Origin of the sequence: Paraburkholderia youngii (assembly GCF_013366925.1) — a bacterium.
Classification (GTDB): domain Bacteria; phylum Pseudomonadota; class Gammaproteobacteria; order Burkholderiales; family Burkholderiaceae; genus Paraburkholderia; species Paraburkholderia youngii.
This window is the reverse complement of record NZ_JAALDK010000001.1, coordinates 170,710-227,523: the sequence shown is the minus strand read 5'-3', so window position 1 is coordinate 227,523 and position 56,814 is coordinate 170,710. Positions and strand designations below refer to the sequence as shown.

The following is a 56,814-nucleotide window of genomic DNA, read 5'->3' as shown; positions in this document are numbered from 1 at the left end:
TGCCGCCGAACCCGCGCGGCGATCGTCTGTCTGGCCTGCTCGACTGGGTGAGCGGCAACCTGGCCGCGCCGCATACGCTCGACACACTCGCCGCGCGAGCGTTGATGAGCCGCCGCACCTTCACGCGACGGTTCCGGCTTGCGACCGGCACGACCGTCGGCGCGTGGGTGCTCGCGCAGCGGCTCGCGCGGGCGCAACAACTGCTGGAAAGCACCGACGCGTCGGTCGAAGCGATCGCGACGGGCGCCGGATTCGGCTCGGCCGCTTCGCTGCGGCAGCATTTCGCGGACGCGTTTCGAACGTCGCCCAGCGCGTGGCGGCGGGAGTTTCGCGGGGATTAGTTGAAGGTGGCGGGAGCACCGCTATTTCGTAGTGCGCCGCCGGGATTTCGTAGTCGCGCGGGGATGTTTATCGCGCATTGCATCAGGCGCTGCGCGCGCCGCGCGGCGTCAATGCTCGCTGAGCCAGCGCGCGACGTACAACAACAGCGCGACCAGAAAGATCATCCCGGCCCACGCCCAGTACGGCACGACATGCTGACCAGGCTCTTGATGCGGCACGCCATGCGACCAGCTGTGCGACGCGCTTGCCGCGCGTCCGGGCAGAGCCTGGCCGTGCTCGATGCGCGTGCGCCGCGCGATGCCGCCAAGAGTGATCGGCCGCAAAAACACGTACTGGCGACGCGGCGCCGTGCCACGCGCGCGGTTCGGCCCCTTGCCGTGCTTGGCGCGCACGACGGCGTCGAACTCGGCGAAAAAATCGTCGGCGATCTGCCGCAAGGCGTTCTCGAGCTGGCGCGTCGGCAACTCGGCGAGCGGACCCGACGACGTCGCCCACAACGTGTAATCGATGCGCGTGCCGCGCTCGCGCCCGTCATCCGCGCGCAAACGTACTTCGATCTGACCGCGCAACGCGCCGATGCCCTCGGCTCGTGCCTTGAAGTTGATGGTGCGGCGCTGCGCGTCCGCCGGGCCGGAATCCTGGCCGGCAACGTGCGCGTGCGCCTGATAATGCGCGCGCAACGGGCCGAGCGGCACAGTCATCGTCAGCGCGTATTCGCCGTGGGCGAGACGCACGAACGACTCGCAGTTGTCGAGGCTGGCACGCAACAGCGCGAGGTCCTGCAACGCGTCCCAGACCTCGGACGGCGGCAGCGGAATCCGTAACGCGTCGTTCAGTTCCATGACAACCTCCCCCGATGAACGCGCCGACTGCGGGATCAGGACGTCTGATCGATGCGGTCGACGCGCGATGCGTAAAAAGCGAGATAGCCCTTGATGCGACTGACCTGCTCGAACGGCGCTTCGTAACACCACACCGCGTTCTCGATCACGCCGTCTTCGGTGCGCAGATGGAAGTACGACGCGTCGCCCTTGAACGGGCAATGCGACGTGTGCGTCGAGCGTTCGAGCCGGGCCATATTCACGTGCTCGCGCGGGAAATAGAACACGTCGGCGAGGCCGGTCTCCGATAGCGTCAGCGCAGCCTGGGTGTCGGCCATCGTCACGCCGCCGTGAATCACGCGCACGCGATGGCCGTTGTCGCGAATCACGATGGTATGGCCGTCCGGCCGTTCCGCAGATGTCGACGCATCGCTCATGTCCAGGCTCCATGATGGGGTGTGCGCTGCACTACCGGCTATTGCCGCAACAACGGCAAAGCCACGGGACACGCCCGTGGGTTCATTATCGGCCAAACTCCGGCCGATTGCGCGCGCTTCCTGCGCAGCGGCGGACGGATCGAGCCGTTACTTCACGTTCCAGGTGAACGCGGATTTTACGTTGCCGTGCGCGGGCACACTAACCGAGCGCGTCTGTTCGCTGTCGTTGTAATTCGCGTGCACCGTATAGCGGCCGGGGCTCAGGCGCACCAGCATAAATGGTCCGCGCGACGTCGTGTTCAGCACTTCGCTGTTATGTGCATCCACGATGCGCACGTGCACATCGGCAAGAAACTCTGCGTTGGGTCCGGTGAAACGCAAGGTCAGTGGCCACTGGGTTTGCGCTTGTCGCAGCGCCCGCGATTCGTCGAGGCCGACACCGCCCGATACGTACGATACGTCGCCCTGCTGCTGGACTTGCGGCAGACCGCCGCCGTTGGTGTTGCCCGCGCTGGTGTCGTCGGTCGTCGAGCCACCGGTCACGCCCGCCTGCTGCGCGTACGCGCCGCCCGCCAGTCCGAGCGTGAGCGCCGCGCACAGCGCAGCGGCTACGCTCCTTTGCTGCTTGCGTTGGGTTTTCATCGGTTTGCTCTCCTTGTTCGAGGCCTTCCAGACCCTGAACGATGGAAGCAACCTATGTGCCAACCATTCCGCAGCGTCGACCAGCATGCACGACCATCGTGGCACCAACCCGCCTGACACCCCTCGGCGTGTCCATGCCGCTCGCTGCAACGCGGTTCCGACGGGCGAAAAAAAAGCCGGTCCTTGCAGTAAATGCAAAGGACCGGCAATCGCTACTACAGCTCAAACTGGGGTGGGAGATCCCTTCGAACCGCCCAGATAACTGGATCAGCCGAGATCAACAGGCACGAAAATCTGCGCGTTGTCCCGCTGGATCAGCAGCGCAATGCTGTTGCCTGCGCCCGAAATCATCTGCTTCAACTGATCCATGTTCGTGACCGGACGGCCGTTGACGGCGAGAATCACGTCGCCCGCCTGGATGCCGGCGCTCGCCGCCGCACCGCCCGCCTGCTGCACGAGCAGACCGTGCGACACCGACGCGCTGCTCTTCTCTTCCGGCGTCAGCGGCCGCACCGCGACACCGAGACGGCCTTGCAACTGGGTCTGCTGATCGGTCTTGCTCGCCGACGCGACCTTCACGTCCGAGAACGAGCCAATCGTCACCTTCACGTCCTTGCTGGCCTTATCGCGCCACACTTTCAGCGTTGCCGAACTGCCCGGCGCGAGGGCTGCGATCTTCGACGGCAGATCCGTCGAATCGCTGACTTCGTCGCCATTCACCGACAAGATCACGTCGCCCGGCTGCAAGCCAGCCTTGGCCGCCGGACCGTTGGCGTCGACCGAGCTGACCAGCGCGCCTTGCGGCTTCTGCATGCCGAACGACTCGGCGAGCGTCTGGTTCAAGCCCTGCACCGCGACGCCGAGACGGCCGCGGCTCACGTGACCGGTCTTGACGAGATCGTCCTTGACCTTGATCGCCTCGCTGATGGGGATCGCGAACGACAGGCCCTGGAAGCCGCCCGTCTGCGAGTAGATCATCGAGTTGATGCCGATGACTTCGCCTTGCAGATTAAAAAGCGGACCGCCCGAGTTGCCTGGATTCACCGGCACATCGGTCTGGATGAACGGCGTGTAGTTTTCGTTGGGCAGCGTGCGCGACTTCGCGCTGATGATGCCCGAGGTCACGGTGTTGTCGAAGCCATACGGCGAGCCGATCGCGACGACCCACTGACCAACCTTGCTCTGGCGCGGATCGCCGATCTTCACAGTCGGCAGATCGCTCGCGTTGATCTTCAGCACGGCGACGTCGGACTGCTTGTCGGCGCCAACCACCTTCGCCTTGAACTCGCGCTTGTCGGTGAGCTTCACGGTGACGACGTTCGCGCCATCGACCACGTGCGCGTTCGTCAGAATGTAGCCGTCATTGCTGATGATGAAGCCCGAGCCGAGGCTCGCGCTCGGCTGGTCGGGCGCGTCGCCGCCATCGCCGCCATCGCCGCCTTGCATGCCGGGCACGCCGCCGAAGAACCGCTTGTAGAACTGATAGAAAGGATCGTTCGGATCGATCGGCAACTGGTTGCCAGGGCGGTTGCCGCCATTACCGCGCATTGCCGTTTGCTTGACCACGTGCTTCGCGCTGATGTTGACGACGGCCGGACCGTAGGTCTCGACGAGACCGGAGAAATCGGGGATACCGGTTTTGGCGGCAGCTTCGGCTGGCATCATCGCAGCGGCTTCCGCCGGCGAGATGATCTGCGGTGCGGGCACATCGCGATGGCCCGCCACATAGCCGGCTGAAAGCGCAGCGGCCACAGCTACCGCAACGGCGCCGCGGGACAAGGTTTTCGCGTTCATCATGAGCTCCTGACTGGAGAAAGTGACTTTGGATGTCGAGGAGCGTAAGGGGCGTCACTTAAAAGAGGCTTAAGCAGCGACAGATCGCGGGAACCTTATCGGACCGGCCGCAACAGCCCGTCGCGACGGCATAAACGCCGGTTCGAGCCGAACAGTAAACCACCATGATCAAAAGCGGACGATGACCTGCAAACCACCGGTCGGCGATTCACCGAGCGAGACTTGAGCATGATGTTGCGTGGCTATGCGGCGCACGATCGCGAGACCGAGGCCACTGCCCGTCACGTCGGTGCGCGCGCGATTCGCGCCCACTCCCGCGCGATAGAAGCGGTCGAACACGCGCTCGCGATCGGCCGGATCGATACCGGGGCCGCTGTCGGCGATCCGCACCACCGGACGGCCGTCCTCGACGCGCAGGCTGACGTCGACACTGCCGCCGCGCGGCGTGTACTTGGTCGCGTTGTCGACTAGGTTGTTGAACATCACGCGCAGCGCTTCGGCGTCGCCGGTCACGCTGGCGGGCTCGCTCGCCTCGATGCCGAGGTCGACGCCGCGATTCACCGCGAGCGGCGCGTAGGTCGCGACGCACTCCTGAAGCAGCTCGCGCAGATCGAGCATGCCGGCGACGGCGGCGCCGTCCGGCTCGGCGCGCGCGAGCGCGAGCGCGAGCAGTTGCTCGGCAAGGCGCGTCGCGCGCGTGACGCCCGCCTGCAAATCGGCGAGCGCTTCGCCGCGGGCCGTGTCGTCCCTGGCTCGCGCGACCAGTTGCGCCTGGATCTGTACCGCGGCAAGCGGCGTGCGCAATTCGTGCGCGGCATCGGCAACGAACGCCTTCTGGATATCTAGAGCGGTCGCGAGCCGTTGCAGCAGCCCGTTCAGCGCCCGCACGAGCGGCCGCACTTCGAGCGGCAAGCGCTGATCGGGCAACGGATCGAGCGCTTCGGGATGACGCGTGTCGAGCGCGCTCGTCACGCGCCGCAGCGGCTGTAGCCCACGGCCGACGATCACCCACACCGCGAGCCCGAGCAGCGGCAGCAGCACGATCAGCGGCCACAGCGTGCGCAGCGCGACATCGGCGGCGAGCCGGTTGCGCACCGACAGCGGCTGCGCGAGCTGCACGACGTTGTCACCGACGATCGCGCCATACACGCGCCATTCGCCGCGGTCGGTGCGCTCGGTCGAAAAACCGAGTTCGGCGCGCGGCGCGAGCGGCGCGCGCGGCCGCGAGTAATACATCAGCATGCCGTTGCGGTTCCAGATCTGCAGCACGATGCCCTCGTCGCCGGTATCGCGGCCGAGCACCTGCGAGAACGGTTCCGCCGGCAGCGCCGCGGCGATCTGCTCGAGCTGGTAGTCGAACAGTTCGTTCGCTTCGGCGAGCGCCTGCCGGTAGATCAGCCAACCCGCGATGCCGACACCGAGCAGCATGAGCGCGAGCAGCCAGAACAACAGTTGTCGGCGAATCGAGCGCATCGGCTCAGGCGTCCTTCGCGATCATGTAGCCCAGCCCGCGCACGTTGCGGATCAGATCGGCGCCGAGCTTCTTGCGCAGCGCGTGGATATACACCTCGACGGTATTGCTGCCGATCTCCTCGCCCCAGCCGTACATCTTTTCCTCGAGCTGGCTCTTGGACAGCACCGCGCCGGGCCGCGCGAGCAGCGCTTCGAGCAACGCGAATTCGCGCGCGGACAGCGCGACCGGCGCGCCATCGAGCGTGACCTGGTGCGACGCGGGATCGAGGGTCAAGTTGCCGTGGCGAATCGTCGAATCGCTGCGGCCGGACTGGCGCCGGATCAGCGCTCGCATGCGCGCGCCGAGCTCGTCGAGATCGAAAGGTTTGACAAGATAATCGTCAGCGCCGGCGTCGAGGCCTTTGACTCGATCGGCGACCGCGTCGCGCGCGGTGACGATCAGCACCGGCAGCGCATTGCCGCGCGCGCGCAGTGCGCGCAGCACCTCGAGACCGTCGCGCTTGGGCAGACCGAGATCGAGCAACGCGAGATCGTAAGGCTGGGCTGCCGCCGCGTGCAGCGCCGCTTCGCCGTCCTCGACCCAATCGACGGCGAAGCCTTCGCCGCGCAGCGCCTTGCGCACGCCTTCGGCGATCATCCGGTCATCTTCGACTAGCAGGATGCGCATGGTTGTCCGTTCCAAATGATTGGATGATGCCGCATTCTAGCGCCCGCTTCCGGCCTGCGCGGTGTGTGGCGCTTTTTTCACCGCAGCGTCGCGGCATGTCACTACAATGGGCGCTTTGCGTCGCGCGACGGCCGTTGGGTAGCGCGACGGCGCGCTACCGCGCCGTCGAACCGACCAGCTTGCCGTTTCATTGTCCCGCGCACGCCGCACACCTTGAAATCCCGCTCGTCCGTTTGCCCGTTCACCCGTTCATGACGCACGCTTTTCTGTCTTCCATCGCACGCCGTATGGCGCTGCGCTCGCGCCGTATGCTCCATCGCGCAGTCTTCATGCCTAACCGCTTCGCGACGCGCGCCGCCGTCTGGCTCTGCGCCGCCACGCTCGGCGCGGGCGCGCTGCTGCCGCTGGCCGCGCAGGCACGCATCAAGGCCACACATCCGAGCGTCAACGTCACGACGGTACTGCCGCAACCGGTGATGGTCGGTCTGCACCGCGCGCACGTGCCGTTGTCGTCGATCAGCGTGGTCGTCGAAAAGGTCGGCGATCGCACGCCGATCCTCGCGCTGAACGCCGGCAAGCCGATGATGCCCGCCTCGACGATGAAGCTCGTCACCACCTATGCAGGCCTGTCGATCCTCGGCCCCGGCTACCGCTGGCGCACCAGCGCGTACGCGGACGGCCCTCTCGACGCGAACGGCGTGCTGCACGGCAATCTGTACATCCAGGGCACCGGCGACCCCAAGCTCGTGCCCGAAGAACTGATCGACCTCGTGCAGAAGATTCACAAGGCCGGCATCAACGGCATCGACGGCGCGCTGGTGCTCGACAAGCGCTACTTCGATCCGTCGACCCGCGACCTGCCCGCATTCGACGACGACGTCAACGCACCGTACAACGTCGGCCCCGATCCGCTGCTGTACGCGTTCAAATCGCTGTCGTTCACGCTGACGCCATCGCCGGACGGCACGGTGGCGATCGACGTGCTGCCCCCGCTCGCTCAGTTGCGCATCGACAACCAGTTGCGCGCGACGAACGGCCCATGCCGCGGCGAGTTGCCGACGCCGACCGTCACGCCACAGCCTGACGGCACGCTCGTTGCGTCGTTCATCGGCGACCTGCCAGTGCGTTGCGATTCGCGCACGATCAACGTCGCCGTGCTCGATCACTCGACGTTCTTCGCGCGCGGCTTCCTCGCGCTGTGGCAGCAAACTGGCGGCACTTTCACGGGCACGACCCGCGAAGGCGCGGTGCCCGCTGGTGCGAAGCTCGTCGCGACGCACGACGGGCCGATGCTGTCGGACATCGTTCGCGACATCAACAAGTTCAGCAACAACACGATGGCGCGCAACCTGTTCCTGACCATCGGCGCCGCCGAGGAAAGAGCGCCCGCTACGCCCGCGAAAGCCGCGCGCGCGGTCGAAGCTTTCCTGACCCGCGACAGCCTGAACACCGAATACCTGTCGCTCGACAACGGCTCGGGACTGTCGCGCGACGAGCACATCACCGCGCTCGCGCTCGCCGATGTGCTGCAGCGCGCGAACGCGAGCCCGGTCGCGCAGGTGTTCGTCGATTCGCTGCCGATCGCCGGTGTCGACGGCACGATGCGCAACCGCCTGACCAGCCAGGGCGCGGGCGGCAACGCTCACATCAAGACCGGCACGCTGCGCGACGTGCGCGCGATCGCGGGCTACGTCGCATCGGCCGACGGCAACAGCTACATCGTCGTCAGCCTGATCAACGATCCGCATTCCGAAGCGGCGCGCGCCGCGCACGACGCGCTGCTCGAATGGGTGTACGAAGGCCCGTCGCAGGGCTTCACGAAGGTCGCCGCGCCCATCGAGGAAGTGCGCGAGAAGCCCAGGAAAAACCCGCGCAAGCGCGGCGGCCACTGAGTATTCCTTCTAGCGATGCCGCGCGCGGCAAGCTTCTAACCGTGTACGCTGTCGGGCATCATGCGGTGCGCGGCACCACGCGCTTGCCGCGCAGGGCGCCGGTCGTCGGACCGCGCGACCTTCACCAACGATAACGACACCACCCGCCGCGGACCGCGCGGCGGTCAGGGACCAGGAAGGGAGACACGATGCAATTCGATGCCGAATTGCTGCTGCTCGCCATGGCGCCCGTCTTTCTTGCCTGCATCGGCTGGGAGGCGTGGCACGTGAGCCGCACGCGCCCGGCCGAGCGGCTCTACAGCTGGCGCGACACGCTGTGCAACGCCACGCTCGCGCTGCTGCAGCAGGCCGCCGACAAGCTCGCGTGGCTCGCGATCATCCCTGTCTACACGTTCCTCTACGAGCACTACCGCATTCATACATGGCCAGCGACGTGGCTGTCGTTCGTCGTGCTGTTCGTCGCGCAGGACCTGCTCTATTACGGGTTTCATCGCTGCAGTCATCGGGTGCGCTGGCTGTGGGCCGCGCACGTCGTGCATCACTCGTCGGAGCGGATGAATTTTTCGACCGCGTTCCGCCAGAGCCTGATGTACCCGGTCGCCGGCATGTGGGTGTTCTGGATTCCGCTCGCGTTCCTCGGCTTTGCCCCTAAGCAGATCGTCGCGATCGTACTGATCAATCTCGGCTTCCAGTTCTTCGTGCATACGCAGGTGATCGGCAAGCTCGGCTGGCTCGAGTACGTGTTCAACACGCCGTCGATCCATCGTGTGCATCATGCGCGCAACGATCGCTACATCGATCGCAATTACGCAGGTGTGCTGGTGATCTGGGATCGCCTGTTCGGCAGCTACGTCGACGAAGATCCGCACGAGACGCCGCAATACGGCATCGTCGAGCCGCTTTACACGTACAACCCGCTGAAAGCGACGTTCCACGAATGGGCGTCGATGGCCGCGGACTTCGCAAGCGTGCGCGGCTGGCGCAACAAGTGGCGCGCGCTGTTCGCGCCACCAGCCTGGGCCGCCGCTTATCATGCGCAGCGCGCGGTGATGCCTGGCGGCGCCAGCGGCCTCCACGCCGCGCATCCGCATGCGGGTGCGAACGACACGATGAGCAAAGCCACCGCCGAACTACCCGGCTTGAATCCAAACCATATGGCCGCGCTGCGGACATCGCGCACGCCGTAGAAGATTCTGTAAGCTGTCGTCACGCCGCCAACGCGGTGGACGCCGCCTGCAACACATGGCATCAAGGGCCACACATACGAGGAGATGTAGTCAACATGAATCAAACCGCTTCGAAGAAACAGCAATGGTTGCGCGTCACCCAGATCGCCGTGGCGAGCGCAGCGTTCGCAGCGCTCGCAGCGTGCGGCGGTGGCGGCGACAACAATAGTTCGAGCAGCAACACGCCGCCGGGGGGCGTCTCGCTGCAGGTCGTGTCGTTCGGCGACAGCCTGTCGGATGTCGGCACCTACCAGGCGGCGGTTCAGGCGAACGTCGGCACGGGCGGCGGCCGCTTCACGACGAATCCGGGCGAAATCTGGACGCAGAAGGTCGCCGAGTACTATGGCGGCACGCTCACCCCCGCGTACGTCGGCGGCTTCGGCAACCCGCTCACCGCGGCGGGCGGTCTCGGTTATGCGCAAGGCGGCTCGCGTGTCGATCTGCAGCCGGGCGTCGGCTTCGCGCCGAACAACATGGCCGCGACTACGGTGCCGGTCACGACACAGGTCAGCGAGTATCTGTCTGCGCACAACAACAGCTTCAATTCGAACGAGCTCGTGCTGATCAACGGCGGCGCGAACGACATCTTCGTCGCGGTGCAAACGATCTCGGCTGCCAGCGCGGCGGCAGCGGCAGCGGCGGCGACGGCGATCGCTAACGGCGCCAACCCGGCCGACGCGCAGGCGGCGGCAACGGCCGCGATCCAGTCGGTCACGCAGGCCCAAGGAGCGGCGATCGTGACCGCGGCGACCACGTTCGTCGGCACGGTGCAAAAGATCGTCGCGGCAGGCGCGCAACATGTGGTGGTGTCAAACGTGCCGGATATCGCGAAAACGCCGCAAGGCCTCGCCGCGGGCGCACAAGGCCAGGCAGTCATCGACGGGCTCGTGCAAGCCTACAACAACGTGCTGAAGCAAGGCCTCGCGTCGACCTCGCAGGTCATCTATCTGGACTCATACACGCTGCTGGACCAGACGTTGGCCAACTACCAGGCGCTCGGCTTCACCGTGTCGAATACGGGCACCGCGTGTAACCTGACGTCGATGGCTGCGGCCGCGACCGCGTACGCGACGAAGAACCCGAGCGTGCTCGCATCCGGCCAGACGGCGGCGGCTTTCGGCACCGCCCTCGCGTCGTCGCTGTTCTGTTCGCCGGAGACCTACACGGTGGCCGGCGCGGACCAGACCTACATCTTCGCCGACCTCGTGCATCCGACCACGCATACGGGAGCGCTGATCGCGCAGCAGGTCGAGAAGCAGATCGCTGCTAGCGGGCTTGGGAAGTAACGCGGCGTCAAGGTTGCTCAAATGGTAAAAGGCCCGGCTCGTTGAACGAGCCGGGCCTTCGTTTTTTTCGCTAGCCACGCTATGCAGCGCAGCGAGCCGAGAGCGTCAGCGCTGCGCTTCGAATGCCGCTGCCGCGCGCCCGAGCCGATCGTTGACCGCGATCCATTCGATCGTGTCGGGCAGCTTCTCGATCAGAATCCGCGTGACGTTCGCGCGATCGAGCGCGCGCAGCAAGCCGTAGAGTTCGCGCGCATAGACGTGCGGGTCTTCCGGCGCCGCGACGAAATGCACGCCGTCGGCATCGGCCCACTGTCCCGCACGCGACGCGCGCGCGACCAGCGCGACGCGCTCGCCCGGCGCGCGCACCGCGAGCAGCGGCTCGAGTTCGCCAAACGGCAGCAGCGCGAGCGGCGTGCGCGGCGCGTAATGCGCTTTCAACGTGCCCGACGCGCGCGGCGCGGTCGCATCCGACCCGTCGGGCAGACGCGGCGCCTCGCCAAGCACGTCGGCGATATCCTGCGGCGTCACGCGACCGGGCCTCAGCAGCGCCGGAAAGCCGCGCGACAGATCCAGAATCGTCGACTCGATGCCGACATCCGACGCGCCGCCATCGAGCACATGAATCGTGCTGCCGAACTCGTCGCGCACATGCTGCGCGGTGGTCGGGCTCACATGTCCGAAGCGGTTCGCCGACGGCGCGGCGACGCCGCCATGCCCGCCGCGCAACGCGCTGAACGCTTCGAGCAAGGCCTGCGCTACCGGATGCGACGGGCAGCGCAGTCCCACCGAATCCTGCCCGCCGCTGACCGCCGCGGGAATCCGCGCGGCGCGCTTGAGGATCAGCGTGAGCGGCCCCGGCCAAAATGCGTCGATCAGGCGTTGCGCATCGGCCGGCAAATGCTCGACCCAGTAGTTCGGATCGCCATGCGGCGCGAGATGCACGATCACCGGATGATTGGCCGGCCGCCCCTTCGCCGCGTAAATGCGCGCGACCGCGTCGGGGTTCTCGGCATCGCCGCCTAGGCCGTACACGGTCTCGGTCGGAAACGCGACCAGCCCACCCGCGTCGAGCAAGGCCGCCGCGTGCTCGATCTGCGCGGCGCTGACCGGCAACGCGTCGGTGGCGTCCTCGGCGGGTTTCTGTTGATCCGGCATGGCGCGCGCTTCAGCTGGTAGCAATGTGCAGCAGCCGCGCGCAATCGCGCGCCGCCGTGCGGGCTTCTTCGAGCGTCGACGCGGTGAAGTTCACGTGACCCATCTTGCGGCCGCAACGCGCCTCTTCCTTACCGTACAGATGCAGGCGCGCGGCCGGCATCGCCGCGACTTCCTGCCACGGCGGCGTGACCGCCGCGCGCTTCGGACCGTCCGGGAACCACACGTCGCCGAGGATGTTCAGCATCACCGCCGGCGAATGCTGGCGCGTGTCGCCGAGCGGCATGCTGGTCATCGCGCGCACCTGCTGCTCGAACTGGCTCGTCGCGCACGCGTCGACCGTGTAGTGGCCGGAGTTGTGCGGACGCGGCGCCATTTCGTTGGCGACCAGCGAGCCGTCTTCCAGAATGAAAAACTCGACGCACAGCACGCCGACATAGCCGAGTGTCTCGGCGATCCGCAGCGCGGCCTGTTGAGCCTGCTGCACCAGCGCGGGCGATGCATCCGGCGCGGGAACGATGGTGTGCGACAGCACGCCATCGCGATGGGTGTTCTGCGCGAGCGGATAGACGACCGACGCCCCGCTCGCCGTGCGCGCGATCAGCGCCGACACTTCGAACTTCAGCGGCAGGCGCTTCTCGAGCACGCACGGCACGCCGCCGAGCGACGCATGCGCCTCGCGCACTTCCTCGGCGTTACGCACGCGAATCTGACCCTTGCCGTCGTAGCCCATGCGCGCCGTTTTCAGAATGCCGGGCAGCACCGCTTCGAGCTCGGCATCGCCCAGCCCCGCAAGCGCATCCGACGACTCGATCACGACGTGCGGCGCGACCGTCACGCCCGACGACGCGATAAAGCGCTTCTCGGCGATCCGGTCTTGCGCGACGGCGACGCAACGCCCCGCCGGGCTCACGAAGGTGGTTTTGCCGAGAAAGTCGAGGCTCGCGGCCGGCACGTTCTCGAATTCGGTCGACACCGCCGCGCACAGCCGCGCGAGTTCGGTCAGCGCCGCTTCGTCGTCGTAGGCCGCGCGCAGGTGGCGGTCGGCGACCGCGCCCGCCGGGCTGGTTTCGTCCGGATCGAGGACGGCAACGCGATAGCCCATCGCCTGGGCGGCAAAACAGAACATGCGGCCGAGCTGGCCGCCACCGACCATGCCAAGCCATGCGCCGGGCAGAATCGGTGAAACCGGTGTGTTGTCAGGGTTCATCTTGGTGGTCGGTCGCGGCCGGATACGCGTCGCGCTCGCATACCGAGCGACGGGCACCCGGCCGGGGGTCGGACAGGGGACGTCTTATCAAACAACCGGCGCGCTTACAGCGCCGGCAATACCATCGCGTGCGCCGCTTCGTTCTGGCGCACGCGGAATTCAGCGAGCTTGTCCGCGTATTCGGCGCTGGTGCCGGACAGCAGCGACACCGCGAACAGCGCCGCGTTCGCGGCGCCCGCTTCGCCGATCGCAAACGTCGCGACCGGCACGCCCTTGGGCATCTGCACGATCGAATGCAGCGAATCGACACCCTTCAGATACTTGCTCGCGACCGGTACGCCGAGCACCGGCACCGTGGTTTTCGCGGCCAGCATGCCGGGCAGGTGCGCCGCGCCGCCCGCGCCCGCGATGATTGCGCGAATGCCGCGCTCGCGCGCGCTTTCAGCATAGGCGAACATTTCGTCCGGCATGCGGTGCGCGGACACGACCTTCGCTTCGTACGGCACGCCGAATTCCTGCAGAATCGCGACGGCGTTTTTCATCACTTCCCAGTCGGAACTGGAGCCCATCAATACGCCGACGACCGGCGCATCATGCTTATGGGCGGTTTGTGCTTCACTCATCTTTACGGCTTCCTTGTTTCCGGGCGATGCGCGCCTGACACGGCGCGCGCAATCAGATTAGTCGAGCTTGTGCCCGGTCAGGCGCTCGAGCGCTTCCTGGTACTTCTCACCCGTCTTTGCGACCACCTCGTCCGGCAGCTTCGGCGCTGGCGGCTCTTTCTTCCAGGGCTGGGTTTCGAGCCAATCGCGCACGAACTGCTTGTCGAACGACGGCGGGTTGGTGCCGACCTGGTACTGGTCGGCCGGCCAGAAGCGCGACGAATCGGCCGTGAGCGCCTCATCCATCAGGTACAGCTTGCCGTGGTTATCGAGACCGAATTCGAACTTCGTGTCCGCGATGATGATGCCGCGCGTCGCCGCGTAATCAGCGGCTTCCTTGTACAGGCGGATCGAGATGTCGCGAATCGTGGCCGACAGCTCGGTGCCGATGCGGCGCTCCATCTCGTCGTAGGTGATGTTTTCGTCGTGGTGGCCCATCTCGGCCTTGGCAGCCGGCGTGAAGATCGGCTCGGGCAGCTTCTGCGCGTTTTGCAGGCCCGCCGGCAGTTGCACGCCGCAGACCGAACCGGTGGCCTGGTAATCCTTCCAGCCGCTGCCAGCCAGATAGCCGCGCACCACCGCTTCGACGAGGATCGGCTCGAGACGCTTGACGACCACCGCGCGCCCCTTGACCTGCTCGACTTCGTCCGGCGCGACCACCGACTCGGGCGCGACGCCCGTCAGGTGGTTCGGCACCACGTGCTGCAGCTTCTCGAACCAGAAGTTCGCCATCGCGTTGAGCACGCGGCCCTTGTTCGGAATCGGCTCGCCCATGATCACGTCGAACGCCGACAGTCGGTCGGTCGTGACGATCAGCAACTGGTCGTTGCCCACCGCATAGTTGTCGCGGACTTTGCCGCGGCCGAGCAGCGGCAGCGAGCGGAGCGTGGATTCGTAAAGGGTAGACATCGTCGTGGTTCGCTAAAAGTGGGGCAAAAAAATGTGACCGGAACAAAAGGGAAACGCCGTTCCCCCGATGATGCGGGAACGGCGATCGGACGACAACCTGGCCAAACGGCCAGGCGCGGAGCCAAAACTACAGCTTAGCGGACGACTTGCGCGAGCTCGCCCGACTTGTACTTCTCCGCAATTTTATCAAGCGAGACGGGCTTGATCTTGCCAGCCTGGCCTTCGCAGCCGAATTGCGTGTAACGGTCGATACAGATCTTCATCGCCGCTTCGCGCGCCGGCTTCAGGTAATCGCGCGGATCGAACTTGCCCGGGTTGGTCGCCATGTAGCGGCGGATCGCGCCCGTGATCGCCAGACGCAGGTCGGTGTCGATGTTGACCTTGCGCACGCCGTGACGGATACCTTCCTGGATTTCCTCGACCGGCACGCCGTAGGTTTCCTTCATGTCGCCGCCGAATTCGCGGATTTCCGCGAGCAGCTCCTGCGGCACCGACGACGAGCCGTGCATCACGAGGTGCGTGTTCGGAATGCGCTGATGGATTTCCTTGATGCGCTGGATCGAGAGAATATCTCCGGTCGGCTTCTTGCTGAACTTGTAGGCGCCGTGCGAGGTGCCGATCGCGATGGCCAGCGCGTCGCACTGGGTCAGCTTGACGAAGTCGGCGGCCTGCTCCGGATCGGTCAGCAGCTGCTCGCGCGTCATCGTACCTTCGGCGCCGTGGCCGTCTTCCTTGTCGCCCTTCATCGTTTCGAGCGAACCGAGCACGCCCAGCTCCGCCTCGACGGTGACGCCGATCGAGTGCGCCGCTTCGACGACCTTGCGCGACACTTCGACGTTGTAGTCGTACGATGCGACCGTCTTGCCGTCGGCTTCGAGCGAACCGTCCATCATCACGCTGGTGAAACCGCTGCGGATCGCCGCCATACACACTGCCGGCGACTGACCGTGGTCCTGGTGCATCACGACCGGAATGTGCGGATACGACTCGACCGCCGCTTCGATCAGATGACGCAGGAACGGCTCGCCCGCGTACTTACGCGCACCAGCCGACGCCTGCATGATGACCGGAGCGTTGACCTTGTCGGCCGCGGCCATGATCGCCTGCACCTGCTCCAGGTTGTTCACGTTGAATGCCGGAAGGCCATAGCCGTTTTCCGCGGCATGGTCCAGCAGTTGACGCATTGATACGAGAGGCATGCTTAAACTCCTTGGATTGAAACGAATTCTTTTGCCGTCGGCATCTTTTGCGGCGATTTTATCGCGAAGCAGGCGGCGTTCCCGCCGCGACACCGGCGCTTTGGTGCGCCGTCGCACATGGACCGTGCGGGTTTCGCCGGCCTGCTTCGCTCAATCGAGCCCGTGCCGTTCGAGCAGTCCTGCCTGATCAGTACGGTTCACCGACCCGCACGATCTTCAAGGTATTGGTGCCGCCCGCCTGCCCCATCGGCTCGCCGACCGTCAGCACGACCATATCGCCGTGCGACGCGTAGCCCTTGCCGACCACCGTTTCGAGCGCCTGCTGCAGCGCCGTGTCGCGGTCGGTGTTGGTGTCCAGATGCAGCGAGGTCACGTTGCGGTATAGCGCCATCGCGCGTTCGCTGCCGACGCGCGGCGTCAGCGCGAAGATCGGCACGTGGGTCCAGTGGCGCGACATCCACAGCGCGGTCGAGCCCGATTCGGTGAGCGCGACGATCGCCTTGGCGCCGAGGTGGTAAGCGGTGAAGAGGGCACCCATCGCGATCGACTGGTCGATCCGCGTGAACGTGCGGTCGAGGAAATCCTTGTCGAGCTCCGACTGCTCGGACTTTTCCGCTTCCACGCAGATCGCGGCCATGGTCTCGATGGTCTGTACCGGGTACTTGCCCGCCGCCGATTCCGCCGACAGCATCACCGCGTCGGTGCCGTCGAGCACCGCATTGGCGACGTCCGACACTTCCGCGCGGGTCGGCACCGGCGCGTGGATCATCGACTCCATCATCTGCGTCGCGGTGATCACGAACTTGTTCGACTCGCGCGCCATGCGGATCATGCGCTTTTGCAGCGCCGGCACGGCGGCATTGCCGACTTCCACGGCCAGGTCGCCACGCGCGACCATGATGCCGTCCGAAGCGTCGAGAATGCCTTGCAGCGCCGGAATCGCTTCCGCGCGCTCGATCTTCGCGATCATCTTCGGCTTGATGCCGTACGGCGCGCCGGCGATGTTCGCGAGCTGGCGGGCCATTTCCATGTCGGTCGCGTTCTTCGGGAACGACACCGCGATGAAATCGACACCGAGCGACATCGCCGTGCGGATGTCCTCCATGTCCTTCGCGGTCAGCGCGGGCGCCGACAGACCGCCGCCCTGGCGGTTGATGCCCTTGTTGTTCGACAGTTCACCGCCGATCTTCACGATCGTGTGGATCTCCTGGCCGATCACGCGCTGCACGTTGAGCACGATCAGGCCGTCGTTGAGCAGCAGCACGTCGCCCGGCTTCAGGTCGCGCGGCAGGTCCTTGTAGTCGAGGCCGACGCGCTCGTCGTTGCCGAGCTCGCATTCCGCATCGAGGATGAAAGGATTGCCGGTGACGAGCGTCGTGCGGCCGTTCTCGAATTTGCCGACGCGAATCTTCGGGCCTTGCAGGTCGGCCATGATGGCGACTTCGCGGCCCGCCTGACGGGCCGCCTCGCGAACGTATTCGGCGCGCTGACGATGGTCGTCGGCGGTGCCGTGTGAGAAATTGAGCCGCACCACGTCCAATCCTGCCTGAATCATTTGCAGCAGGATTTCCGGCGTGCTGGAAGCCGGACCGACAGTAGCGACAATCTTGGTGGCGCGATGCATGAGTCTCCTCGTCTGGATAGGATCGCTGGAAAGAGCGCTGCGGGGCTGCTGCGGAGTTCGCGCATCGAACGATGCTACGTGGGGTCGCGCGCCGGTTGTGGCCGGTGTCGCTTTGTGGAGTGAGGCGGGTGATGCGGGTGATGCGGTATTCGGGACCGGCGCCTCGCGCGCCAGAGATTTGCTGTCCTGCTTGCCGGAAGGCTGTTCCGGCTGGGCCGAATCGTGTTGACCAGATTCGGCTTGTGAAGAAGTTGGCAGTTGCTCCGCGTCGGCGGCCGCGGGCGCTATCAGCGCCTCGGCGGCCACGTCCTGTCCGGGCGTCGCCGACGCAGCGGCCGCGCGTGTCGCGCGCTCCCGTGCCGGTGTTGTCGCGCTACCGCGCGGCGCTTTCGCGCCACGCGCCTTGGTCGACTTCGCCGCCGGGGAGCGCGTCGCCACGTTAAGCCCGCGATTCCAGAACTTCGACCGCCGGCAGCTTCTTGCCCTCGAGGAACTCGAGGAACGCGCCGCCGCCCGTCGAAATGTAGCTGACCTGATCGTGGATGCCGTACTTGGCGATCGCCGCGAGCGTGTCGCCGCCGCCTGCGATCGAGAACGCAGCCGAGCGCGCGATCGCGTCCGCGAGCGTCTTCGTGCCGTTGCCGAACTGGTCGAACTCGAACACGCCGACCGGGCCGTTCCACACGATCGTGCCGGCCTTCTCGAGCTGTGCGGCGAGCACCTTGGCCGTTTCCGGGCCGATGTCGAGAATCATGTCGTCGTCCTGCACATCGGCGACGGCCTTCACTTCGGCCTTCGCGGTCGGCGAGAACTGCTTGGCCGTGACCACGTCGGTCGGAATCGGCACCGAGGCGCCGCGGGCCTTGGCCGCGTCGATGATCGCCTTCGCTTCGGCGACGAGATCGGCTTCGGCGAGCGACTTGCCGATCTTCAGGCCGGCCGCGAGCATGAACGTATTGGCGATGCCGCCGCCGACGATCAGCTGGTCGACCTTCTCAGCGAGCGACTTCAGGATGGTCAGCTTGGTCGACACCTTCGAACCCGCGACGATCGCCACGAGCGGACGCTTCGGTGCGCCGAGCGCCTTGCCGAGCGCTTCGAGCTCAGCGGCGAGCAGCGGACCCGCGCAGGCGACCGGCGCATATTTCGCGATGCCGTGCGTGGTCGCTTCGGCGCGGTGCGCGGTGCCGAACGCGTCGTTCACGTAGATATCGCAGAGCTTGGCCATTTTCTGCGCGAGCTCGTCGGAATCTTTCTTTTCGCCCTTGTTCACGCGGCAGTTTTCGAGCAGCACGACCGAGCCCGGCGCGACGTTCACGCCGTTTTCGACCCAGTTCGCGACGAGCGGCACGTCGCGGCCTAGCAGCTCGGCGAGACGCTTCGCCACCGGCGCGAGCGAGTCTTCCGGCTTGAAGTCGCCTTCGGTCGGGCGACCCAGGTGCGAGGTGACCATCACGGCGGCGCCGGCGTCGAGCGCGGCCTTGATGGCCGGCACGGAAGCGCGGATGCGGGTGTCTTCGGTGATGTTGCCTTGATCGTCCTGCGGCACGTTCAGATCGGCGCGGATGAACACGCGTTTGCCGGACAGCTTGCCTTCGGCGATCAGGTCGGAGAGACGCAATACCTTGTTCATGGGCTTGAGTATGCGAGTTGATGAGAAGGCGGTGGCGGACAGCGCGCGGGGACGAGGCGCGGCGAACTCCGGCGCTTCGGCCCAACGGTTCCGCGGGATCGGGCGCCGGCGGCCGGCCGCGGCACCAGGCGCCTTGCGGGGGCGCGCTCAACCCGGAAAAGGGCATTTTAACTGATCCCAACGGCCATCTGACCGCGACGCGGCGAATCTCGCGTATTTGAGCGCGAGGCCGTCGCTGCCGCGCGGCGCGGCATCATCTCCACACTTGGAGCCGGACCATCACAGGAAGACGCGCATCAGCGTGAACACGACCATTCCGGTCACGATCGTGCCGAGCATGGTGCGGCGCCACAAAAACCAGCCGAGGCCGGCGAGGGTCGCGTAAAGCTCATGATTGGAAGCCGCCAACGACAGTCCGTCGGGTGTCGTCAACACGTCGGGCACCACCACGGCGGCGAGCGCGGCGGCCGGCGCGTAGCGCAGCATCTTCTGCACGCGCGCCGGCAGCACCGTGCGCTCGCCGCCGATCAGGAACATCGCGCGCGTGAGCGCGGTGACGAAGGTCATGCCGAAGATGGCGAGCCAGATTTGCGTTGAGGTCATCGGGAATCTCCGGCGCGATCGTTCCCGCCGCGGATGCGGCGCAGGTCCGCGCGCTCGATCATCAGGTCGGCTGCGCTGCCGGCGACGATCGCCGCGATCACCGCGAACGGCAGCGCGAGCCGATACGGCAGATCGAGCGCGAGCAGCGCCACGATGGCGGCCACGCTGACCGCGGCCAGCGTGGAGCGCGTCGCGACCGCCGACACCATGATGGGCAACAGCGCGAGCGTACCGGCGAGCGCGAGCCCCCAGTTGTCCGGAATCAGGCTCGCGAGCAGGATGCCGACGATCGACGACACCTGCCACGACAGCCAGCTCGATACCGCCATGCCCCAGAAGTACGCCTCCTTGCCCGGCACGTAACCGGTCGGAAAGCTCTTCTTGACGAAGAGCAGATAGATCACGTCGCCGTTGAAATAGCCGAGCACGATGCGCCGCCACATCGGCAGATACGAGAAGTGCGGCGCGAGGCCAACGCTGAAGATCACGAAGCGGGTGTTGACCATCGCCGCGGTCAGCAGCACGGTCCACACCGGCAGCTTCGCCGCGAGGAGCGGCAGCACCGCCAGCTGCGACGAACCGGCGTAGCACAGCAGGGACATCGTGAGCGCCTGCGGCAGCGTCAGGACGGACTTGCTCATCGCGATGCCCGTCACGAGGCCCCAGGAAAAAATCGCCATCAGCGTGGGGGCATAGGCGCGCGCGCCTTCACGAAAAGCGCGGCGATCGGTGTCGGACAGTCGAGCGAGCATCGGGCGAAGATTGCGGGCGCAGGGAACGCCGTCAAGAAGGCCGGGCCGGCGCCAGCTTGCGAGACCACCCGCTGGCGCATCCGGAGTTGATTTATGCGTGCGCTGGATTATAGCGTCCGGGGTGCGCCCAAATGCCCGTTGTGTGTGCAAAAGACGCTAAAATAGCGCTCCCGGCTATGTCCTGCGCTCATGGCCGCACCTCATAACGCACCTGCTGGAGAACCGTATGTCAATGGCCGACCGCGACGGCAAGATCTGGATGGATGGCAAGCTCATCGACTGGCGCGATGCCAAAATCCACGTGCTCACCCACACGCTGCACTACGGCATGGGCGTGTTCGAGGGTGTGCGCGCTTACAAGACGGCCGACGGCGCCACCGCGATTTTCCGCCTGCAGGAGCACACCAAGCGCCTGCTGAACTCGGCGAAGATCTTCCAGATGGACGTGCCGTTCGACCATGAAACGCTCGCCGCCGCGCAGCGCGAAGTGGTCCGCGAGAACAAGCTCGAGACGTGCTATCTGCGCCCGATCATCTGGGTCGGCTCGGAAAAGCTCGGCGTGTCGGCCAAGGGCAACACGATTCACGTCGCGATCGCCGCGTGGCCGTGGGGCGCCTACCTCGGCGAAGACGGCATCACCAAGGGTATTCGCGTGAAGACGTCGTCGTTCACGCGCCATCACGTGAACGTGTCGATGGTGCGCGCGAAGGCGTCGGGCTGGTACGTGAACTCGATCCTCGCGAACCAGGAAGCTATCGCCGACGGCTACGACGAAGCGCTGCTGCTCGACGTCGACGGCTACGTGTCGGAAGGCTCGGGGGAGAACTTCTTCCTCGTCAACAACGGCAAGCTGTACACGCCTGACCTGTCATCGTGCCTCGACGGCATCACGCGCGACACCGTGATCACGCTCGCGCGCGACATGGGCATCCAGGTGATCGAAAAACGCATCACGCGCGACGAAGTCTATACCTGCGACGAAGCGTTCTTCACCGGCACGGCAGCCGAAGTCACGCCGATCCGCGAACTCGACAATCGCAAGATCGGCGCCGGCGTGCGCGGCCCGATCACCGAAAAGCTGCAGTCCGCCTTCTTCGACGTCGTGAACGGCAAGAGCGAGAAGTACGCGCACTGGCTCACGAAAATCTGAGCGACGTTTCGAGATGCGCCGCGCCGCCCATCGGCGGCGCACTGCAAGCACCCCGCATACAACGAGAAAGTGTCATGAGCGAAATCAAGGAAATGCCGCTGGTCGAACTGACGGCAAAAGATCTGCCGGCATATTGTCCGAATCCGGCCATGCCGCGCTGGAGCGCGCATCCGCGCGTGTTCATCGACGTGTCGCACGGCGAAGCGCGTTGCCCGTATTGCAGCACGCGCTACAAGCTGCGCGACGGCGAAGTGATCAAGGGTCATTGATCCAGCGCATCGAGCGGTCCTGAGCCGGCTTCAGCGGCACGAGGCGCGACTTTCCGATCGCGCGCTCGCCGCGCCGCAGGCTCGATCGCACGACCCGCGAGGCCCTCGCGCCGCGCGGCTTTCCGCTTTCCCCTTTTACCCATCCGAGTGCCACGCGCATCGCGCGCGGCGCTTGTTATCGACACCGGACACCCACTCTGATGCGTCGCGCGTTGGTTATCGCACCGAACTGGATCGGTGACGCATTGATGGCGCAGCCGCTGTTTGCGCGCCTCGTGAAATTGCATCCGCGCATCGTCATCGACGCGGTCGCGCCCAGCTGGGTCGCCCCCGTGCTCGAACGCATGCCGGAAATCCGCGACGTCTACGCGACCGATCTCGCCCACGGCAAGCTGCAGATGCTGCGCCGCTGGCAGCTGTCGAGCGATCTGCGCGACGTCGGCTACGACGCGGCCTACGTGCTGCCGAACTCGTTCAAGTCGGCGCTGATTCCGTGGCTGGCGGGCATTCCGCTGCGCATCGGCTACACCGGCGAGAGTCGCTACGGCATGCTGAACGTGCGTCACGCGAATCCGCGCAAGGACGCGCGGCCGCCGATGGTCGGCCACTACGCCGCCCTCGCCTACGCGCCCGGCGCCAAGGTCCCCGAAGATCTGCCGATGCCGCGTCTCGACACGGATCTGAACGAGGCGTCGCGCGTATCCGCGCGCTTCAACCTCGATACCCGCGTGCCGCTGCTGGTGTTCTGCCCGGGCGCCGAGTACGGTCCCGCCAAGCGCTGGCCGCCCGAGCACTTCGCCGCGCTCGCGCAGATGGTCGGCCAGTCGTTCCCGTACACGCAGATCGTCGCGCTCGGTTCGCCGAAAGACGCGCCGCTCGCACAGGCGATCGCCGAAAAAGCGCCGAACGTGCGCAACCTGTGCGGCCAGACCGCGCTTGGCGAGGCCTGCGCGCTGATCGCGCGGGCCAACGCGGTGGTCACCAACGACTCCGGCCTGATGCACGTCGCCGCCGCGCTGCGCCGCCCGCTCGTGGCCGTTTTCGGTTCGACCGATCCGCGCCACACCCCGCCCTTGTCCGAGCTCGCGAAGGTACAATGGCTTCATCTCGAATGCAGCCCCTGTTTTGAGCGCGAGTGCCCGCTCGGTCATCTGAACTGTCTGAAGCAGTTGAGCGCCGAGCAGGTTTTTGGCGATTTGCGCGGCATGCTGCTCGCGCAGCGCTGAGCCAACTGGTACTTGCACGCAACACCGCACGCCCCCGAGCGCGTCGCGTCATGTTCGCGCCTTGCGGCACGGGCAAGCTGACGCCGGGGGCGATGGTCCGGCACTCTGGACCGTCCCGCTACCGCTGACCCGCAACCGCGCGCCGCGCACTAGAGACTGACGAGCCATGCCACGTTTTGCCCATATCTTCGAAGCCGCCGCCGATACCCTGAACGCCTACTATCAGGCCGTCGCCGAGGTCAATATCGACAGCTTGATGGGTTTGTGGATCGACGAGGAGTTCGTCAGCTGCATCTGCGCGGACGGCTCGCATCTGCACGGTCTCGAGAACATCCGCAATGGCTTGCAGGCTCAGCTCGAAGCGCTGCCGGTGTCGATCGAGCCGCTCGACATCCGCGTCTACGACAGCCTCGGCACCGTCGTCTATGCGATTGCCGAAGCGCATCGTCCGGCCGATCCGACCGCCACGCCCGCGATGGTCTTCACCACCTACGTAATGGTCCATGAACGCGGCGAATGGCGCATTGCGCATATTCACGCGAGCCCGATGCCGAACGAGGCCGCCAGCCAGTTCGCGACCAAGATGCGGCATGGCCAGGGCCCGCTGCACTGACGCGCCGCACCACGACAGATTCAGACTCACGTTTTTTCGCTTTTCCGCCGGTATGAGTTCGACGTTACATAAACCCGCTTCCTCCGGTACGGCCCCCGCCAGGGTGACGGCCGCCGCCGAGGCGACCGTCGAGCTGCTGTACCGCGCGCCGCTCTGGCTGCCCAACCGGCATGTGCAGACGATCGTCCCGTCGTTGTTCGCGCGCCGCCCCGCCGTGTCGTTTCGGCGCGAGCGCTGGGACACGCCGGACGGCGATTTCATCGATCTCGACTGGGTCGCGCACGATGCGCCCCCCACCGATACCGCCCCGCTCTTCGTGCTGTTCCACGGCCTCGAAGGCAGTTCGTCGTCGCACTACGCGGTCGCGCTGATGGCCGCCGCGCGCGAATACGGCTGGCACGGCGTCGTGCCGCACTTTCGCAGCTGCAGCGGCCCGCTGAACCGGCTGCCGCGCTTCTACCATCTGGCCGACAGCAACGAGGTCGACTGGATCCTGCGCCGCCTGCGCGCCGCGCATCGAGGGCCGGTGGTCGCGGCGGGCGTGTCGCTCGGCGGCAACGTGCTGCTGCGCTGGCTCGGCGAGCGGCAAGACGATGCGGCGCAGGTGGTAGCCGCCGCCGCCGCGATTTCGACACCGATCGACGTCCATGCGGGCGGCCGCGCGCTGTCGCAGGGCTTCGGCCTCGTCTACACGCGCAGCTTCCTGAAGACGCTGAAGCACAAGGCCAATCAGAAGCTCGAGCAGTTCCCGGGCCTGTTCGATCGCGACGCGATGCTCGCGAGCCGCACGATGTACGAGTTCGACAACGTCGTGACCGCGCCGCTGCACGGCTTTCGCAATACCGACGACTACTGGAGCACCGCAACCACCCGCCCGCTGCTGCCGCTCATTCAAGTGCCCACGCTGGTGCTCAACGCGCGCAATGACCCGTTTCTGCCGGCCGAAGCGCTGCCGTCGCGACATGAGGTGTCGGCGGCGGTCGAGCTTTATCAGCCTGAGCACGGCGGCCACGCGGGTTTCATGACCGGGCCGTTCCCGGGCCGCATCGACTGGCTGTCGCGGCGCGTGTTCGGCTATCTGGAGCGACACGTCGATCATGGATGACATCGTCAAACAGTCGCTCGCCAAATGGCCGAACGTGCCGAGTTGCACGGGCTGGTTGATGCTCGACAGGCGCGGCAACTGGCGCATGCGCGACGAAGCGGCCCAGGCGAGCGGCGCGCACGGCGTGCCGATCCGGCACGAGGCGCTGCTGGGATTCATCAACCGGAACTATGAGGCCGATGAGCGCGGGCAGTGGTATTTCCAGAACGGGCCGCAGCGGGTTTATGTCGAGCTGGCTTACACGCCGTGGGTGGTCAGATTGTCCACGCGCGCGGATGGCACGCTCGCGCTGCACGACCAGGGCGGCGGCGCGTTCGAGCCGGCGGCGGTGTTCGTCGATGAAGACGGCGGCATTCTGTTCGCCGATCGCTCGCAGCCGGCACGCATCGCGGCGCTGCACGATCACGATCTGGAGATCTTCTCCGATCACGCGACGCTCGCCGACGACGGCTCATTGAGCGGCGCATTCCACTGGAGCGCTCAACTCTCACTGCCGCTGCAAAGCGTGCGACGCGATCAGGTGGCCGCGCGCTTCGGCTTCGTCGCGAGCCCGGCGGCGGCGCAGGTCTGACGCCCGCGCCGGCGTGCGCCTGCGTCCACCCTACCCCTTCTCGTCGAGCCGCTCCTCCTTGTAGCGGTTCTCCATCTCGTGTAGACGCGCGTCGACGGTCGCGAGGTCGTAATAGCCGATCGTCTTCAGGTCGCGCGCGTCCTTCAACTGCCGGATCGCCGATGGCCACGCGCCCTCCAGCGCGAACTTCTCCGCCATCGCGCGATGCTGCGTCAACGCATCGCCACTGCCCGCACTCGCCTGCGCGAGATACAGCCACCACGCGGGTTGATCGGGGTGCGCCCGGGTTTCCTGCTTCGCGAGCGCCTGCGCGTCGGCGAAACGGTGCAGCGTCAGCAGCGTGCGGATATGCATGTCGATCGCGGCGTTCGACTGCGGCCAGCGCTTCTGCGCGAACTCGGCGAGACGCGCGGCTTCGTCGGCGTGACCGGCACTCCGCGCGATGTCGGTCGCGAGCACGTCGAGACTCGGCGAATCGCGCTCGGGCTCGCCTTCCGCACGCGCGCCCGAGACGAAGGTCGCGCGCGCGTTCGCGAGCGAGGCGGCCGCGTCGTCGTAGCGCTCGAGCAACATCTGCCCGTACGCGATGCCATACCAGTTCGCCGCGACGTTCAGCGCGGTGCGGTCCTCGATTTCCGAGCGCAAGCGCGAAATCTCGTCCGCGTATTCGCTGCGCGAATGGCCTTCCAACAGACCCGCGCGCGCCCGCACGAAGCCGTACTCGGAGTCTTGATGCGGCTGCCGGTATGGCGCGCGGCGCGCGCGGTCCTCCATGTCGGCGATCCGCTCGCCGGTCAGCGGATGCGTGCGCGCGTAGGCCGGAATGCCGTTGTCGTTCATCGCCGCGCGGTCGAGCCGGTGGAAGAACGTCGGCATCGCGTAGGGATCGTAGCCGGCGCCGGCGAGCAGCAGAAAGCCGACGCGGTCCGCCTCCTGCTCGGCCGATCGCGAGAAGCGCAACTGGCTGTCGACCGCATACGCCTCGCTGCCGAGCGCGATCGCGCTGCCGAGGTCGCCGCTATGCGCGAGTACGCCTGCCAGCACGCCGAACAGCACGCCGACGAGCGCCGCGTAGCCGCCGCGCTCGCCGTTCGAAATCATCCGCGAGATGTGCCGCTGCAGCACGTGCCCCATCTCGTGACCCAGCACCGCCGCGAGTTCGGACTCGGTCTGCGTCGCCACGATCAACCCCGTGTTCACGCCGATGAAACCGCCCGGCAGCGAAAACGCGTTGATCTGTGCGTCGCGCACCGCGAAAAGTTCGAAATCCGGACGATAACCGCCGATGTACAGCGCGCTGGCCGCGGCCGCGAGCTTGGCGGCGACCGAATTCAGGTAGTCGCGCACGAGCCAGTCGTCGAGATAGTCGGGGTCGCGGCGTATGTCGCGCATCACGCGCTCGCCGAGCTTGCGTTCGGCCTGTGGAGTCAGCGAACCGGCGCCGCCGCTGCCGAGATCGGGCAATTGCTGCGCGACGATCGGCGCGCGCCAGTCGTTGCTGCCGGTTTTGCCGCCATTGCTGCCGCTAGCGCCGCCATCGGAAAAACGGCTCTGCGCGCCGCCGTAGGTGCCGAACACGCCGCGCGCGATGTCGGGCGGCAGGATCGACTCGGCATGCTCATCGCTGGGGCCGCTGACGAGCGGCGCCTCGGACGACGAGGTTCCCGGCGTGATGGCCGCCCCGCCAGTCGATTGCGCGAACGCGCCGGGCGGCATTGCGAGGGCGACGGATAGCAACGCAGCGAGGAATCGTTTTGAACGCATCGCGAAGCCGGTCTGACGAAGTCGAAAAAAAGTCGCCCGTGGCCCGGACTAAGATAGCGGGCAAGGGCGTCGAAGGACGCGTACGAGGCAAAACGCAGGGCACGACACAGCGCAAGTGTAACCAGTCGCCACGACGATTCGGGGCCACGCCGCACTGCTATGATAGGCGCCCTCTGAAGGAGTCAACCATGCCTGAACTCACACATTTCGATGCGTCTGGTGACGCGCATATGGTGGATGTCGGCGGCAAGCAGGAGACCAGGCGCATCGCGATTGCGCGTGGCTCGATCCGCATGCTGCCCGACACGCTCGCGCTGATCCGCGACGGCAACGCCAAAAAGGGCGACGTGATCGGCGTCGCGCGGATCGCGGCGATCCAGGCCTCGAAGCGCACCGCCGATCTGATTCCGCTGTGCCATCCGCTCGCGCTTACACGCGTGAAGGCCGACTTCGAACTCGACGAGCAGATGCCCGGCGTGCATTGCACGGTCCAGGTCGAGACGCTTGGACGCACGGGCGTCGAAATGGAAGCGCTCACCGCCGTGCAGGTCGGGCTGCTGACCGTGTACGACATGTGCAAGGCGGTGGATCGCGGCATGACCATCACCGATGTGAAGGTGATGGAGAAGCATGGGGGAAAGTCGGGGGATTGGGTCGCGCAAGCATGAAGCGCGGATCGACAACTATCCGGGTAGCAACATGACCATCGACGAACTGCTCAAGCAGCTACTGGCGTTTCGCGACGCGCGCGACTGGCGGCAGTTTCATACGTTGCGCAATCTGATCGTCTCCACCGGCATCGAAGCCGGCGAGCTTCTGGAGACGATTCAATGGAAGTCCGACGCGCAGATCGACACGTTGCTCAGCGATCCCGAGCAATCGACGAACCTCCGGCACGAGTGCGCCGACGTCTTCATGTACCTGCTGCTGGTGGCCCATACCGCGGGCTTCGATCTCGTTGACGCGGCAGCGGAAAAACTGCAGCTGAACGAAGCGCGCTACCCCGTCGACAAGGCTAAAGGCACCGCCGCGAAGTATTCAGAGCTTTGAACTTCGAGGCGCGGAGGCCTGCCTTGGCGGGAGCATGCTCGAGCCCCCGTGGTTCGATCAGTCTTCGTCGCTGTCGTCGTCCGGTACCGCATCGGCTGCCGGCGTGCCGTAGCGCTTCACCAACTGCTCCTTGAAGCCCGCGAGCGACTTCTGCTCGTCGACGAGCTGGTACAGATAGCCGAGCTGCGCGGGCCAGTCCTTCAGCTCCTCGGCGAAAATCCGCAGGCGTTCGACCGTATCGAGCGCCGCCGCGGTATCGCCAGTCAGCGCCTGCAGCACCGCGTAGCGACGCAGCACGGTTTCGCCCGGCAATAGCGCGATCGCCTGCTTGTGCATCGCGAGCTTGCGTTGCAGGTTCAGCGGATTCATCGGCTGCAGCGTCGCGAGACCGTATTCGCCCCACGCGCCGAACATGAACGACGGGGCGGCGCTGTACTGTTCGGCTGGACGCTGGCCGTAGTACAGCACCTCGGCACGCGCATAGTCGCGATAGATCGGATACAGCGCGGTGAGTCCGCCGAATACCACGACCGCGAACGCGCCGAGCGACAGATTCGCGGGCACCGCGCGCAACGGCCGCGTTTCGAGCAAGCCGAACACGAACATCGCGGGCAACAGGAAGAACATGTACTGCTGCGGATACTCGACGAGCGCATGCATCGTCAGCACGCCGATCAGCGCGATGCCGAACACGCGCGTGGCGCTTTGCGGCGCACGCACGACACGCACGAGCCACGCGACGAGACCCACGAGCACGATTCCTAGACCGATCAGACCGGTTTTCGCGAGCAGATCGACGAAGATGTCATGCGAGTTGTTGGCGATTTCGACGCCGCCCAGTTGCCTGACGAGCTCAAACTGATAGCGCGGAAATTCGCCCCAGCCGACGCCGAGCAGCGGATGCTGCTTGAACATCGTCCAGCCGTATTTCAATAGCGCGATGCGCGGCGCGATCTGGCCGGCATCCTGGAAGCGCTCGGCCGCCGACTGCCCGAGTTCAAGGTGAAAGCGCGCATTGGCCCAGCGAATCACCGCATTGACCACGAAAAACAGCACCGCGAGCGCGATCGGCACCAGCCAGTCACGGTTGCTACGGCGCGATTGCGGTTCGTTGCGGGTCTGCGCGAACGCCATCCAGAAGCCGGCCACGACGATCACACCCATCTGCAGCCACGGACCGCGCGACACGGTCAGCGCGAGGCCGACCGAGAAAATCGTCGACACGAGCAGCCAGATAGGCAGCGCGATGCGGCGCGTCTGCACGAGGTACAGCGCGCCCGCCATCGCGAACGCGATATAGGTCGCGAGGTGGTTCGCCTGCGCCATGTTGCCGAACGGCCGGCGATCGACGGTGAGGTTGTACGCAACGACGAGCGGCGCCACACGCGTCTCGAGGTGAAACAGCTGGATCACCTGGCTGAACACCGCGAACAGACCGCCGACGATCAACGCCCCCGCCGCCCAGCGCAACGCGGTCTCGTCGAGTTTCACGCGCGCGAAGCCATAGCCCACATGCACGGCCATCCACGCAGCGAGCAGGAAGCCCGCGCCGAGCCAGTTCATCGACGGCTTCGCGACCGGCAGCACGAAGGTCTGCACGACCAGCACGAGGCCGAACAGCAAGGGCACGAGCGCGACCGTGGGCGACGCGAAGCTCACGCGCGGCCGCGTGGTCGCGACCATCAGCACGACGGCCGCCCCGGTCAGCAGATACAGCCCGAGCGAGGTGAATTCGGCGTAAAAAGTTGGGATCGGATACGTATGGTTGGCAACCGCGTAGGGGAGGATCAACGCAAGAGCCAGCAGTACGAGAGACAGGTAGCGCGCGAAAGGGGTGGGCATCGAATCAACGGTGGGCGTCAGGTAGGGTAGCCCCTCTTCCTTGCGGAAAAGGGGCCCCCTAAGAACCGTACGTGCGAGTTTCCCCGCATACGGCTCAAGCCTACATATTTCTTTACAAAGCCCCGTCAGAGCAACGACGGAGCCGGCTTAGTTACCACAAGTTTACCAACGTGTACCTGCCGGTGGCAGTCGGGGTGGAGCAGAACCCTGTTCGACAGAGCGTCGGTCCCACCATGCATCCGATATTCCAGATGATGGTCGTGCCAACTGGTCTCGTTCGTCAAAGCCCAACCACAGTGCGCACACAAGCCGCCCTGTGATTTGTACAGCGATACCCATTGCTTGCGATAACGCATCGAGTACTCCATGCGCTCCTGCCGCAATTGCTCGCTGTACTGCTCCCACATTGGATCAAACGGATTGAATTCCCCTTTGACCTTCCTGTGGCGCCTGATGTCCGTACCGCTGATCTGGTACAGCTCAAGCAAACCCTTGCTGCCGTCCTCTTGAACTACGGGAGCGGCGAACACCCAATGCCGATTGCCGAGCGAGTGAAAGTACTTCCGTCTCACCCAATCCGCGCTCTTGTTCGGATGCCTCCGCTTCGACCACCGCCAGAGCCTGTAAAACACCAGCGACTCCATGCGGCTATACGCCTGCTTGGCTACTACAGGGCTGTGATATTGCGCCCAGCCTCGTAGCATCGGATTCAGCAATCGGATCAACTCCTCCTGCTTTACCGCCTTGTGACCGCTGATGATATCCGCCACCTTGCGATAGAACGTCCGCACGTTCTTCCCGCTCGGCTTGATGAGCAGCGTTCCCGAATACTTCCGGAAATTCCACCCGAGGAAATCAAAGCCTTCGTCAATGTGAACGATCCGGGTCTTCTCCTGCGATAGTTGCAATCCCCGTACCTCAAGGAAGGTTTCTATCCAAGGTCTGACTTCGTGTTCCAGCATCTCTTGCGAGTCGCCGGTGATGACAAAGTCGTCCGCGTATCGCACAACATTCACTTTCAGCTTGTTCGCCTTCCCGATCCCAAATTTCGCACCGAGGTGCGCAATCAGTTCGCGTTCCAGCCCGTTCAGCGTCACGTTTGCCAGCGTCGGGGAAATGATGCCTCCCTGCGGCGTACCGGCCTCCGTCGCCTGTAGCTGCCCTTTGTAAATCAGGCCAGCCTTCAACCATTTGCGAAGGATCACCCTGTCCATCGGGACATTGTTTTCCAGCCACTCATGGTTGATGTGGTCAAAGCATCCCTTGATGTCCGCCTCAAGTACCCATTGCGCGGAACGGCGACGGGCCATGACAACGAAAATCTGAGACATCGCATCAGCCGTCGAACGATTTAGCCTGAACCCATAAGAGTTCGGGTCGCTCGTCGACTCTGCTACCGGCTCCAAGGCCAGCAGATACAAGGCTTGCATCGCCCTGTCCTGCATGGTCGGAATGCCCAGAGGGCGTTCCTTCCCATTGGCCTTGGGGATAAAGACTCTCCGTAGAGGCAGAGGCTTATATCCGTGCCGCTTCAACCTGCCGACAGCAAGCCATCGGCTTTCAGGCGAATCCCATAGCTCGCGATCGACTCCAGCCGTTCGCGCACCTTGGTTCTGCGTAACACGTCGTACCGCATACAGCTTTGCGGACAACGTGCGAGTCAGCATCCGTTGCAAGGCTTTCACCCTGCGCCAGTCACTTTCTCGCGTCGCCTTCGCAATTCGAATCTGCATCCCTCTCACGTTCCGTTCAACCCGACGCCAATCTACGGCGTGCCAGTTGTCCGGCGCGTGGGAAAGCGCAGATCCGGTCTTTCGACCAGATACTTTCATGCTGCTCTCCTACCTGGAAAAGTCCCCAGACAGAAGGCGCATCTCCCCCAGCGGGGCAGATACACCCCGCTGGGGAACAACAAAACTCAATGCAGGCGCATGCTCCTGCATCTGACCAAGTTACAGAGGGTAGTCAGCCGTCTTGCGACGGTAGACCAGACGGAAGTCTGCCCGCTTTCGCGTGGGGTGATGTCCCAACCCCTATCCGAACCATTACAGCCCGGCTTTCGCTTTTTCCGTCCTCCCCTACCTGCACGATCAACAGCGTCCCTTGCGGTTCGCCTGCCAGCCCTACTGCGCTGGCAACCATACAGGCTTACCACGTTCCCGGCATGTCACACGACTGACGTAGGTTCTGCCTCTTCCCCGGTGGCTAAGTGACGACGTAATCCGACGGTTGAGCGGATTAACCAGCCACGTACCTTTTGGTTAGAGCCCAATGTTCAAGCAGCTTTGGCTCCTCAGTGCTTACGAGGTTTATCAGCAGTTCACTTACATTAACCATATCAGCCAGCCTAGCTCCTCAACCCCCTTGCTGCTGGGAGTCTCCAGATCGTTCCTCGCGGAGCCGATCTGCCCGAAACCTCCGGGGGCTACATTGTCAGAAGAGCTTCACACCCCACCGTTGCCAGTGACGCATGTCTTCCTAGGCTACTGCTGGTCGTACAGCAGGTTCCCTTCCTCACCCGGACATCAGGCAAGGCAAAACAATGACACACCGAGCTTTCGCTCGTATCGGTTTGCGAATCCGTTGCTGTTAAAGCGCAGGAATTGCACACGACATCCCGCCTGGTCGGCGGAGATGAAGCCGCTGACTGGGCGGAACCTGACGGTAATCAGGTCAATACAATGCGATTCTCCGGCTGGACAAGCCCGAATCACGCTTCACAAAAAAATATGGGGCGTAGTCCCGAAGGACCACGCACTCAGCTACTAGAAATCACCCCCGAAGGGGCCTCAAGCACATCTTTACTGCAGTCGATGCTCGTAACGTGAGCGAACGGACACGAGCGTGCGTGTCGCACCAACCGGCGCACTATACAAAAATTTCGTTGCACTGTGCGCCGGTTCGGCCGAAATAGGCTGCAAATCAGCCCTTTACGTTGTGGCTACGAGTCGTCCGGTGAGCGCTCGGCCGTCGCCTCGCTCGTTCATCCGCCCCCTTACGAACGGCACTCTGGCGGCGCCAGATTCGCGGCGAGCGTCGGCGCTTCACCCGGCATCGGCCCCGACCCCGGCGCCGGCAGCGACGACGCGCTCTTGCCGCTCGCAAAGCATTCCCACGTCAGCGCACCGGTCTGCACCGTGTCCTTGCTCAACGCGACGCGTGCGCTCGGCGCATCGGCGTTGTCCGGCACCGAGGGCACCAGCGTCATCGTGTTCGCGCCGGCCTGCGCGACGCGCGTCGAGTACGTGATCGTGATCTGGCCGGTGTCGTCGTCGATCTGGATGGACTCGACGTTGCGTGTGGCAGGCGGCGACGCATAACCGCCGCTGAACGCGTTGCCGCTCGCGGCGTTTTCGGCCACCGCGAGCCGCGCCGACGCCGCGAGCGACAAGCCCTCGCCGACCCGGCTGCGCGCCAGATAGTCCTGATACGCGGGAATCGCATAGGCGGCGATCACGCCGACGATCGCCAGCACGATCATCAACTCGATCAACGTGAACCCGAGGCCGCAGCGCCGGCAGAGGCGCGTGAACCAATTCTCGCGCCAGCGTGCGCGGCGTGACCTGCGCGAGAATTGCGTCGATTGGGAGTAAGGGGAATATGGCAAGGTAACGATCATCGGCAGACTCCTGATACGAGAAACGCCCGGCCCGTGGATCGGGAACAGGCGTTTCAATCGTAGCGAGCGACGCTCGCGCGTCACAGTCAGCCGGATGGCCAGGCTTGCATTCGGACGGCATCACGGCTTAGGCAGCGGCGCACCGTCAATGCCATGCTCACACCGCCGCGCGTTTCGCGTTGCGGCGCTTCAACAGATAACCGACGATCACGACGAACAGCGCGCCCGCGATGCTCATCCCGTATTCGGCGACGGGCGTATCGAGGATCGGCCAGCGGTCGCCGGCCGGGTCGTTGACCATCAGGCGTCCCGCGATCCAGCCGAGCAGACCCGCGCCGAACAGCACGATGCCCGGAAAGCGATCGAGCAGCTTCAGAATCAGCTGGCTGCCCCACACGATCAGCGGAATGCTCACGACGAGGCCAAAGATCACCAGAGCCAACCGGTGCTCATGCTCCGCGGCTTCGGCAGCGCCGGCGATCGCGATCACGTTGTCCACGCTCATCACCGCGTCCGCGATGATGATCGTCTTCACCGCCGAGATCAGCTTGTCGGCCGGCTTCACCTTGTCGTGAACGTCGTGCGCGGGCGCCAGCAGGCGCACGCCGATCCACAGCAGCAGCAGGCCGCCCGCGAACTTCAGGAACGGCACGTCGAGCAGCGCGACTGCGAACGCAATCAGCACGACGCGCAGCACGATCGCGCCGGCGGTTCCCCACACGATGCCGCGCATGCGCTGCGACTGCGGCAGACTGCGGCAGGCGAGCGCAATGACGACCGCGTTATCGCCACCGAGCAGAACGTCGATGACGATGATCTGAAAGACCGCGCCCCAATTGAGCGTCGTGAAGAATTCCAGCATGGAAAAAGAATAAGAAAAAATCGACCGGGCGGACAGAAACACGGCGCGAGCACGGACGAAAAAAAGCGGGGGAGTCTGCACTCCCCCGCTTTTCGGGACCGCTCGCTCACGAAAGGACTTCGAAAGCGTATCAAAATCGCGCGCCTACGGCACGCGGATTCGATTTACAGCATCGCCTTCAGAAGCCGCGCCATTTCCGACGGGTTCTTCGTGACCTTGATACCGCATGCGTCCATGATTTCCAGCTTCGCTTCAGCGGTGTCCGCACCGCCCGAGATCAGCGCGCCGGCGTGGCCCATGCGCTTGCCCGGAGGCGCCGTGACGCCAGCGATGAAGCCAACCACCGGCTTCTTCATGTTGCCCTTGATCCACTCGGCAGCGTTCGCTTCGTCCGGACCGCCGATTTCGCCGATCATGATGACGGCGTCCGTATCCGGATCGTCGTTGAACATCTTCATCACGTCGATGTGCTTCAGACCGTTGATCGGGTCGCCGCCGATACCGACTGCCGACGACTGGCCGAGGCCGATCGCGGTCAGCTGGCCGACTGCTTCATACGTCAGCGTGCCCGAACGCGACACGACGCCGATGCGGCCTTTGCGGTGGATGTGACCCGGCATGATGCCGATCTTCAGCTCGTCCGGCGTGATCGTGCCCGGGCAGTTCGGTCCGAGCAGCAGCGTCTTGCGGTTTTCGCGACGCATACGGTCCTTGATCTCGATCATGTCGCGGACGGGGATGCCTTCCGTGATGCAGATTGCGAGATCCAGGTCGGCTTCGACGGCTTCCCAGATTGCCGCGGCAGCGCCTGCCGGCGGAACGTAAATCACCGACACGGTCGCGCCCGTTTCAGCCTTGGCTTCAGCGACGCTCGCGTAGATGGGGATGCCTTCGAAATCTTCGCCCGCACGCTTCGGGTTCACGCCCGCGACGTACGCTTCGCGGCCGTTTGCGTATTCACGGCAAGCACGCGTGTGGAACTGCCCGGTCTTGCCGGTGATGCCCTGCGTGATGACCTTGGTGTCTTTGTTGATCAGAATCGACATGTATTGACCTCTGTTCGTTTGGCGTCGCGCGGTAGCGCCACCCGGCGCGATACTTCACGCCTGTGTCGCTCGCGCGCCGCCACTCGTCATTTTGGCAAATGAGCTGGTAAATGCGCCGTAGACAGGTGGCTTACGCCTTGCCCGAAGCAGCTGCGACGACCTTCTGAGCCGCTTCTTCCATGCTGTCCGCCGAGATGATCGGCAGGCCGGATTCAGCGAGCATCTTCTTGCCCAGGTCTTCGTTCGTGCCCTTCATGCGGACCACGAGCGGCACCTTCAGCGACACGGCCTTCGACGCCGCGATCACGCCTTCCGCGATCACGTCGCAGCGCATGATGCCTCCGAAGATGTTGACCAGAATCGCGGTCAGGTTCGGGTTCTTCAGCATGATCTTGAACGCTTCGGTGACCTTCTCGGTCGTCGCACCACCGCCGACGTCGAGGAAGTTCGCCGGTTCGCCGCCGAACAGCTTGATGGTGTCCATCGTTGCCATGGCGAGGCCAGCGCCGTTCACGAGGCAGCCGATGTTGCCGTCAAGCGAGATGTACGCGAGGTCGAACTTCGACGCTTCGATTTCAGCCGGATCTTCTTCGTCCAGATCGCGGTACGCGACGATTTCCGGGTGACGGAACAGCGCGTTCGAGTCGAAGTTGAACTTCGCGTCGAGTGCGATGACCTTGCCGTCGCCGGTCAGGATCAGCGGGTTGATTTCGGCGAGCGATGCGTCGGTTTCCCAGAATGCCTTGTACAGGCCTTGCAGGATCGCGCGGGCTTGCGGGATCGAAGCGTCGGGCACGCCGATCTTCTTCGCGAGGTCGTCTGCTTCCGAGTCCTTCAGGCCGGTCGACGGATCGACTGCAACCTTGTGGATCAGCTCAGGCGTCTTTTCCGCGACTTCTTCGACGTCCATGCCGCCTTCGCTCGACGCCATCACGACGATCTTCTGCGAAACGCGATCAATCACGAGACCGACATACAGTTCCTTCTTGATGTCGGCGCCTTCTTCGATCAGCAGGCGGTTCACCTTCTGGCCTTCCGGACCGGTCTGGTGCGTGACGAGCTGCATGCCGAGGATCTGGTTCGAGTACTCGCGAACCTGTTCCAGCGACTTGGCGACCTTGACGCCGCCGCCCTTGCCACGGCCACCTGCGTGGATCTGAGCCTTGACGACCCACACCGGGCCGCCGAGCTCTTCCGCGGCCTTGACCGCATCATCCACCGAGAAGACCGGCTTGCCGCGCGGTACCGCGACGCCGAATTTCCGCAGGATTTCCTTACCCTGGTACTCGTGAATCTTCATGCGTGATTCCCTTCAGTCTGAGAGTTGGATAGAACTTCGATTCCGTTTTGCCGCCGTTCAGGCCGACGCGTCGCCGCCTCGTGCGCGGGCCGCCGCGTCGTCCGACGAGGCCGCGCGTTCCGCCGGACGCGGTGCGTGGCCATACCAGCGCGGATAAAACTGTTTCACCGCCTCGCCGTCGAAACGCAGCGCATGGCAGCGTCCCAGCTGGAATGGCGGCTTGTCGTTGGAATGCTCGCCTGTGCCGTTAGACGATTCGTCTCCCGAACCCGCGTTCGCGCCCGGCGTGCCTTCATCGGTGTTCCAAACTTCGCCGGCGAACGCCTGGATCGCGGCGGTCGGCAGCATCGCGCACAGCTCGGTGAGATGCGTGCAACCGGCCGTGCCGGCCAGCAAACGGGCAGCATCGCGACGGAAGTTATGGAACAGATTGAGCCCGATGAGGGCACGGTAGGCGGGATTGCTGGCCTGGCATAACCCTGGATAGGGCACCCAGTCGGACGACGCCTCGGCGTCGACGACGTTGAGCTTGCGATCGATGGTGATGCGAAGCCAGAGTTCATGGATCGGCTGACCATTGGGCCGGATTCCCGACGGAAGCGCCACATCGCGAGGCTTTTCGTCGGTCAGGCACGCTTCCACATCCCACAGGCCATCGGCTCGCTCGTAAGCTTCCGCTCTGATTGCGCGACGATGGCGCAACTGACGGGACACTGGCGGGGAGAGCGACATGCGGGAAGGAAAGGCCGGATTGGAAAACCTTTGGATTTTAGCATAACGGGTATTTGGGACAGCCCCGATTGCGCACGGCCTCGCGCCGGGTTATGGCGTGGCAATCGACGGCCGTCAGGGCTGACGTGCTAGTCGCCGTCCCAGATGTCGTCGATACCCTTCAGGATCTTGCCGATCGTCGCGCCGGAGAAGCCACGCGACGCCAGGAAGCGCGCCTGCTTCGCGCGCTCCGCCGGCGTTTGTGGCAGCTGGCCGAACTTCTTGAGCCAGACCGCCTGGGCGCGCGCGAGTTCGGTTGCACGCAATTGCGCACTCGCCTCTTCGACGACCGCCGGGTTCAGCGCGTGCTGCTTCAGTTCACCGAGAATGCGGCTCGTGCCAAGCCGCGATGCGCGCCGGTGAACCAGACTTTCCGCGAAGCGCGAGTCCGATAGCCAGTTTTCGGCTTCCAGCGAGTCAAGCACCGTGTCGAGCGAATCGGTTTCCTCGACGTAGGGCTTCAGCTTGCGCGCGAGTTCGGCGCGGCTATATTCGCGACGCGACAGATAGCCGAGCGCCCGTGCTTTCAGCGAACGGGCTGGGCGTTGGGATTTTCTGCTGTCGTCTTGGTCGGCCTGCCCCGGCTTCACTTCGTCGGCCTGGCGACGCGAACGGCTGTAGGTGACTTCGGAGGGGGGGCGGGAATCGCGCCCGGAGAAATCCGGGCTGGACGATGCTGCAGGGGATGCAGACCGTGTACGCTGCGGCCCGCGGCCTGAGGCGCGGTCGTGTGCGTCGAACGATTCGAACGGATCGAATGGATCGCCGGAATCTGGCGATCCATCCGCCGTGTCGCGCGGGCCGTCCGGATGGCGTCCAGAGTCGGAACCGGACAGCGGCCGGCCTTTGCGTATCACGTGATGCTTACTCTTCTTCGTCCGCGACTTCAGCGCCCGCGCCAGTCACGGCGTCCGCCATCGCGGTGACGCCCAGCGATTCGCGGATACGGTTTTCGATTTCGCGAGCGATGTCCGGATTTTCGCGCAGGAATTCACGCGCGTTGTCCTTGCCCTGACCGATCCGCTCGCCGTTGTAGCTGTACCATGCGCCAGCCTTGTCGACGATCTTCGCCTGCACGCCGAGGTCGATGATTTCGCCCTGACGCGAGATGCCCTCGCCGTACAGGATGTCGAAGATCGCTTCGCGGAACGGCGGCGACACCTTGTTCTTGACAACCTTCACGCGCGTTTCGTTGCCGATCACTTCGTCGTTCTTCTTGATCGAACCGATGCGGCGGATGTCCAGACGCACCGACGCGTAGAACTTCAGCGCATTACCGCCCGTGGTGGTTTCCGGGTTGCCGAACATCACGCCGATCTTCATGCGGATCTGGTTGATGAAGATCACGAGGCAGTTCGTGCGCTTGATCGTGCCGGTCAGCTTGCGCAGTGCCTGCGACATCAGACGCGCCTGCAGACCCGGCAGCGAGTCGCCCATTTCGCCTTCGATTTCCGCCTTCGGCACCAGCGCCGCCACCGAGTCGATCACGATCATGTCGATCGAGCCCGAGCGCACCAGCGCGTCGGCGATTTCGAGCGCCTGCTCGCCGGTGTCCGGCTGCGAGACCAGCAGGTCGGCGACGTTCACGCCGAGCTTGCCCGCGTATTGAATGTCCAGCGCGTGTTCCGCGTCGATGAACGCCGCGGTGCCGCCGAGCTTCTGCATTTCGGCGATGACCTGAAGCGTCAGCGTGGTTTTACCGGACGATTCCGGACCGTAGATTTCGACCACGCGGCCGCGCGGCAAACCGCCGACGCCCAATGCGATGTCGAGGCCGAGCGATCCGGTGGAGACCACCTGGATGTCTTCGACTGCCTCACCTGCGCCGAGCCGCATGACCGACCCTTTGCCGAACTGCTTTTCGATCTGCGCGAGCGCGGCGGCGAGAGCCTTGCTCTTTTCAGCAGTCAGTCCAGCCGAGCCTTTCTTGCTTTCTTCCATGAATCGTCCTTTGCTATGATGAACGGCGTCTGAGGCAGGTGTGCACCCGTGGTTTCACTCGAATTGAGCGGAGCCTGCAGGACATCACACGAAACGCAGACACTGTATAAAAAAACAGTGGTTTTGGCAAGCGCGATTATCATGCGAACGCGCATTTTTACTGTCGCGTCACCCCCACTACCCACAATAATGTTCGGAGACCGCTGCGCGCCGGGGCAAGCCCCACGGTGCCGGCAAAGCCAGGCTGGCGCACCATGCGAATTCTGATTGCCGAAGACGACAGCATACTCGCGGACGGTCTGGTTCGATCACTCCGCCAATCGGCCTATGCGGTCGATCACGTCAAAAGCGGCGTAGAAGCCGATACCGCGTTGTCAATGCAGACGTTCGACCTATTGATCCTCGATCTGGGCCTGCCGCGCATGTCCGGGCTCGAGGTGCTGCGCCGCCTGCGCGCGCGCAATTCGAACCTGCCCGTGCTGATCCTGACCGCCGCAGACAGTGTGGACGAACGCGTCAAAGGCCTCGACCTCGGCGCCGACGATTACATGGCCAAGCCCTTCGCGCTGAACGAACTCGAAGCTCGCGTGCGCGCGCTGACGCGGCGCGGTGCCGGCGGTGGCCCGACCGTCGTGCGGCATGGCTCACTGTCGTTCGATCAGGTGGGCCGCATCGCCTATGTCAACGACCAGGTGATCGATCTGTCCGCGCGCGAGCTCGGTCTGCTCGAAGTGCTGCTGCAACGGATCGGCCGGCTGGTCTCGAAAGAGCAGCTGGTCGACCATCTTTGCGAATGGGGCGAGGAAGTCAGCAACAACGCGATCGAAGTCTACGTGCACCGGCTGCGCAAGAAGATCGAGCCGAGCGGCGTGCGCATCATCACCGTGCGCGGGCTCGGCTACTGCCTCGAAAAAGCGGCGCCGCCGGCGAATGCGAACACGCCCGCCGCCGCTGCCGGCTCCGAGCCGCAAACGGCACAAGCGGCACAAGCGGCACCACCATCCACCGCGCCGTCGTCTGCCGCGATGCCGGCGAGCCATCACTACAAATAGAGGCCAGCGATGTCCGCACGCGCTGATCGCGCCACGGCGCACGCGGCGGACCTCGACGAGGCGCGCGACGCGCGCTACGCCAACCCGTTCGCCCCGCCCGACGAAACCGAAGCCGCCGCCGAAGCGCGTCCGCGCTCCCTGTTCGGCGAGATTCTCGACTGGATGCTCGCGCCGCTGCTGCTGCTGTGGCCGATGAGCCTCGCGGTCACCTATCTGGTCGCGAAGTCGATCGCGAACGGCCCGTTCGACCGCGCGCTCGAAACCGACGCCTATGTGCTCGCGCGCCAGATCCATCCGGTCAACGGCGTCGCGGAGCTGTCGCTGCCCGAGTCGACGCGCGATTTCCTGCGCGCCGACAACGTCGACAGCGTGTTCTTTCAGGTGCTCGGCACGCGCGGCGAGCTGGTGGCCGGCGAGCGCGACATGCCGCTGCCGCACGAGGAGGACCGCCCGCCACCGGGCCTCGTCGAATTCCGCGACGACGTGCTGCGCGGCAATGACATCCGCGTCGCGTATACGACCGTCGAGTTTCCGCAGACGCCGGGCGCGCAGCCCGTGCTGGTGCAGGTCGCCGAAACGCTCGACAAGCGCAGCCAGCTCGCCAACGACATCATCAAGGGCGTGATCCTGCCGCAGTTCGTGATTCTGCCGCTCGCGATCCTGCTCGTGTGGTTCGGGCTGTCGCGCGGGCTGGAACCGCTGCATGCGCTGCAGGCGCATATCCGCGCGCGCCGGCCGGACGATCTGTCGCCGCTCGAAGCGCGCCGCGCGCCGCCGGAAATCGAGCCGCTCGTCACGTCGTTCAACGATCTGCTCACGCGCCTCGAACAGAACATGGAGCTGCAAAAGCGCTTCATCGCCGACGCCGCGCATCAGATGAAAACGCCGCTCGCCGGCCTGCGCACGCAGGCCGAGCTTGCGCTGCGCCAGAACGCGTCGGCCGAGGTGCATCGCTCGCTCGAACAGATCGCGACCAGTTCCGAGCACGCCGCGCGGCTCGTCACACAGCTGCTCGCGCTCGCGCGCGCGGAGAACCGTCGGTCGGGGCAGATCTTCACGCCGGTCGAACTCGGCGAACTCGCCCGCAGCGCGGTGCGCGAATGGGTGCAGGCCGCGCTCGCGAAGCAGATGGACCTCGGCTACGAAGCACCCGACGAGCCGGTCGAAGTCGCTGGCAATCCGGTGATGCTGCGCGAAATGCTGTCGAATCTGATCGACAACGCGATCCGGTATACGCCGGCGGGCGGCCGCATCACCGTGCGCGTGCGCCACGACGCCCCGGCGCGGCTCGTGCATCTGGAAGTCGAGGACACCGGGCTCGGCATTCCGGCCAGCGAGCGCTCGCGCGTGGTCGAGCGCTTCTACCGGATTCTGGGCCGCGAGGGCGACGGCAGCGGCCTCGGTCTCGCGATCGTGCGCGAGATCGCGGCGATGCACGGCGGCGAGCTCGCCATCGACGACAACGTCTACCAGGAGTCGCCGCGGCTCGCCGGCACCCTGGTGCGCGTCAGCTTGCAGGTGCTCGAACGGGGGCGGGACTTACCCTAACACGGCCGGATCGTCAGCTTGATCGTCAGCGTGTTTTTGAGATATTTCAGCGCGGATTGCGCAAATATCGCCGCACAATGACCGAAATTGATTGCCTGTTCGCCGGTTTACCGGACTACCCCAGGTTTTGGCGTCGAGTCAGAACGCCGTAAGTTTCCACTCCAATAATCGGTTGCACGGGGACGCCTGCGCTGGCGATCCGTGTGTATATCAATATTGGAGACGACATATGGCTACCGTTGGCGGGCAACTCTCGCACGCGCCGATGACGCGCGATGAGAAGCGGGTGATCTTCGCATCGTCGCTGGGTACGGTTTTCGAGTGGTACGACTTTTATCTGGCCGGCTCGCTTGCGGCCTTCATCAGCAAGAGCTTCTTTTCCGGCGTCAATCCGACCGCGGCGTTCATCTTCACGCTGCTCAGCTTCGCCGCGGGCTTCGCGGTGCGGCCGTTCGGCGCGATCGTATTCGGGCGGCTCGGCGACATGGTCGGGCGCAAGTACACGTTCCTGATCACGATCATCATCATGGGCCTGTCGACGTTCCTCGTCGGCTTCCTGCCGGGCTATGCCGCGATCGGCATCGCTTCGCCGGTTATCTTCATCGCGATGCGTTTGCTGCAGGGTCTCGCGCTCGGCGGCGAGTACGGCGGCGCCGCGACCTACGTGGCCGAACACGCGCCGGCGAACCGCCGCGGCTTCTACACCGCGTGGATCCAGACCACCGCGACGCTCGGCCTGTTCCTGTCGCTGCTCGTGATCCTCGGCGTACGCACTTTCATGGGCGAAGACTCGTTCGGCGCCTGGGGCTGGCGCATTCCGTTCGTCGTGTCGATCCTGCTGCTCGCGGTGTCGGTGTGGATTCGCCTGCAACTGCATGAGTCGCCGGTGTTCGCGCGCATCAAGGCCGAGGGCAAGACCTCGAAGGCGCCGCTCTCCGAAGCGTTCGGCCAGTGGAAGAACCTGAAGGTCGTGATTCTCGCGCTGCTCGGCCTGACGGCCGGCCAGGCTGTCGTGTGGTACACGGGCCAGTTCTACACGCTGTTCTTCCTCACACAGACGCTGAAGGTCGACGGCACGAGTGCCAACATCATGATCGCGCTCGCGCTGCTGATCGGCACGCCGTTCTTCCTGTTCTTCGGCTCGCTGTCGGATCGGATCGGCCGCAAGCCGATCATCATGGCCGGTCTGCTGATCGCCGCGCTGACCTACTTCCCGCTGTTCAAGGCGCTCACGCACTACACGAACCCGGCGCTCGAAGCCGCGACCGCGAAGTCGCCGATCGTCGTGATCGCCGATCCGGGCGAGTGCTCGTTCCAGTTCAACCCGGTGGGCACGGCTAAGTTCGTGACCTCGTGCGATATCGCGAAGGGCGCGCTGTCGCGAGCCGGCCTGAACTACGACAACGTCGCGGCGCCGGCCGGCACGATCGCGCAGATCCGCGTGGGTGATACGGTCGTCAACACGTTCGACGGCCGCGCCCCGGATGCGAAGGAGCAAGCCAAGGCCTTCGAGAAGACGCTCGCCGCGACGCTGAAGGCCGCCGGCTACCCGCCGAAGGCCGATCCGGCTCAGATCAACTGGCCGATGAGCATCGTGGTCCTGACGATCCTCGTGATCTACGTAACGATGGTCTACGGTCCGATCGCGGCGATGCTGGTCGAGATGTTCCCGACGCGCATCCGTTATACGTCGATGTCGCTGCCGTATCACATCGGCAATGGCTGGTTCGGCGGCTTCCTGCCGGCGACCGCGTTCGCGATCGTCGCGGCGCGGGGCAACATCTACTCGGGGCTCTGGTATCCGATCATCATCGCGGCGATCACCTTCGTGATCGGCATGCTGTTCGTGCGCGAGACCAAGGACTCGGATATCTACGCAAAAGATTGAGCGGACCGCCAGTCTGGGCTATCTGAAAAACTTGTGCGCCGGGGGTTGACAGCCTCCGGTTGCCCCAGCATAATCTCGCTTCTTTCGGCGAATTAGCTCAGTCGGTTAGAGCGACGGAATCATAATCCGCAGGTCCGGGGTTCGAGTCCCTGATTCGCCACCAGCTTCAAGAAAAAGCCGCTGTCCCACAAGGACAGCGGCTTTTTTGTTTTTCACCGCTGCCACGTCAACTCAGGTCGTTACCCGATCCGGCCGGTGTCGGGTGAAAGAGAAGCGCCACGACGGTCATCAGCCCGAAGGCCGCACCCGCATAAAACGTCATGGCTGCACCCACACGTTCCCACAACTGACCTGCGATAACGCTCGAAACCAGCGTCACGATGCCGCTCAGCAGATTGAAGAAACCAAACGCAGTCCCACGCAAATGCGCTGGCGCCGTGTGCGCGACCATCGTGGCGAGCAGGCCTTGCGTCATCCCCATGTGCAGCCCCCAAAGCGCTACCCCGACGACGACCATGCTCCAGTGGCTGCCGTGTGCCAGCACGAGGTCGGCGCCGATCAACACGACCAGACCACCGATCAGCAGCCGCGTATGACGCATCGTGTCCGCGAGCTTTCCGAATGGATAAGCGGACAGCGCGTAGACCACATTCATTACCACCATGACCAGCGGAACGAGCGCAATCGGTACGCCGCTGCTCATCGCACGAAGAACCAGAAAAGCCTCGCTGAATCGCGCCAACGCGAACACAGCCCCTATCCCTACGACCCACCAGTAGTCCAAACCAAGGTCACTGAGACTCTGCCACCGCACAGGGTTGCTTCTTTGGGCAGGAGGCTCGTGCTCAGGCTCGGTGATACCGAACGTCAACAGCGCGACCGCGAGCACCCCAGGAATGACGGCAAGCCAGAACGCAAGCCGAAAATTGTCTGCCCAGATCAGCATGATGAGAACCGCCAGCAGCGGTCCGAGAAACGCACCGACCGTATCGAGCGATTGGCGCAGGCCGAAGGCCGCGCCACGCAGGTGCTGCGGCGTGACATCTGCAATGAGCGCATCGCGAGGCGCACCGCGAATGCCCTTGCCGACACGGTCGATGACGCGCGCCGTCACCACGACTCCCACCGACGACGCAATGGCAAAAAGCGGCTTGCTCATCGCGCCGAGCGCATACCCGGCTACGGCGAGCCACTTTCGGTTGCCGAGGTAGTCGCTTAGCGTTCCCGAAAACACCTTGACGATTTGGGCCGTGGCCTCCGCGACGCCTTCGATGAGCCCAATCGCGCCGGCCCCGGCGCCAAGGCTCGCCAACAGAAACATCGGCAGCAGGCTGTGGATGATTTCGGATGAGATGTCCATGAAAAGACTCACACATCCTAGAACCCACACGCTGCGTGGAATCTGCCGGACGGCATTGACTTGCGGTTCGTTTCGCATTCGATAGATGGCATCAAATAACAGGTCGAAACGGCACGGCGCATGCGAGCGCTAGCGCAGTTCGCTACGACCGCTACATCTTATGGCATGGCTGAGTCGGATACCCGTGTGGCGCGTGATCGACGGCGGCGCAAGAATTGCTGATGAAGTGTGGGAAATGCCCAGCGCTGGGTTCGGCTCGTTCATCGCGATCGATGGAACGAACGACGAGCAGCAGCGTCGCAGAGTATGGGCAGTGAAGCGCCGCGGGTTTCGTTGGCAGCTCCGTCTCTTGAGAGAATAGCGCCCCGAGAAAGTCTGGCAAGTTCTCTCCGGAGGTTCAACGCGCGTCCACGATGCAGAACCTGGCAGGCTTCCTTCCGCAATTCCGTCGCAACTTCGAGGAGGTTCCTTAATGACGTTCCGCACCGTCGCGCTTGCCGCAACCACCGCTGCGCTCACGCTCGCCGGCACGACCGCCGTCCTCACCGCACAGGCCCAAACGCCGAGCACTTCCGACGGTCAATGGCGCGCCAGCTCGACCATGCTCGCGACGCTTCTGCAGGACGGCTACAAGATCGTCGCCGTGGTCAACAACGGGCCGGCCGACACGATCTTCGTGCAGCGCGATCAGAGCGCGTTCAAATGCATCGATGCGCAGCAACCGGAAGCAAAAGCGAAAACGGCGGCGGCGGGCTGTTACGAGCTGGTACCGCCGAGCGGCGGCGCCCCAGCGTCGGAATCCAAATAACGTGATTTGAAGCGCGTGCCAGCGTCGCTCGGGCTCGCGCGAAAGACTTCAGCGTCTCGCCAACACCGCGACGCTTCAGCGATCCACCAGCCGGCTCAAGTTGCCGCGCACGCGCTGGAGCAGCGCGATCAACTGCGCCGCTTCTTCATCGCTGAAACCATCGAGCGCTTCGAGCGCGACCTCGTCGCCGACCTTGCGCGCCTTGCCGAGCGTGCGCTCGGCCTTCGGCGTCATGCGCACCTGGCGCTCGCGGCGATCCTGCGGATTCGCGGTCCGCTCGATCCAGCCGCCCTCCTCCATCCGGTCGAGCAGCCGGCCCGCCGAGATCGGCGCGACCTCCAGCAGATCCGCGAGCCGGGCCTGATTGATCTCGCCGTAATGGCCGAGATAGGCGAGCACGCGACATTGCGCGCGAGTCAGGTCGACCGACGACTTCGCATGATCGTCGAAACGCTTGCCCGCCAGCCGGCCGACGTCGTAGATCAGAAAGCCGAAGCGCTCTTCGAATTGGGTTTTCATGCGCGGATTATACGGAAGCACTTCGGCTTACAGCGCGCCTGCGCCTGCGCATGCGTTCCAGCTTCAGCACAACTCCCGATCGCGCAAACACACATTGACGATATACTAAGCATGCTTACGATATCGATCCTCCCCCACCTTTCATGTCTTCCGCCTCCACGCCGGCGAGCGCCACTGAGCTGCTCAACCGGCCGATGATCACGATCTCGATCATGCTCGCGACGCTGATCCAGACGCTCGACAGCACGATCGCCAACGTGGCGCTGCCGCATATGCAGGGCACGCTGTCCGCGTCGCAGGACGAGATCACGTGGGTGCTGACTTCCTATATCGTCGCTGCCGCGATCGCCACGCCGCTCACCGGCTGGCTGGCGGACCGCCTCAGCGTCAGGCGGCTGCTGCTGATCGCGATCGGCGGCTTCACGGTGGCGTCCGCGTTGTGTGGACTCTCCGAGACGCTGCCGCAGATCGTCGTGTCGCGTTTGCTGCAAGGGATCTTCGGCGCGTCGCTGGTGCCGCTTTCGCAATCGATCCTGCTCGACATCAACCCGCGTGAAAAGCAGGGCCAGGCGATGGCCGTATGGGGCATGGGCGTGATGGTTGGACCGATTCTCGGGCCGACGCTCGGCGGCTGGCTCACCGATAGCTACAACTGGCGCTGGGTGTTCTTCATCAACGTGCCGATCGGCGCGTTCGCGCTGTTCGGCGTCGCGACCTTCCTGCCGAAGCGCGAGCCCAAGCACGACGTGAAGTTCGACGCGTTCGGCTTCATCACGCTCGGCCTCGCGATCGGCGCATTGCAGGCGATGCTCGATCGCGGCGAGCAGCTCGACTGGTTTTCATCGACCGAGATCGTGATCGAGGCGCTCGTCGCGGCGATCAGCTTCGCGTTTTTCCTCGTCCACACGGCGACCGTCGGCGAGCGCTCGTTTTTCAAGTACAAGTTGCTGAAGGACCCGAACTTTGCGACCGGCACGTTCTTCATCTTCGTGATCGGCGCGGTGATGTACGCGACCCGCGCGCTGCTGCCGCCGATGCTGCAAAACCTGATGGGTTATCCGGTCGCGACCACGGGCCTCGTCACCGCGCCGAGCGGCGCCGGCACGATGGTCGCGATGCTGATCGCCGGCCGGCTGCTCAAGCGCGTCGATGCGCGGCTGCTATTGCTCTGCGGCTTCCTGATCTCGGCGTTCGCGCTGTGGCAGATGATGCATTACACGATCGTGCTGTCGGAGTCGAACATCGTGTGGCCAGGCGTAATCCAAGGCTTCGGGCTCGGTCTCGTGTTCGTGCCGCTGTCTGCACTGACGTTCTCGACGCTGTCGCCGGAGTTGCGCGCGGACGGCACCGCGACTTATAGCTTGATGCGCAATATCGGCAGCAGTATCGGCATTTCGATCGTCCAGACGCTGATGACGCGCAACACGCAAATCTCGCACGCGGACCTCGCCGCGAACGTGACCGCGTTCAATCCGGCGCTGCAGTCGATGCTCGACGGCGGCTCGCGCTACGACATCGCGGCACTGAACGCGTCGATCACGCAGCAGGCGGCGATGGTCGCGTATCTGAACGACTTCAAGCTGATGTTCGTGGCAACGCTGCTGGTCATCCCGCTATTGCTGCTGATCCGGCCGTCGCATAAAGCGCTGGATGCGTCGGCCGCGCATGCGGCGATGGATTGAGATCGAGCGCGGCGCCGTCCGTCTCAGCCTTCGATTCGCCCGCGCGTCACGCCAAGCAATGACGACATCGCCGCGTACGCCGCGGCGGCATCGCGCGCGCGGATGGCGTCGTACACCGCCGTGTGCTCGGCGAGCGACGCGTTGAACACATCGGCGCGTTTCGCATTGAGCCGCAACTGTGCCTCGAGCGTGCGCTCGATCAGCGCGCCAAGCGGAATCAGCAATTCGTTGCTGCACGCGGTCAGCACGCTCAGATGGAACTGCAGATCCGCACGCACCCACTCATCGACGTTACGCGCCGCCACCATCGCGGCATGGGCGGCCGCAAGCGCGCCCAACGTGTCATCGGTGCACGCGGTGGCCGCAAGGCCGGCCGCGTAAGGCTCGATCATCTCGCGCATTTCCTGCAGTTTGAGCGCAAACGCCATCGGCTCGGCGACGCGCGAATACCAGTCGAGCAGATCGGCATCGAGCAGATTCCACGCGGACTTGACCCGCACCCGCGTACCCACGCGCGGCCGCGATTCGATCAGCCCTTTCGACGTCAGCGTGCGCAGCGCCTCGCGCAACACCGTGCGGCTCACGCCGAACGTCTCCATTAACTCGGCTTCGCGAGGCAGGATCGACTCCGGCGCATAGTCGCCGCGCAGAATCGCGGTCGCGAGCAGTTGGGTGACTCGTCCATGCAGATCGTGCGGAATGGTTTTCTCCTCGCGGGTGGTGGTCTCGTCGCGCAACGCGGCAACAAGTATTCCAAATCTCACCACTATGTGGCAAATAGTACTATTAATAGTATTTAAATGCACTTTTGTTGTAGCATGGAATTCCCAAAATTCTTTGCGTTCCGGCCGATCGTCAGGAGACACACACCATGAAAATCACCAAGCTCGAAACCTTCGTCGTCCCGCCGCGCTGGTGCTTCCTCAAGATCGAGACCGATGAGGGCATCGTCGGTTGGGGCGAGCCGGTGGTGGAAGGCCGCGCGCATACGGTCGCCGCGGCCGTCGAGGAACTCTCCGATTATCTGATCGGCAAGGACCCGCTGCTGATCGAGGATCACTGGCAGGTGATGTACCGCGCGGGCTTCTATCGCGGCGGCCCGATCACGATGAGCGCGATCGCCGGCGTCGATCAGGCACTGTGGGACATCAAGGGCAAGCATCATGGCGTGCCGGTGCATGCGCTGCTCGGCGGCCAGGTGCGCGACAAGATCAAGGTCTACTCGTGGATCGGCGGCGACCGCCCCAGCGATGTCGCCAACAACGCGCGCGCGGTGGTCGAGCGCGGTTTCAAGGCCGTCAAGATGAACGGCTCGGAAGAGCTGCAGATCATCGACACCTTCGACAAGGTGCAAGGCGTCATCAACAACGTCGCGGCGGTGCGCGAGGCGGTCGGGCCGAACATCGGCATCGGCGTGGACTTCCACGGCCGCGTGCACAAGCCGATGGCGAAGGTGCTCGCCAAGGAACTCGATCCGTACAAGCTGCTGTTCATCGAAGAGCCGGTGCTGTCGGAGAACGCCGAGGCGCTGCGCGACATCGTCAATCAGACCAACACGCCGATCGCGCTCGGCGAGCGTCTGTATTCGCGCTGGGACTTCAAGCACATCCTGTCGGGCGGCTACGTCGACATCATCCAGCCGGACGCTTCGCACGCAGGTGGCATCACCGAGTGCCGCAAGATCGCCGCGATGGCCGAAGCCTACGATGTCGCGCTTGCGCTGCATTGTCCGCTCGGCCCGATCGCGCTCGCGACCTGCCTGCAGATCGACGCGGTCAGCTACAACGCGTTCATCCAGGAACAGAGCCTCGGCATCCATTACAACCAGGGCAACGACCTGCTCGATTACATCAAGAACCCGGAAGTCTTCAAGTATGAAGACGGCTTCGTGTCGATCCCGCAAGGCCCGGGCCTCGGCATCGAGGTCAACGAAGAAAAGGTGCGCGAGATGGCGAAGGTTGGTCATCGCTGGCGCAATCCGGTGTGGCGTCACACGGACGGCAGCGTGGCCGAATGGTGACTCGCGGGCCATTGCGCCCGCGCGTTCCGGCTATGTGACGCGCGGGCCGCCCCTCCCTGCCTCGATCCCCGCACAGCCTTATCCCGCCCGGCTCTCGCGACGTTTGTTCGGTACCGGACAGACGCATGGTCTGCTCCTTGCTGAAATGCATGCCGACAACGCATGCCGCGGGGAACACCATGGGCGAATTCCTTCCTGACTATCTGATCCGCGAACAGGCGGCGGTCGGTGCGCTGGTCGTCTTCGGCGTGCTGCGCATCATCGGCGCGATGGTCGCCTACGAGCGCGGATGGAGCATCGCGGTGGTCGGGAAATTCTTTATCGCCGCGGCAGTGCTGTACTGCCTGCCGCAGGTTTTCGATCTGCTCACGCAGATGGTCGGCACGCACGCTGCCGGCGCCGAACTCGAAGGGAAGGCCGCGGGCTGCGCGATCGCGTTGTTCTGCGCGCCGATTCTCGGTCATCGCCTCGGCCTCGAGTAAGCGCGCAGCGAGCCGGACCGCGTGATGCGACTGACGCCTGCATTGCTGGAACGCGCGCGCGACGACGCGCTGCTTGCCTGAAGAGTAGTAGCGGGTGCGCTGGCAACAGCCAGGCGACCGTGTGTATTGCGCCGCACGTGCTTTGCAGTGCGGCGCTTTTTTATGCGGCGCGCCGCGCGTTCAGCCGAGCGCAGCGAACGCCGGCACGGTGTGCGACAACGCGGCCGCGACGACGAACACGCCGATCATCACGAGCGCTTCCAGATACATCACGTTGACGAAGGTATGCGCATCCATCGTCGACGCGGTGCGACGCAGGCGCGGCAGCGCCGACGTGCGGTTCAGCGCGCCGAGCACCAGCGCGAGCGCGACCAGCACGAGCTTCAACGTCAGCACGTGTCCCCACGTGCTCGCCTGAATCGCTTCGAACGACCCGCCCGAGCCGCGCACCGCATTGAAGACGCCCGACAGCAACACCAACGCGACCGCGACGAGCGAGACGTTCGACACCTGGGTCGCCGTGCGAATCAGCATGCCGCGCGCGGTCGATGCGCCGAGCGCCGGCAGCACCGCGAAGCCCGCGGCCATCGCGACACCGCCCCATACGCTCGTCGCGAGCACGTGCAGCGTCTGCATGCCGATCGCGGCCGATACGACGCCGGCATCGGCCGCATGACCGAGCGACGCCTTGCCCGCCGAAATCGCGAGCACCGCGAGCCACAGCAGCGTGTTACGCAGCATGCCCGTGCCGTGGCTCAGCGCGGTGCCGAGCAGCACCAGTGCGCCGCCGAACGCGACGCTCCAACCATAGCCGACATGCGTTTGCGTCAGCACCGTCGGCACCATGCCGAATGCCGCGGGCAACGCTACGCCGCTCATCGACGCCGCCTGATACAGCAGCCAGCCGAGATCCGCGAGCACCAGCACGATGGTGGCCGCGAGCATCGAGCGATGTGCGCGCATCCAGCCGGGCCGCGCCGGTGAAGTGCCTTGCTGCCCGTCCTTCGCGAGCCATGCGCCGAGTAGCGCCGAGCCAACGGCGAAGCCGAACGCGACGTTCATGAGCGCGGCCATTGCGACCTGCCCGATCCACAGTCCGTCGAAGTTCATTTGACGTTGAACGCGAAGTCGCCTTGCGTACGATGGCCATCGGTGGCCACCGCGACCCAGTGCACCGAATAGCGGCCGCTCGTCAGCTGAGGCAGCGCGAGGTGCATCTCGCGGGCGTCCGCGCTATCGACCGTCGACGCGGTCGAAGTCGCAGGCTTGCCGCTTGTATCGGCGAGTGTGATCTTGCTGAACGCAGGCTCGAGCGGCTCGGTGAAATGGATGGTCACGTCGGCGGGCGCGACGGCCTCGGCGTTCGCGGCCGGCACGCTCGAGATCAGATGCGCATGCGCGAACGCGGTGGATGACATGGCCAGCGCCACCGCGCCGGACATCAACGCTCGCAGCGTCGATGAGGAGAAATCGAATAGCTTCATGTGGGGCCGATAGCGGATGAGAACGAACGAAACAGAGCCGGGCCGACGACGCGCATCGTCTGCACGACGGCCGGCGAGCCCGGAAGTGTACGCTTCGATGGCGCGCACGGGGATCGGTTCAACCTTGCTTGATGAGACAACGATATTGATCACGACGCACGACGCAACTGAAGTCCGAAACTGGCAAACGCGACACACTGTCGCATGGCGGTCACACCTGGAACCGCATCTAATGCGGCAAATAGGCACCATCACCCTTCGATGATAGAATGCTGCGTCGCCGCAGCGACGGCTGTCCTTCACACCGAGCCGCCCGAAGTTCGGTCAGGTCCCCGATTCTGATGGAGTTACGCGTGTCTTCAAGACGCCTCTTCCGCCCGTTGCTTGCCCTTCTGCTGATCGGCTCCGCGGGTGTCTATAGCGCTGCGAAAGCGCAGACTCAACCGAAGGCCCCCGACACGATGGAAGCGCGCGTGCAAGGCTGCACGGCTTGCCACGGCTCGCATGGGCAAGGCACCGACAATGACTACTTCCCGCGTCTCGCGGGCAAGCCGGCGGGATATCTGTTCAATCAGTTGCAGAACTTCCGTGAAGGGCGCCGCAAGTACCCGCCGATGAACTACCTCGTCACGTATCTCTCCGACGACTACCTGCATCAGATCGCCAACTTCTTCTCGCAGCAGCGTCCGCCGTATCCGACGCCGGCCAGGCCGACGGTCTCGGCCACCACGCTCGCGCGCGGTGAGCAGATCGTGCTGCATGGTGATGCGAACAAGCAGGTGCCCGCTTGCGCGGCCTGCCACGGCAAGGCGCTGACCGGTATGGAACCGGCGATCCCGGGTCTCGTGGGCCTGCACGCCGACTACATCAGCGCGCAGCTCGGCTCATGGCGTTCGGGCACGCGTCGTGCGATCGCACCGGACTGCATGCACACCATCGCCACGCGCCTTAGCGACGAAGACGTGAACGCCGTCGCGGCCTGGCTTGCCACGCAGCAGGCTCCGCAAAACCCCGTGCCGGCTCCGGCCCGCTCCTTGAAGACTCCGCTTGCCTGCGGCAGCGAACCGCAATAAGGCGCCGGGAGAGACATTCAAATGAAACGCAAGTCTTTGTTCGCCCTCTCTGCAGTCGTCGTGGTCGCGGCCGCCGCACTCGTTCCCGTCCTGTGGTCGGGCGGCGACCATCTGCATAGCAGCGGCGCGGCCGTCGCGGCAACGCCCGCGGACCAGGCCGACCTGATCAAGAAGGGCGAGTATCTCGCCCGCGCGGGCGACTGTATCGCCTGCCACACCGTGCGCGGCGGCCAGCCGTTCGCGGGCGGCCTGCCGATGGCCACGCCATTCGGCACGATGTTCACGCCGAACATCACGCCTGACGACCAGTACGGCATCGGCAAGTGGACCCAGGACGACTTCTATCGCGCGATGCACACCGGCCGCTCGAAAGATGGCAGCCTGCTCTATCCGGGCTTCCCGTTCACGAGCTACACGAAGGTCACGCGCGCCGACTCCGACGCGATCTACGCGTACCTGCGCTCCGTCGCGCCGGTCAACGTCCCGAGCCGTCCGCACGAACTGAAATTCCCGTTCAACCAGCGCAACATGCTGATCGGCTGGCGCACGCTGTTCTTCCGTGAAGGCGAGTTCAAGCCGGACCCGACCAAGTCGGTCGAATGGAACCGCGGTGCGTATCTGGTCGAAGGTCTCGGCCACTGCGGCATGTGCCATACGTCGATCAACGCGATGGGCGGCCCGGTCAGCTCGGCGGCGTTCGCGGGCGGTCTGATTCCGCTGCAGAACTGGTATGCGCCGTCGCTGACGTCGAACAAGGAAGCCGGCCTCGGCGACTGGGACCTGAGGGATATCGCCGATCTGCTGAAGACCGGCGTGTCGACCCGCGGCGCGGTGTTCGGTCCGATGGCCGAAGTGGTTCACAACAGCCTGCAGTATCTGTCGACCGAAGACATCAACGCGATGGCGACGTACCTGAAGACGATTCCGCAGAAGAGCGAAGCACCGGAACCGCTGCAGCTCGAAACCTCGGAAAAGTTCGGCGGCGAACTGCTGAAGCAAGGTCAGAAGATCTACGCTGACAACTGCGCGAAGTGCCACGAAGACAATGGTCTCGGCCGCCCGCCGGCATTCCCGCCGCTCGCGAACAACCAGTCGATCCAGATGCCGTCGGCGGTCAACCCGATCCGCATGGTGCTGAACGGCGGTTATCCGCCGAGCACGGACGCGAACCCGCATCCGTACGGCATGCCGCCGTTCGCACAGTCTCTGTCGAATCAGGAAGTCGCAGCGGTCGTGACGTACATCCGTATGTCCTGGGGCAACCACGGTACGGCCGTGTCGCCACAGCAAGTGGCCGAGTTGCGTTCGGCGCCGCTCGACTAAGCAGGGTTCGACGTACCCTGGGCGCGGCCTGCGAGTTTCGCGGCCGCGCCCTTCGTTTTTTCAGTACCGGTATCATGTGGGCCTGTTTGTGTTGGTGGTCGCCTTCATGGACCGTGCAGGAGGAAAGAGTCGTGCCCTTTGGTGAGCGTTTGAACAGCATTACCCATCTCGTCGGCGCCGTGCTGTCGGTGGTGGGGCTGGCGGCGCTCGTCACGATGGGCGCGCTCGCCGGCGACGCGTACAAGGTCGTCAGCTTCAGCGTGTATGGTGCGATGCTGTTCGTGCTGTATGCGATCTCGACGCTGTATCACAGCGTCAGCCATGCGCGACTGAAGGCGATTCTGCAGAAATGCGATCATTCGGCGATCTACCTGCTGATCGCCGGCAGTTACACGCCGTTCACGCTCGTCACGTTGCGTGGACCGTGGGGCTGGTCGCTATTCGGCGTGAGCTGGGGGCTCGCTGCCCTCGGCATCGTGCAGGAACTCACGCTCGGGCGACGCACCCGCAGCGTGTCGATGGTGCTGTATGTGTTGATGGGATGGCTCGCGCTCGTAGCTGTCCGCCCGCTGGTGCAGGCATTGCCGGCCGCGGGTACCGCGTGGCTCGTGGCCGGCGGCGTCATCTACAGCGCCGGCATCTATTTCTTCATCAACGACGAGCGCATCCGCCACGGACATGGTATCTGGCACCTGTTCGTACTGGCGGGCAGTCTGTGTCAATTCGTCAGTGTCGCGCGCTATGTCGCGTGACGTTCCACGGCGACGAATTGCAACTTAAGGCCAGTCGACGTGTCTGCATAGCGCGTTGAAACATTCGGCACATCTGTGAGCGTGCCGCCGATTTCTCCGTGAACGGAACCGGGCTGCGGCCTCGCACACGCCATGCGGGCGTGTCGATGCCGCGCTGGTTTTTCCCCGTTGGGGTCCTATGGGCTCAGCGGGGCCGTTCGCGAAACTGCATTGCAAAGAGCTTTTATGTCTTTTGATTCCCTCGGCTTGTCCGAACCGCTGGTCCGCGCTGTCAATGAACTCGGCTATACCAGCCCGACTCCGATCCAGACTCAGGCGATCCCGGCCGTGCTCAACGGCGGCGATCTGCTCGCCGGCGCGCAAACCGGCACCGGCAAGACCGCCGGCTTCACGCTGCCGATCCTGCAGCGCCTCAATTCGATGGCGCCGGCCGCCGGCGGCAAGCGCGTGGTGCGCGCGCTGATCCTCACGCCGACGCGCGAACTCGCCGCGCAGGTCGAAGAAAGCGTGCGTGCGTACGGCAAGTATCTGAAGCTGAAGTCGACCGTGATGTTCGGCGGTGTCGGCATCAATCCGCAGATCGATGCGCTCAAGCGCGGCGTTGACATCGTCGTCGCGACGCCGGGCCGTCTGCTCGATCACATGCAGCAGAAGACCATCGACCTGTCGCATCTCGAGATTCTCGTACTCGACGAAGCCGACCGCATGCTCGACATGGGTTTCATCCACGACATCAAGCGCGTGCTCGCGAAGCTGCCGCCGAAGCGCCAGAACCTGCTGTTCTCGGCGACCTTCTCCGATGAGATCAAGACGCTCGCCGACAGCCTGCTCGATTCACCGGCCCTGATCGAAGTCGCGCGCCGCAACACGACGGCCGAAACGGTCGCGCAAAAGATTCACCCGGTCGATCGCGACCGCAAGCGCGAGCTGCTCACGCATCTGATCCGGCAGCACAACTGGTTCCAGGTGCTCGTGTTCACGCGCACCAAGCACGGCGCGAACCGCCTCGCCGAGCAGCTGACGAAGGACGGCATCAGCGCGCTCGCGATCCACGGCAACAAGAGCCAATCGGCCCGCACGCGCGCGCTCGCCGAGTTCAAGGACGGCACGCTGCAGGTGCTGGTGGCAACCGACATCGCGGCGCGCGGCATCGATATCGATCAGCTGCCGCACGTGGTCAACTTCGATCTGCCGAACGTGCCGGAAGACTACGTGCACCGCATCGGCCGCACGGGTCGCGCGGGCGCGACGGGCGAGGCGGTGTCGCTCGTGTGCGTCGATGAACTGCAGTTGCTGAAGGACATCGAGAAGCTGATCAAGCGTCCAGTCCCGCAGGAAGTGATCGCCGGTTTCGAGCCGGATCCGACCGC

52 protein-coding genes, 1 tRNA gene and 1 pseudogene (2 of these 54 cut by a window edge) are annotated in these 56,814 nt (G+C 64.7%); 24 read left to right on the top strand and 30 right to left on the bottom strand.

Annotated features, from left to right (window positions below; translation table 11 throughout):
• Positions 1-341: pseudogene (locus tag G5S42_RS01075) on the top strand (helix-turn-helix domain-containing protein) (it extends 654 nt beyond the left edge of the window).
• 108 nt (positions 342-449) lie between these two features.
• Here the strand turns inward: G5S42_RS01075 and G5S42_RS01070 are convergent.
• From G5S42_RS01070 to G5S42_RS01045, 6 genes are all read right to left on the bottom strand, one after another.
• Entirely contained in the window at positions 450-1,184 is a 735-nt protein-coding gene (locus tag G5S42_RS01070) for an SRPBCC family protein (protein ID WP_176105152.1), read from the bottom strand.
• Between the two features lie 35 nt (positions 1,185-1,219).
• Positions 1,220-1,600, bottom strand: a complete 381-nt coding sequence (locus G5S42_RS01065) for a DUF427 domain-containing protein (RefSeq protein ID WP_013090413.1) — start codon at positions 1,598-1,600, stop codon at positions 1,220-1,222.
• Positions 1,601-1,747: 147 nt separating this feature from the next.
• The gene (locus G5S42_RS01060; RefSeq protein ID WP_176105151.1) at positions 1,748-2,242 is read right to left on the bottom strand and encodes a carboxypeptidase regulatory-like domain-containing protein; all 495 of its coding nucleotides are present in this window, start codon (positions 2,240-2,242) and stop codon (positions 1,748-1,750) included.
• 267 nt (positions 2,243-2,509) lie between these two features.
• Positions 2,510-4,036 carry a DegQ family serine endoprotease gene (locus G5S42_RS01055; RefSeq protein ID WP_176105150.1) on the bottom strand — a complete coding sequence of 509 codons (1,527 nt, stop codon included), beginning with the start codon at positions 4,034-4,036 and terminating at the stop codon, positions 2,510-2,512.
• Positions 4,037-4,204: 168 nt separating this feature from the next.
• On the bottom strand, positions 4,205-5,509 hold the full coding sequence (locus G5S42_RS01050) for an ATP-binding protein (RefSeq protein WP_176105149.1): 1,305 nt from the start codon (positions 5,507-5,509) through the stop codon (positions 4,205-4,207).
• 4 nt (positions 5,510-5,513) lie between these two features.
• Positions 5,514-6,176 (bottom strand): response regulator, encoded by a 663-nt coding sequence (locus G5S42_RS01045; protein WP_013090417.1) that lies wholly within the window; start codon positions 6,174-6,176, stop codon positions 5,514-5,516.
• A 329-nt stretch (positions 6,177-6,505) separates the two neighbouring features.
• Here G5S42_RS01045 and dacB point away from each other — a divergent pair, with 329 nt between their 5' ends.
• From dacB to G5S42_RS01030, 3 genes are all read left to right on the top strand, one after another.
• Positions 6,506-8,068 carry a D-alanyl-D-alanine carboxypeptidase/D-alanyl-D-alanine endopeptidase gene (gene dacB, locus G5S42_RS01040; RefSeq protein WP_376776853.1) on the top strand — a complete coding sequence of 521 codons (1,563 nt, stop codon included), beginning with the start codon at positions 6,506-6,508 and terminating at the stop codon, positions 8,066-8,068.
• 188 nt (positions 8,069-8,256) lie between these two features.
• Positions 8,257-9,255 (top strand): sterol desaturase family protein, encoded by a 999-nt coding sequence (locus G5S42_RS01035; protein WP_176105148.1) that lies wholly within the window; start codon positions 8,257-8,259, stop codon positions 9,253-9,255.
• 95 nt (positions 9,256-9,350) lie between these two features.
• Complete coding sequence (locus G5S42_RS01030; protein WP_176105147.1) at positions 9,351-10,580, top strand: SGNH/GDSL hydrolase family protein; 1,230 nt, start codon at positions 9,351-9,353, stop codon at positions 10,578-10,580.
• Positions 10,581-10,685: 105 nt separating this feature from the next.
• Here G5S42_RS01030 and G5S42_RS01025 read toward each other — a convergent pair whose 3' ends face one another.
• The 9 genes from G5S42_RS01025 to G5S42_RS00985 form a co-directional block, all read right to left on the bottom strand.
• Positions 10,686-11,735 carry an L-threonylcarbamoyladenylate synthase gene (locus tag G5S42_RS01025; RefSeq protein WP_176105146.1) on the bottom strand — a complete coding sequence of 350 codons (1,050 nt, stop codon included), beginning with the start codon at positions 11,733-11,735 and terminating at the stop codon, positions 10,686-10,688.
• A 10-nt stretch (positions 11,736-11,745) separates the two neighbouring features.
• A complete protein-coding gene (locus G5S42_RS01020; protein ID WP_176105145.1) occupies positions 11,746-12,942 on the bottom strand; it encodes a 5-(carboxyamino)imidazole ribonucleotide synthase in 1,197 nt (398 codons plus the stop codon).
• Positions 12,943-13,046: 104 nt separating this feature from the next.
• Complete coding sequence (purE, locus tag G5S42_RS01015) at positions 13,047-13,565, bottom strand: 5-(carboxyamino)imidazole ribonucleotide mutase (RefSeq protein ID WP_176105144.1); 519 nt, start codon at positions 13,563-13,565, stop codon at positions 13,047-13,049.
• Between the two features lie 57 nt (positions 13,566-13,622).
• Complete coding sequence (locus G5S42_RS01010; RefSeq protein ID WP_176105143.1) at positions 13,623-14,513, bottom strand: phosphoribosylaminoimidazolesuccinocarboxamide synthase; 891 nt, start codon at positions 14,511-14,513, stop codon at positions 13,623-13,625.
• Positions 14,514-14,647: 134 nt separating this feature from the next.
• Positions 14,648-15,712: a class II fructose-bisphosphate aldolase gene (gene fba, locus G5S42_RS01005; RefSeq protein ID WP_176105142.1), complete on the bottom strand. Its 1,065-nt coding sequence runs from the start codon at positions 15,710-15,712 to the stop codon at positions 14,648-14,650.
• Between the two features lie 187 nt (positions 15,713-15,899).
• Positions 15,900-17,336 (bottom strand): pyruvate kinase, encoded by a 1,437-nt coding sequence (gene pyk, locus G5S42_RS01000; protein WP_013090425.1) that lies wholly within the window; start codon positions 17,334-17,336, stop codon positions 15,900-15,902.
• A 439-nt stretch (positions 17,337-17,775) separates the two neighbouring features.
• Positions 17,776-18,969, bottom strand: coding sequence for a phosphoglycerate kinase (locus G5S42_RS00995; RefSeq protein WP_176105141.1), 1,194 nt, complete (start codon positions 18,967-18,969; stop codon positions 17,776-17,778).
• Between the two features lie 279 nt (positions 18,970-19,248).
• Positions 19,249-19,572 carry a branched-chain amino acid transport AzlD family protein gene (locus G5S42_RS00990; RefSeq protein WP_176105140.1) on the bottom strand — a complete coding sequence of 108 codons (324 nt, stop codon included), beginning with the start codon at positions 19,570-19,572 and terminating at the stop codon, positions 19,249-19,251.
• Positions 19,569-20,324, bottom strand: a complete 756-nt coding sequence (locus tag G5S42_RS00985) for an AzlC family ABC transporter permease (RefSeq protein WP_176105139.1) — start codon at positions 20,322-20,324, stop codon at positions 19,569-19,571. The genes G5S42_RS00990 and G5S42_RS00985 overlap by 4 nt, the downstream gene beginning before the upstream one ends.
• Positions 20,325-20,550: 226 nt before the next feature.
• Here G5S42_RS00985 and G5S42_RS00980 point away from each other — a divergent pair, with 226 nt between their 5' ends.
• The 6 genes from G5S42_RS00980 (at position 20,551) to G5S42_RS00955 (ending at position 25,258) form a co-directional block, all read left to right on the top strand.
• Positions 20,551-21,474: a branched-chain amino acid transaminase gene (locus tag G5S42_RS00980; RefSeq protein ID WP_176105138.1), complete on the top strand. Its 924-nt coding sequence runs from the start codon at positions 20,551-20,553 to the stop codon at positions 21,472-21,474.
• A gap of 74 nt (positions 21,475-21,548) precedes the next feature.
• Positions 21,549-21,743, top strand: a complete 195-nt coding sequence (locus tag G5S42_RS00975; RefSeq protein ID WP_013090430.1) for a zinc-finger domain-containing protein — start codon at positions 21,549-21,551, stop codon at positions 21,741-21,743.
• Positions 21,744-21,943: 200 nt separating this feature from the next.
• Positions 21,944-22,969: a lipopolysaccharide heptosyltransferase II gene (gene waaF / locus G5S42_RS00970; protein ID WP_176105137.1), complete on the top strand. Its 1,026-nt coding sequence runs from the start codon at positions 21,944-21,946 to the stop codon at positions 22,967-22,969.
• Between the two features lie 166 nt (positions 22,970-23,135).
• On the top strand, positions 23,136-23,582 hold the full coding sequence (locus G5S42_RS00965; protein ID WP_176105136.1) for a nuclear transport factor 2 family protein: 447 nt from the start codon (positions 23,136-23,138) through the stop codon (positions 23,580-23,582).
• Between the two features lie 52 nt (positions 23,583-23,634).
• Positions 23,635-24,687 (top strand): hydrolase, encoded by a 1,053-nt coding sequence (locus G5S42_RS00960; protein WP_176105135.1) that lies wholly within the window; start codon positions 23,635-23,637, stop codon positions 24,685-24,687.
• Entirely contained in the window at positions 24,680-25,258 is a 579-nt protein-coding gene (locus G5S42_RS00955; protein WP_176105134.1) for a DUF2946 family protein, read from the top strand. Before G5S42_RS00960 ends, G5S42_RS00955 begins: the two co-directional genes overlap by 8 nt.
• Before the next feature lie 30 nt (positions 25,259-25,288).
• Here G5S42_RS00955 and G5S42_RS00950 read toward each other — a convergent pair whose 3' ends face one another.
• On the bottom strand, positions 25,289-27,022 hold the full coding sequence (locus G5S42_RS00950; protein WP_176105133.1) for a M48 family metalloprotease: 1,734 nt from the start codon (positions 27,020-27,022) through the stop codon (positions 25,289-25,291).
• A 188-nt stretch (positions 27,023-27,210) separates the two neighbouring features.
• On the opposite strand from G5S42_RS00950, the gene moaC reads away from it, so the two are divergent.
• Entirely contained in the window at positions 27,211-27,690 is a 480-nt protein-coding gene (gene moaC, locus G5S42_RS00945; RefSeq protein ID WP_176105132.1) for a cyclic pyranopterin monophosphate synthase MoaC, read from the top strand.
• The gene (locus G5S42_RS00940; protein ID WP_246391773.1) at positions 27,653-28,072 is read left to right on the top strand and encodes a nucleotide pyrophosphohydrolase; all 420 of its coding nucleotides are present in this window, start codon (positions 27,653-27,655) and stop codon (positions 28,070-28,072) included. The genes moaC and G5S42_RS00940 overlap by 38 nt, the downstream gene beginning before the upstream one ends.
• Before the next feature lie 57 nt (positions 28,073-28,129).
• Here the strand turns inward: G5S42_RS00940 and G5S42_RS00935 are convergent, their stop codons facing one another.
• From G5S42_RS00935 to recA, 9 genes are all read right to left on the bottom strand, one after another.
• Positions 28,130-29,914: a PglL family O-oligosaccharyltransferase gene (locus tag G5S42_RS00935; protein WP_176105131.1), complete on the bottom strand. Its 1,785-nt coding sequence runs from the start codon at positions 29,912-29,914 to the stop codon at positions 28,130-28,132.
• A 125-nt stretch (positions 29,915-30,039) separates the two neighbouring features.
• Positions 30,040-31,746: a group II intron reverse transcriptase/maturase gene (ltrA, locus tag G5S42_RS00930; protein ID WP_176105130.1), complete on the bottom strand. Its 1,707-nt coding sequence runs from the start codon at positions 31,744-31,746 to the stop codon at positions 30,040-30,042.
• A 1,163-nt stretch (positions 31,747-32,909) separates the two neighbouring features.
• Complete coding sequence (locus G5S42_RS00925; protein ID WP_176105129.1) at positions 32,910-33,533, bottom strand: pilin; 624 nt, start codon at positions 33,531-33,533, stop codon at positions 32,910-32,912.
• A 157-nt stretch (positions 33,534-33,690) separates the two neighbouring features.
• Positions 33,691-34,395 (bottom strand): TerC family protein, encoded by a 705-nt coding sequence (locus G5S42_RS00920; protein ID WP_176105128.1) that lies wholly within the window; start codon positions 34,393-34,395, stop codon positions 33,691-33,693.
• A 164-nt stretch (positions 34,396-34,559) separates the two neighbouring features.
• Positions 34,560-35,441, bottom strand: coding sequence for a succinate--CoA ligase subunit alpha (gene sucD, locus G5S42_RS00915; protein WP_008920420.1), 882 nt, complete (start codon positions 35,439-35,441; stop codon positions 34,560-34,562).
• 130 nt (positions 35,442-35,571) lie between these two features.
• Positions 35,572-36,741 carry an ADP-forming succinate--CoA ligase subunit beta gene (gene sucC / locus G5S42_RS00910; protein WP_013090442.1) on the bottom strand — a complete coding sequence of 390 codons (1,170 nt, stop codon included), beginning with the start codon at positions 36,739-36,741 and terminating at the stop codon, positions 35,572-35,574.
• A 57-nt stretch (positions 36,742-36,798) separates the two neighbouring features.
• Positions 36,799-37,473, bottom strand: a complete 675-nt coding sequence (locus G5S42_RS00905; RefSeq protein WP_176105127.1) for a DUF2889 domain-containing protein — start codon at positions 37,471-37,473, stop codon at positions 36,799-36,801.
• A gap of 128 nt (positions 37,474-37,601) precedes the next feature.
• Positions 37,602-38,369 carry a recombination regulator RecX gene (recX, locus tag G5S42_RS00900; RefSeq protein WP_176105126.1) on the bottom strand — a complete coding sequence of 256 codons (768 nt, stop codon included), beginning with the start codon at positions 38,367-38,369 and terminating at the stop codon, positions 37,602-37,604.
• A gap of 7 nt (positions 38,370-38,376) precedes the next feature.
• Positions 38,377-39,453, bottom strand: a complete 1,077-nt coding sequence (gene recA / locus G5S42_RS00895) for a recombinase RecA (protein WP_176105125.1) — start codon at positions 39,451-39,453, stop codon at positions 38,377-38,379.
• 254 nt (positions 39,454-39,707) lie between these two features.
• On the opposite strand from recA, the gene G5S42_RS00890 reads away from it, so the two are divergent.
• The 4 genes from G5S42_RS00890 (at position 39,708) to G5S42_RS00875 (ending at position 44,104) form a co-directional block, all read left to right on the top strand.
• Positions 39,708-40,505: a response regulator transcription factor gene (locus G5S42_RS00890; protein WP_176105124.1), complete on the top strand. Its 798-nt coding sequence runs from the start codon at positions 39,708-39,710 to the stop codon at positions 40,503-40,505.
• A 9-nt stretch (positions 40,506-40,514) separates the two neighbouring features.
• A complete protein-coding gene (locus G5S42_RS00885; RefSeq protein WP_176105123.1) occupies positions 40,515-42,053 on the top strand; it encodes a sensor histidine kinase in 1,539 nt (512 codons plus the stop codon).
• Positions 42,054-42,282: 229 nt separating this feature from the next.
• Positions 42,283-43,941 (top strand): MFS transporter, encoded by a 1,659-nt coding sequence (locus tag G5S42_RS00880; RefSeq protein ID WP_176105122.1) that lies wholly within the window; start codon positions 42,283-42,285, stop codon positions 43,939-43,941.
• Positions 43,942-44,027: 86 nt separating this feature from the next.
• Positions 44,028-44,104 (top strand) — tRNA-Met (locus G5S42_RS00875).
• Between the two features lie 63 nt (positions 44,105-44,167).
• Here the strand turns inward: G5S42_RS00875 and G5S42_RS00870 are convergent.
• Complete coding sequence (locus tag G5S42_RS00870; RefSeq protein ID WP_176105121.1) at positions 44,168-45,379, bottom strand: MFS transporter; 1,212 nt, start codon at positions 45,377-45,379, stop codon at positions 44,168-44,170.
• A 394-nt stretch (positions 45,380-45,773) separates the two neighbouring features.
• Between G5S42_RS00870 and G5S42_RS00865 the strand changes: the two genes are divergently transcribed.
• Positions 45,774-46,109, top strand: coding sequence for a hypothetical protein (locus G5S42_RS00865; RefSeq protein WP_176105120.1), 336 nt, complete (start codon positions 45,774-45,776; stop codon positions 46,107-46,109).
• 75 nt (positions 46,110-46,184) lie between these two features.
• Here the strand turns inward: G5S42_RS00865 and G5S42_RS00860 are convergent, their stop codons facing one another.
• A complete protein-coding gene (locus G5S42_RS00860) occupies positions 46,185-46,628 on the bottom strand; it encodes a MarR family winged helix-turn-helix transcriptional regulator (RefSeq protein WP_176105119.1) in 444 nt (147 codons plus the stop codon).
• Between the two features lie 143 nt (positions 46,629-46,771).
• Here G5S42_RS00860 and G5S42_RS00855 point away from each other — a divergent pair, with 143 nt between their 5' ends.
• Positions 46,772-48,310, top strand: coding sequence for a DHA2 family efflux MFS transporter permease subunit (locus G5S42_RS00855; RefSeq protein WP_176105118.1), 1,539 nt, complete (start codon positions 46,772-46,774; stop codon positions 48,308-48,310).
• 23 nt (positions 48,311-48,333) lie between these two features.
• On the opposite strand, the gene G5S42_RS00850 is transcribed toward G5S42_RS00855, so the two are convergent.
• Positions 48,334-49,047: a FadR/GntR family transcriptional regulator gene (locus G5S42_RS00850; protein ID WP_176110252.1), complete on the bottom strand. Its 714-nt coding sequence runs from the start codon at positions 49,045-49,047 to the stop codon at positions 48,334-48,336.
• 134 nt (positions 49,048-49,181) lie between these two features.
• Between G5S42_RS00850 and dgoD the strand changes: the two genes are divergently transcribed.
• On the top strand, positions 49,182-50,330 hold the full coding sequence (gene dgoD / locus G5S42_RS00845; protein WP_176105117.1) for a galactonate dehydratase: 1,149 nt from the start codon (positions 49,182-49,184) through the stop codon (positions 50,328-50,330).
• 179 nt (positions 50,331-50,509) lie between these two features.
• On the top strand, positions 50,510-50,812 hold the full coding sequence (locus G5S42_RS00840; RefSeq protein ID WP_176105116.1) for a hypothetical protein: 303 nt from the start codon (positions 50,510-50,512) through the stop codon (positions 50,810-50,812).
• Between the two features lie 180 nt (positions 50,813-50,992).
• Here G5S42_RS00840 and G5S42_RS00835 read toward each other — a convergent pair whose 3' ends face one another.
• On the bottom strand, positions 50,993-51,922 hold the full coding sequence (locus tag G5S42_RS00835; RefSeq protein ID WP_176105115.1) for a CopD family protein: 930 nt from the start codon (positions 51,920-51,922) through the stop codon (positions 50,993-50,995).
• On the bottom strand, positions 51,919-52,296 hold the full coding sequence (gene copC, locus G5S42_RS00830; protein WP_176105114.1) for a copper homeostasis periplasmic binding protein CopC: 378 nt from the start codon (positions 52,294-52,296) through the stop codon (positions 51,919-51,921). The genes G5S42_RS00835 and copC overlap by 4 nt, the downstream gene beginning before the upstream one ends.
• A 341-nt stretch (positions 52,297-52,637) precedes the next feature.
• Between copC and G5S42_RS00825 the strand changes: the two genes are divergently transcribed.
• The 4 genes from G5S42_RS00825 to G5S42_RS00810 form a co-directional block, all read left to right on the top strand.
• Entirely contained in the window at positions 52,638-53,369 is a 732-nt protein-coding gene (locus G5S42_RS00825) for a c-type cytochrome (RefSeq protein WP_176105113.1), read from the top strand.
• Positions 53,370-53,390: 21 nt separating this feature from the next.
• Complete coding sequence (locus tag G5S42_RS00820; RefSeq protein WP_176105112.1) at positions 53,391-54,692, top strand: c-type cytochrome; 1,302 nt, start codon at positions 53,391-53,393, stop codon at positions 54,690-54,692.
• Between the two features lie 131 nt (positions 54,693-54,823).
• Positions 54,824-55,444 carry a PAQR family membrane homeostasis protein TrhA gene (gene trhA / locus G5S42_RS00815; protein WP_176105111.1) on the top strand — a complete coding sequence of 207 codons (621 nt, stop codon included), beginning with the start codon at positions 54,824-54,826 and terminating at the stop codon, positions 55,442-55,444.
• A gap of 225 nt (positions 55,445-55,669) precedes the next feature.
• On the top strand, positions 55,670-56,814 hold the 5' portion of the coding sequence (locus G5S42_RS00810; protein ID WP_176105110.1) for a DEAD/DEAH box helicase. Its footprint extends 412 nt past the window's final position; 1,145 of the gene's 1,557 nt are visible here — the first part of the coding sequence; it begins with the start codon at positions 55,670-55,672; its stop codon lies off the right edge, out of view.

Coding starts and splice junctions, on each gene's coding strand:
- recA (WP_176105125.1), bottom strand. CDS start 39,453: ATGGAAGAAAGCAAGAAAGGCTCGGCTGGACTGACTGCTGAAAAGAGC.
- G5S42_RS01025 (WP_176105146.1), bottom strand. CDS start 11,735: ATGCCGGATCAACAGAAACCCGCCGAGGACGCCACCGACGCGTTGCCG.
- G5S42_RS01035 (WP_176105148.1), top strand. CDS start 8,257: ATGCAATTCGATGCCGAATTGCTGCTGCTCGCCATGGCGCCCGTCTTT.
- G5S42_RS00925 (WP_176105129.1), bottom strand. CDS start 33,533: ATGATCGTTACCTTGCCATATTCCCCTTACTCCCAATCGACGCAATTC.
- G5S42_RS00960 (WP_176105135.1), top strand. CDS start 23,635: ATGAGTTCGACGTTACATAAACCCGCTTCCTCCGGTACGGCCCCCGCC.
- dgoD (WP_176105117.1), top strand. CDS start 49,182: ATGAAAATCACCAAGCTCGAAACCTTCGTCGTCCCGCCGCGCTGGTGC.
- G5S42_RS00855 (WP_176105118.1), top strand. CDS start 46,772: ATGTCTTCCGCCTCCACGCCGGCGAGCGCCACTGAGCTGCTCAACCGG.
- G5S42_RS01060 (WP_176105151.1), bottom strand. CDS start 2,242: ATGAAAACCCAACGCAAGCAGCAAAGGAGCGTAGCCGCTGCGCTGTGC.
- G5S42_RS00835 (WP_176105115.1), bottom strand. CDS start 51,922: ATGAACTTCGACGGACTGTGGATCGGGCAGGTCGCAATGGCCGCGCTC.
- G5S42_RS00950 (WP_176105133.1), bottom strand. CDS start 27,022: ATGCGTTCAAAACGATTCCTCGCTGCGTTGCTATCCGTCGCCCTCGCA.
- dacB (WP_376776853.1), top strand. CDS start 6,506: ATGCCTAACCGCTTCGCGACGCGCGCCGCCGTCTGGCTCTGCGCCGCC.
- G5S42_RS00890 (WP_176105124.1), top strand. CDS start 39,708: ATGCGAATTCTGATTGCCGAAGACGACAGCATACTCGCGGACGGTCTG.
- G5S42_RS00940 (WP_246391773.1), top strand. CDS start 27,653: ATGGGGGAAAGTCGGGGGATTGGGTCGCGCAAGCATGAAGCGCGGATC.
- G5S42_RS01045 (WP_013090417.1), bottom strand. CDS start 6,176: ATGCGCATCCTGCTAGTCGAAGATGACCGGATGATCGCCGAAGGCGTG.
- G5S42_RS01065 (WP_013090413.1), bottom strand. CDS start 1,600: ATGAGCGATGCGTCGACATCTGCGGAACGGCCGGACGGCCATACCATC.
- G5S42_RS00885 (WP_176105123.1), top strand. CDS start 40,515: ATGTCCGCACGCGCTGATCGCGCCACGGCGCACGCGGCGGACCTCGAC.
- G5S42_RS00985 (WP_176105139.1), bottom strand. CDS start 20,324: ATGCTCGCTCGACTGTCCGACACCGATCGCCGCGCTTTTCGTGAAGGC.
- pyk (WP_013090425.1), bottom strand. CDS start 17,336: ATGCATCGCGCCACCAAGATTGTCGCTACTGTCGGTCCGGCTTCCAGC.
- purE (WP_176105144.1), bottom strand. CDS start 13,565: ATGAGTGAAGCACAAACCGCCCATAAGCATGATGCGCCGGTCGTCGGC.
- G5S42_RS00870 (WP_176105121.1), bottom strand. CDS start 45,379: ATGCGAAACGAACCGCAAGTCAATGCCGTCCGGCAGATTCCACGCAGC.
- G5S42_RS00880 (WP_176105122.1), top strand. CDS start 42,283: ATGGCTACCGTTGGCGGGCAACTCTCGCACGCGCCGATGACGCGCGAT.
- copC (WP_176105114.1), bottom strand. CDS start 52,296: ATGAAGCTATTCGATTTCTCCTCATCGACGCTGCGAGCGTTGATGTCC.
- G5S42_RS00965 (WP_176105136.1), top strand. CDS start 23,136: ATGCCACGTTTTGCCCATATCTTCGAAGCCGCCGCCGATACCCTGAAC.
- G5S42_RS01020 (WP_176105145.1), bottom strand. CDS start 12,942: ATGAACCCTGACAACACACCGGTTTCACCGATTCTGCCCGGCGCATGG.
- G5S42_RS01070 (WP_176105152.1), bottom strand. CDS start 1,184: ATGGAACTGAACGACGCGTTACGGATTCCGCTGCCGCCGTCCGAGGTC.
- G5S42_RS00920 (WP_176105128.1), bottom strand. CDS start 34,395: ATGCTGGAATTCTTCACGACGCTCAATTGGGGCGCGGTCTTTCAGATC.
- sucD (WP_008920420.1), bottom strand. CDS start 35,441: ATGTCGATTCTGATCAACAAAGACACCAAGGTCATCACGCAGGGCATC.
- G5S42_RS00975 (WP_013090430.1), top strand. CDS start 21,549: ATGAGCGAAATCAAGGAAATGCCGCTGGTCGAACTGACGGCAAAAGAT.
- G5S42_RS00980 (WP_176105138.1), top strand. CDS start 20,551: ATGTCAATGGCCGACCGCGACGGCAAGATCTGGATGGATGGCAAGCTC.
- G5S42_RS00865 (WP_176105120.1), top strand. CDS start 45,774: ATGACGTTCCGCACCGTCGCGCTTGCCGCAACCACCGCTGCGCTCACG.
- G5S42_RS00955 (WP_176105134.1), top strand. CDS start 24,680: ATGGATGACATCGTCAAACAGTCGCTCGCCAAATGGCCGAACGTGCCG.
- G5S42_RS00825 (WP_176105113.1), top strand. CDS start 52,638: ATGGAGTTACGCGTGTCTTCAAGACGCCTCTTCCGCCCGTTGCTTGCC.
- G5S42_RS01055 (WP_176105150.1), bottom strand. CDS start 4,036: ATGAACGCGAAAACCTTGTCCCGCGGCGCCGTTGCGGTAGCTGTGGCC.
- G5S42_RS00820 (WP_176105112.1), top strand. CDS start 53,391: ATGAAACGCAAGTCTTTGTTCGCCCTCTCTGCAGTCGTCGTGGTCGCG.
- fba (WP_176105142.1), bottom strand. CDS start 15,712: ATGCCTCTCGTATCAATGCGTCAACTGCTGGACCATGCCGCGGAAAAC.
- ltrA (WP_176105130.1), bottom strand. CDS start 31,746: ATGAAAGTATCTGGTCGAAAGACCGGATCTGCGCTTTCCCACGCGCCG.
- moaC (WP_176105132.1), top strand. CDS start 27,211: ATGCCTGAACTCACACATTTCGATGCGTCTGGTGACGCGCATATGGTG.
- G5S42_RS00935 (WP_176105131.1), bottom strand. CDS start 29,914: ATGCCCACCCCTTTCGCGCGCTACCTGTCTCTCGTACTGCTGGCTCTT.
- G5S42_RS01050 (WP_176105149.1), bottom strand. CDS start 5,509: ATGCGCTCGATTCGCCGACAACTGTTGTTCTGGCTGCTCGCGCTCATG.
- sucC (WP_013090442.1), bottom strand. CDS start 36,741: ATGAAGATTCACGAGTACCAGGGTAAGGAAATCCTGCGGAAATTCGGC.
- G5S42_RS01030 (WP_176105147.1), top strand. CDS start 9,351: ATGAATCAAACCGCTTCGAAGAAACAGCAATGGTTGCGCGTCACCCAG.
- waaF (WP_176105137.1), top strand. CDS start 21,944: ATGCGTCGCGCGTTGGTTATCGCACCGAACTGGATCGGTGACGCATTG.
- G5S42_RS00995 (WP_176105141.1), bottom strand. CDS start 18,969: ATGAACAAGGTATTGCGTCTCTCCGACCTGATCGCCGAAGGCAAGCTG.
- G5S42_RS01010 (WP_176105143.1), bottom strand. CDS start 14,513: ATGTCTACCCTTTACGAATCCACGCTCCGCTCGCTGCCGCTGCTCGGC.
- G5S42_RS00840 (WP_176105116.1), top strand. CDS start 50,510: ATGGGCGAATTCCTTCCTGACTATCTGATCCGCGAACAGGCGGCGGTC.
- G5S42_RS00860 (WP_176105119.1), bottom strand. CDS start 46,628: ATGAAAACCCAATTCGAAGAGCGCTTCGGCTTTCTGATCTACGACGTC.
- G5S42_RS00990 (WP_176105140.1), bottom strand. CDS start 19,572: ATGACCTCAACGCAAATCTGGCTCGCCATCTTCGGCATGACCTTCGTC.
- G5S42_RS00905 (WP_176105127.1), bottom strand. CDS start 37,473: ATGTCGCTCTCCCCGCCAGTGTCCCGTCAGTTGCGCCATCGTCGCGCA.